The sequence below is a fragment of the Cedecea sp. VD22 genome, from assembly GCF_037150195.1.
GTDB lineage: Bacteria > Pseudomonadota > Gammaproteobacteria > Enterobacterales > Enterobacteriaceae > Cedecea.
In genome coordinates this window covers 621,893-678,257 of the sequence record NZ_JBBCPX010000001.1, presented here as the reverse complement: position 1 = coordinate 678,257, position 56,365 = coordinate 621,893, and the positions used below count along the sequence as shown (strand labels likewise).

The window sequence follows — 56,365 nt, the reverse complement described above, 5'->3', positions numbered from 1 at the left end:
AGTATCTGACCAACCGTGGGAGTGAGCGGCAGAGCAGCGATCCGTTTGCTATTCTCACTGAGCGTGAGCTGGACGTGCTGTCAGAGGTGGCCCGTGGGCTGTCAAATAAGCAAATTGCCAGCGGGCTGCATATTTCAGAAGAGACGGTAAAAGTGCATATCCGTAACCTGCTTCGTAAGCTGCAGGTAAGGTCACGCGTCGCGGCCACGGTATTATTTTTGGAAAGCCGGGGTTAAAACGACCCAATAAACGGTATGGTTACAAATCCTGCCAATTCCAAAGCATATTTACACTATCTCCTAGATTTCTCCACGTTTGACTAAGCGGTTAAAGCTACAGTGATGCGGTTATTGATAACAATTAGAAGCTTTTAAGGGGTCCTGACCGCATGGCGAATTTTTTCATTTCTCGCCCCATTTTTGCCTGGGTGCTGGCAATTTTACTTTGCCTGACCGGGGCACTGGCTATTTTTTCACTGCCCGTCGAACAATATCCCGATCTTGCGCCACCCAACGTAAGGATCACCGCCAACTATCCAGGCGCTTCCGCGCAAACTCTGGAAAACACCGTCACGCAGGTGATAGAGCAAAGCATGACCGGCCTGGACAACATGATGTACATGTCGTCCCAAAGCAGCAGCGCCGGTCAGGCCACCATTACCCTGAGCTTTAAGGCCGGGACGGACCCGGACTCTGCGGTACAGCAGGTGCAAAACCAGCTGCAGTCTGCGGTAAGAAAGCTGCCGCAGGACGTGCAGACTCAGGGCGTCACGGTGAACAAGACCGGTGACACCAATATTCTGATGGTGGCCTTTGTTTCCACCGACGGCAGCATGGATAAGCAGGACATCGCTGACTACGTGGCCAGTAACGTACAGGACCCGATGAGCCGCGTGAACGGCGTCGGCAGCGTCGATGCTTACGGCTCGCAGTATTCCATGCGTATCTGGCTCGACCCGAATAAGCTCATCAACTACCAGATGACCACCCAGGACGTGGTCACCGCCATCAAATCCCAGAATGCGCAAATTGCCGTGGGCCAGCTTGGCGGCACGCCGTCGCTGGATAAACAGGCGCTGAACGCCACCATCAATGCCCAGTCGCTCCTGCAAACACCGCAGCAGTTCAAAGACATTACGCTGAGGGTGAATCAGGACGGTTCGCTGGTCACGCTGGGGGATGTGGCGGACGTTGAGATGGGGGCGGAGAAATATGACTTCCTGAGCACCTACAACGGGCAGCCCGCTTCCGGGCTTGGCATTAAGCTGGCTTCCGGTGCCAACGAAATGGAAACCGACAAGCTGGCCCGCGCCAAGATCGAAGAGCTTTCGCAGTTTTTCCCACACGGTCTGGAAGCTAAAATCGCCTACGAAACCTCCCCGTTCGTAAAAGCCTCAATCACCGACGTGGTGAAAACGCTGCTGGAAGCGATTCTGCTGGTGTTCCTGGTGATGTACCTGTTCCTGCAAAACTTCCGCGCCACGCTTATCCCGACGATTGCCGTACCGGTGGTGCTGCTCGGCACCTTTGCCGTGCTGTATGTCTTCGGCTACAGCATTAACACGCTGACGATGTTCGCCACCGTGCTGGCTATCGGCCTGCTGGTGGATGACGCCATCGTGGTGGTAGAAAACGTCGAGCGAATTATGAGCGAGGAAGGCCTCTCCCCTCGGGAGGCGACACGCAAATCCATGGGCCAAATCCAGGGAGCGCTGGTCGGCATCGCCATGGTGCTCTCCGCCGTGTTCGTGCCGATGGCGTTCTTTGGCGGCACAACCGGGGCGATTTACCGCCAGTTCTCGGTCACTATCGTCGCCGCCATGGTGCTCTCGGTGCTGGTGGCGATGATCCTCACCCCAGCCCTGTGTGCAACCATTCTTAAGCCGCTGCATAAAGGTGAGCATCACGGCCAGAAAGGCTTCTTTGGCTGGTTTAACCGCACCTTCAACCGCAGTGCCGAACGCTACGAAAACGGCGTGGCAAGAATCCTCTCCCGTAGCCTACGCTGGATGCTGATTTATGCCCTGCTGCTTGGCGGCATGGTGTTCCTGTTCCTCAAACTGCCGACGTCATTCCTGCCCCAGGAAGACCGCGGCGTGTTCACCACGTCAGTACAGCTTCCGAGCGGCGCAACGCAGCAGCAGACAACCAAAGTGGTGCAGCAGGTGGAGCAGTATTACCTCACCAAAGAGAAAGACAACGTCGTGTCGGTGTTCTCCACCATTGGCGCAGGCCCGGGCGGGAACGGGCAAAACGTGGCGCGCATGTTTATTCGCCTGAAGGACTGGGACGAACGCAGCGCCGACGGCAGTTCGTTTGCCATCATTGAACGGGCCACCAAAGCCTTTAATAAGATCAAAGAAGCGCGCGTCATTGCCAGCAGCCCGCCCGCGATTAACGGTTTGGGCAACGCCGCAGGCTTTGATATGGAGCTGCAGGATCATGCCGGCGCGGGGCACGATGCGCTCATGCAGGCGCGTGACCAGCTGTTGGAAATGGCCGGCAATAACCCGCAGCTCACGCGAGTGCGCCACAACGGCCTGGACGACAGCCCGCAGCTGCAAATCGATATCGACCAGCGTAAGGCTCAGGCGCTGGGCGTCTCCATCGATGATATCAACAACACCCTGCAAACGGCCTGGGGCTCAAGCTATGTGAATGACTTTATGGATCGCGGGCGCGTGAAGAAAGTGTATGTCCAGGCTGCGGCCAAGTACCGCATGCTGCCGGACGATATCAATAGCTGGTACGTGCGTAATAAAACAGGCGGCATGGTGCCGTTCTCCGCCTTTGCCACTTCCCGGTGGGAAACAGGCTCGCCTCGCCTGGAGCGATACAACGGCTATTCCGCGCTGGAAATTGTCGGGGAAGCGGCACCTGGGTTAAGTACCGGTACCGCCATGGACATTATGGAAGATCTGGTCAGCAAGCTGCCGAACGGCTTTGGTCTCGAGTGGACGGGCATGTCCTACCAGGAACGCCTCTCCGGCGCGCAGGCACCTGCCCTGTATGCCATTTCATTGCTGGTCGTATTCCTGTGCCTTGCGGCGCTGTACGAGAGCTGGTCCGTGCCGTTCTCCGTCATGCTGGTGGTACCGCTTGGGGTGATTGGCGCCCTGCTCGCCACCTGGATGCGAGGCCTTGAGAATGACGTTTACTTCCAGGTCGGGCTGCTAACGGTGATCGGCCTTTCGGCGAAAAATGCCATTTTAATCGTCGAATTTGCCAACGACCTGAACGCCAAAGGCCAGGACCTGGTTGCCGCCACGCTTGAGGCCTGCCGCCAGCGACTGCGCCCGATATTAATGACGTCCCTGGCGTTTATTTTCGGGGTTCTGCCGATGGCGACCAGCACCGGGGCAGGCTCCGGCAGCCAGCATGCGGTAGGCACCGGCGTGATGGGCGGGATGATCTCCGCCACCGTGCTGGCCATCTTCTTTGTGCCGCTGTTCTTTGTCCTGGTGCGCAGACGCTTCCCGCTCAAAGAGCACCACGACTAAACTCTCGGGCAATAAGCCACAAAAAAGGCGGCCTTTTCAGGTCGCCTTTTTGCTGATGTTCGCAGAGTATTCAGTACCAGAATATCGCGCCGTTGCTTTTTATGCCGGAACGCTTATTTGCGCAACATACCTTCGATGAAGTCTTTCCACTGCCCTAATTCGTGCTCGATCATAACCGCCTCTCTTGATGTTGGCGCAAGTATACGCGGATATATCCTGCAGTTGAACCTTTTTTGAGCGGTCAACTATTGAGCGCCATCACAAATATATCGTTAGCAGAATAACGGTTTAGCACTGAATCGCGGCTCGATAATTCCCCTCACCTGCGGCAGAATGGTTGCCCTATGGCAAACTAAAACGGAACCGACCGCCACTATGATCACCATGTACGGCATTAAAAATTGCGACACCATCAAAAAGGCGCGCCGCTTTTTAGAATCTCAGGGCGTGGATTACCAGTTTCACGACTATCGTGCCGACGGGCTGGACGCTGCATTGCTGAACAGCTTCATCGCTGAGCTTGGTTGGGAAGCGCTGCTAAATACGCGGGGCACAACCTGGCGCAAGCTGGATGAGGCCCATCGCGCATCCATTAATGACGCACAAAGCGCGGCGGCGCTGATGCTGGAGATGCCGGCAATCATCAAACGCCCATTGCTCTGCGCGCCCGGTCAGCCTATGCTGCTGGGTTTCAACGAAACTCATTATCAGCAGTTTATCAACGAGGTATAGTCCTATGTCCTGCCCGGTTATTGAGCTGACGCAACAGCTTATTCGTCGTCCTTCCCTGAGCCCCGATGATGCCGGTTGCCAGGCGCTGCTGATTGAGCGCCTGCGCGCGATTGGTTTTACCGTTGAACACATGGATTTTGGCGACACCCAGAACTTCTGGGCCTGGCGTGGGCAGGGTGAGACGCTGGCGTTTGCCGGGCACACCGACGTGGTGCCATCAGGGGATGCCGACCGTTGGATTAACCCGCCGTTTGAGCCCACGATTCGCGACGGAATGCTGTTTGGTCGTGGCGCGGCGGACATGAAAGGTTCGCTGGCGGCGATGGTGGTAGCGGCTGAACGTTTTGTGGCCCAGCACCCCAACCATAAAGGCCGTCTGGCGTTCCTGATTACCTCCGACGAAGAAGCCAGCGCAACCAACGGCACCGTGAAGGTTGTTGAAGCGCTGATGGCGCGCCGCGAGCGTCTGGACTACTGCCTGGTTGGCGAGCCGTCCAGTACCGAAGTCGTTGGCGACGTGGTGAAAAATGGCCGTCGCGGCTCCCTGACCTGTAACCTGACCATTCACGGCGTCCAGGGCCACGTTGCCTACCCGCATCTGGCCGATAACCCGGTACATCGCGCAGCGCCAATGCTGGCAGAGCTGACGGATATTGAGTGGGATAAGGGCAACGAGTTCTTCCCGGCCACCAGCATGCAGGTTGCCAACGTGAATGCCGGCACCGGCAGCAACAACGTTATTCCGGGCGATATGTTTGTGCAGTTTAACTTCCGCTTCAGCACCGAGCTAACCGATGAAGACATCAAGCAGCGCGTTATCGCCCTGCTGGATAAGTACGAACTGCGCTACACCGTCGAGTGGTGGCTTTCCGGTCTGCCGTTCCTGACGTCACGCGGTAAGCTGGTGGATGCGGTAGTGAACGCCGTTGAGCACTATAATGAAATTAAACCGCAGCTGTTAACCACGGGCGGTACATCTGACGGGCGCTTTATCGCCCGCATGGGTGCTCAGGTTGTTGAGCTGGGGCCGGTGAATGCCACCATTCATAAAATCAATGAATGCGTCAACGCCGCCGACCTGCAGCTGCTGGCCCGGATGTATCAGCGCATTATGGAACAGCTTGTCGCCTGACGGGCAACCAACTGAAGAGGTATCAGCATGGAATGGCTATCGCATTACTGGTGGATTATTGTCCTGGTGTTATTACTGGGGATTTTTATTAACGTCATTAAAGACCTGAACCGAATCGATCCGAAGAAGTACATGGCAGACAAGCCTGAGCTTCCGCCACATCGTGATTTTAACGATAAGTGGGATGACGAGGACGACTGGCCTAAGAAGAAATAGCAGTCTGTCTCACTCCGGGCGATTCCGGAGTGAGACGGATATTTACAGCAGCTCAATCAGATCATCATCTTTCGGTGCCGCGCCGCCGCTCAAAGCCTCATCGAAATAGTGCTTCGGCACGGTGTAGCGCAGGTGATCCAGCGCCGCCTTCATGCTGCGGTCGTCTATCGCATGCCCCAGATCGTCAATCAAATCCAGCGTCACGTCCCCGCCCAGGCTAAGTAACTTCTCGGCGGCATCCACCGCGTGTGTCGCGTGGATCACTTTGTCGTTGTCGCCATGGATAAGATGGATTGTGGTGCTGGTGGAGGCCTGCTGCGGCAGCTCCGCATAACGCCCGCTAAAAGCAATGACCCGAGCCGCAAGACCCGGCTGAGCCTTAATGCTCTCCAGCGCCATAATGGCTCCCTGCGAGAAACCAATTAGCGCCGTAGCCGTGGGCGGCACACCGCTTTGCCGCTGCCAGTCATGCACGGCTTCAATAAACTCAGGCATCGCGGCATCCACGCGTTGCTGACGGTTGTCTTCCGTCACGCCTGCCACGGAAAACCACTCCCGGCCTGCGCCGCTTGGACCAGGGCCGCTAATACTGACCACCAGTGCGTCAGGAAACTCTGGCGCAAACCAGCTCCCAATTTCGCCCATGGCTTTGGCCGTGTCGCCTACGCCGTGAAACAGCAGTATCAACTGGCTGGCCGGCGTTGCGGGGCTTTGGACAACAAAATGGTCATGTTTCATGGTTTTCTCCTGGTTAATGGAGACAACTATACGCCGCTGCATGGGGATGACCATGCCGTTTCATTGAACAAGTTAGTGGAATTTTTGCAATTGCATAATGCCGTGGTGCAGCTCCGCCGTGCGATTCCGATCGAGATTTTCCAACGCGCTTTGGGCTTCCTCACGCATCAGTGCAAGCAGTGCTTTTTTGCCGGAAAGCCCCAACCGCTGGCTGAGCGCCTCATTGCTTTCAAGTTGTTGCAGCCGCCCGCGAAGCGCATGCAGCGGTAAAACGGACGCCAGCAAAAGGCGATTCAACGCCCCCAGACAGGCTTCCAGCGGACGATGCGCGAAAGCAAAACCGGATAACTCTTCCCAGTCTTCGGAACGCAAAGCAAATGAAGCATTCTCGGGTAAAGACAAAGCCAGCTCGAGCCACGTTTTCTGCCACGGCCAGTCTCGCTGTAACCGCTGCTGCTCATTTTCCATCAGCGACTGGCCTTCTGGCGTCAGCGGCAATAACGCCATGGCGCTGTAGCAGCCGCTGCTGGCTTCTTTATGGCTGCCGATTCGCACCAGCTCAAAACCACAGCGTTGCCAGAAGCGCCACAGTTCATCGGTATAGCCGAAGCTGACCGAAAGATAATCACATTGATGATTCACCGCCTGCCGCGCATGTTCAATCATGCTGGCACCAATATGCTCGCGCTGACGCAGAGGATGAACCGCAATGCGGCTGACGCGCAATCCGCGAAGCGTAGCGGCCAGCGGGCTTCCACCGTGCGCCGCCAGCGATTGTGCCACCAGATTACCTCTCGGGCGCCGGAACCCGGCCCACACGCAACGGCTTAGCGTTGCATCGAGTCCACCTTCTTCAACCAGCCACAAAGCGCCTGCACACTGCTCTTTGATAATGGCCGCGATAAAATGCTGGCCGGGCGCATCAAGCATTCGCCGCCAGTCGAGCGGCGAGGTACGGTAATGTGCGCCCGAAAGCAGCCGATACATCTGCTTTAATTGCTCAGGGTTACTAAGCCAGTCTGCCTGCTCAACAACCTGTAAAACGGGATTGCCTTGCGGGAATTGCGCCAGATCCGGCTCATCAAAAAGCATGATCTTGTCAATCACCTGCTCCAGCGGATCGTTCGGCGCCCAGCGGATCGGCGTATTCAGCGTGAAAAGCTTGAGGGACGGAAATGTCGCACAGAATTTCAGTAAAAATCCGCGCCCGGTTCCCTCGTACCCCTGCACCGTCGTGGTCAGTAAAACGCGGGGGAAACGCTCTATTAGCTGGCGTAGCAGCGGGGTCGGAATAGCGGCGGCCTCGTCCACAATCAGCCAGTCATATGCCGCGAATTCACGCTCTGCGGCCAGCGCGTCCGGGGCCATAAACTGAAATGATTCGCCCGCATAGCTTGCCAGCACGTCGGTGGCGGCCTTCGCGGGCGCTGTCACGAGACAAGCACCTGGTGTCCGGTCAACGAGCATGCCCGCCAGCGCAGATTTCCCCCGGCCTCTGGCCGCCGTTACTACCGCCACGCCGCGCGCCATCCCGGACAAATTATCAAGGATAGCGGCCTGCTCTTGCTCCGGCGCACCGCTGGCGGGCTGCCAGACCGGGCGGTGAGCAAAAGGATTCAGGGTGAATGATTTATGCTGCTGCCACAGCACGGCTTCTGAATCTTGCCGTATGCAGCGCTGAAGATGGGAAACAAAATGGGGGGTCGGAATCGCCTGTGGCGCATCGCTCCAGCGGCCGGAATCTTCATCCGGAAGCGAAGCCCAGCGCGACCACTCAGGCGTCAATAGCAGCAACCAACTGCCCGCTTTGAGCATCCCGGAAAGCGCAGCGAAGGCGGCGGCATCCAGGCCTCGCCTGGCATCAAAAACGGCATGCTGAAACTCACGCCCAAGCATGCTGCGCACTGCCGAGGGCGCGCAATGCAAAGGCAACTCAGGGGAAGAGCCAACCCACAGCCAGTCTCCGGGTAAAGAAGTCGACAGCGTTGCAACCTGCTCGCTGCTCCACGGACTATCACCGGCCAGCACCATCAGCCGGCGGATGCCCGTCTGCCGCATATGCGCCGTTGCCTGCTGCATCGGCGCGATGAAAGTTGCTGCGGTCATCGATTAACGGAGCGTATTGCCGAAGGTGTTGCACTGGGCCGGATCGCCGCTGTCAAAACCCCGTTTGAACCAGGTATAGCGCTGCTCGGAAGTGCCGTGGGTAAAACTGTCCGGCACCACTCGGCCCTGGCTTTGCTGCTGCAGGCGGTCGTCCCCAATGGCTTCAGCAGCATTGAGCGCTTCTTTCAGGTCACCTGAATCAAGCACCTGCTGTTTCTGCATGCTGTTCCCCCAGACGCCGGCGAAGCAGTCGGCCTGAAGTTCCATTTTTACCGACAGGCGATTAGCTTCGGCCTGAGAAGCATTCTGCTGTAGCTGGCGCACTTTCGGTTCAATACCCAACAGCTTCTGCACGTGATGCCCCACTTCGTGAGCAATGACGTAGCCCTGGGCAAAGTCGCCGCCCGCCCCAAGTTTGTTGCGCATATCATCGTAGAAGGAGAGGTCGATATAAACGGTGCTGTCCGCCGGGCAATAGAACGGCCCCATCACGGACTGGCCGGTACCGCAGCCGGTGCGCGTTGCCCCGCGGTACATCACCAGCTTAGGCTGCTGGTAGGTACGCCCCATCTTCTGGAAAATTTCACCCCATGTATCTTCGGTTGTCGCCAAAATGACCGAGGTAAATTTGGCGGCTTCGTCGTCTTTCGGGCTGATGGAGCGCTGCTGGGAAGACTGCTGAGAAACCTGCGGCTCGCCGGACAGGAAGGAAGTAAGATCGACGCCGTAATAGCTTGCCACAATGACCACGACCAGCAGCACCAGCCCGCCTTTTCCGCGTGGGATGCGAAAACCGCCGCCGCCCATGCTCATTCCAGGGCCAGAGGCGTCATTGCGCCTGTCTTCTACATTGTCGCTTTCGCGACGTCCTTGCCAACGCATACGCTCGTCCTCATTAACAATCACAACATGTAATGGATAGATCGTAGGTGGTTACCGGCAGGATTACCATAAGAACAGACAGCGAAAAAACAGGGTGCGCAAAAACGCACCCCATTGCGCAACGTAAACGATTGCGTAGTTAGTCTAATTTAACGCCGAGACGGTGAGCAACTTCCTCGTACGCTTCAATCAGGCCACCCAGACTCTGGCGGAAACGGTCTTTGTCCATTTTATCAAGCGTTTGCTTGTCCCACAGGCGGCTGCCGTCCGGGGAGAATTCGTCACCCAGCACCACTTCGCCTTTGAACAGCCCAAACTCCAGCTTGAAGTCAACGAGGATCAGGCCAGCGTCATCAAACAGTTTGCTCAGTACGTCGTTAGCTTTGTAGCTCAGTTCACGCATGCGGGCCAGATTCTCTTTGCTCACCCAGCCAAAGGTTTCGCAGTAAGATTCATTGACCATCGGGTCATGCATGGCGTCGTTTTTCAGGAACAGATCGAACAGCGGCGGGTTCAGCTCAATACCTTCTTCAATACCAAGGCGCTTCACCAGTGAACCCGCGGCGCGATTACGAATCACGCACTCTACCGGCACCATGTCGAGCTTCTTCACCAGCACTTCGTTGTCAGAAAGCAGCGCTTCCATCTGGGTCGGGATACCCGCTTCTTCCAGTTTGGCCATAATGAAATGGTTAAACTTGTTGTTTACCATGCCTTTACGGTCGAACTGCTCGATGCGCGCCCCGTCACCTGCTGACGTATCGTTACGGAATTCGAGCACCAACAGATCCGGATTTTCGGTACTGTAAACGGTCTTCGCTTTGCCGCGATACAACTCAGCTTGCTTTTGCATCTTTCTTACTCCAGGTATAGCGATCGCTTGCGCAATCGAGGGGGGTTAATACATAAGGCTTAAATAACAAGGGCCGGAATTAACCGGCCCTTGAGTATTACTTGCTGAATGCTGCCTGGAAGACAGCGACCAGTGCATCGTTCTGAGACTGCGTCAGCGGGTGCCCTTTCGGATCGATGAACTGCAGGCTGCTGCGGTTATCGAGGTCGCCAACCTGCAGCTTATAGTCGCCGTTGGTGAGCCCAGGATCTTTCGCCCCCAGATCACTCCAGCTGCTGTCAGACAGCGCTTTGTAGGTTACCGCGATATTGCCCTGAGAGCGGGTTGTATCGGTGACCTTCATGCCCACTTTTTCAAGCGCGGCCGGCAGGCGGTTCCACACGACGTTGAACGGCGCACGAACGACCAGCATTGGCAGCCCGGTATCATCCGCGGCACTCTGCACGTCAAGCTGTGCTGAGCTGCGGTTGTCCAGCGCATTCTGGCGGGTCGTTTCAGACTTATCGAGACCGGCACTGATGATGTTCAGCATTTGCGCGCTATAGCGCTGCAGAGATGAAGCATCCGCCACCGGCTTGCCGCCCTGCTCCAGGTTCAGCAGCTTAACGACGACTGACTGCTGGTAGCCCTGAGGCTGCACGCTAATCTGGTAGCGGCCACGATACTGGACGTCTTCGTCAGCGCGGTTCCACTGAACCCAGTCGGTTGTCAGGGTCTGGCTGGCATCGTTGCGCTGGGCAATAGCGTAGTTCCCGGCTTGCAGGATACTGACCACCTGAGGCCAAAGGCCGCTTGCCTTGTTAGCTTCAACCTGCAGCGTGGCGGTATCACCGGTGAACTGAGTACGAGCCCCGTTCACCAATGCCAGCGCCTGCGCCGGCGGGCGAATATCCAGCTGCTTGCCTACAGCACCGCTGCCGTTGGTGACCGGAATGTTGTAGTCGCCATTCTGAATCGGCAGGATCATCCCGGCCGGAGAGTGGATTTCCGCAAGTGGGGTCGCATCCAGGTAGGACTCATCGCCGCTAACCTGACGCTTGTAACGCTGATCGGAACTGCACGCCGCTAACAGCATGGCGAGCGAAACAACAGCAACTTTTGCCACCGTCGACTTCTGTACTGAGTAAGCCATCAAATCTCCCTAAGCTTTACAGCAGACCGGCATGCTTAAGCGCGCTGATAATCACCGGGCGACTGGCGTCGGTCAGCGGCGTCATCGGCAGGCGTAAGGTGTCGGTTGCCACAAGACCCAACTCCCTCGCGGCCCATTTCACCGGGATAGGGTTAGGTTCTACAAACAATTTATGGTGCAGCGGCATCAGACGCTGGTTAATTTCGCGAGCCTGTGCAAATTGCCCTGAGGTGGCAAGTTTACACATTTCTGCCATTTCACGCGCGGCTACGTTTGCCGTCACGGAAATCACGCCGTGGCCGCCAAGCTGAATGAAGTCCAGCGAGCTGGCGTCATCACCGCTCACCAGGATGAAGTCATCTTCAACCAGCTCTTTGATCTGGTTTACGCGGCTTAAGTTCCCGGTGGCTTCTTTGATACCGATAATATTTTTGATTTTCGCCAGGCGGCCAACGGTTTCCGGCAGCATGTCACAGCCGGTACGCGACGGCACGTTATACAGCATCTGCGGCAGATGGGTGCTTTCAGCAATCGCTTTAAAGTGCTGGAACAGACCTTCCTGAGTAGGACGGTTGTAATACGGGGTGACCGTCAGGCAGCCCACAATGCCGCTGTCCTGCAGGTGATGCGTCAGGGAAATCGCTTCGGAAGTGGCGTTAGCCCCGGTACCGGCAATGATCGGGATACGCCCGTCCGCCAGTTCCACGGTAAGCTTCACTACATCGACGTGTTCGTCGTGGCTTAAGGTAGCCGATTCGCCGGTAGTCCCTACCGAGACAATCGCCGATGTTCCGCTGGCGACATGGTAATCAATCAGTTTTTTCAGGCTGGACCGGCAGACATTACCTTTCTCATCCATCGGCGTAATTATCGCGACAACACTTCCCGTAAACATTAGCCACCCTCTGTGCAAACATGTTCTCCAATGTTACGTTTGGTGCCATAGCAAAAGCAAGCCGCCAGAAGGCGCTAAGCGGTTGGCAGCATACTTTTTTTATGCTTTCCTAATGTGAATCTCACCGATTGACAGGAAGAACACGTTTGACACCCTCATCACACCATTATTTGGTTATCACAGCCCTGGGGGCGGACCGTCCGGGTATCGTCAATACCATCACACGTCACGTAAGCAGCTGCGGCTGTAATATCGAAGACAGCCGGCTGGCGATGCTGGGTGAAGAGTTCACCTTTATCATGCTGCTTTCCGGCACCTGGAACGCGATAACCCTGATCGAATCCACTCTGCCGCTAAAGGGCGCCGAACTCGATCTGTTAATTGTGATGAAACGCACAACCGCGCAGGAAAGACCGGCCACGCCGGCCACGGTTTGGGTGCAGGTTGAAGTGGCAGACTCGCCGCACCTGATTGAGCGATTTACCCATCTGTTTGATACCCATCAAATGAACATTGCCGAGCTTGTTTCCCGCACTCAGCCCGCTGACAACGGCGTGGGGCCACGTCTGTATATTCAGATCACGGCCCACAGCCCCGGTTCACAGGATGCGACAATTATCGAGCAAGCGTTTAAAGCCCTATGTACAGAACTGAAAGCAGAAGGCACTATTAACGTGGTTAACCCACAGCAAGATGATTAAAGACGGAGAGTAGTGATGAGCCCACTGAAAGCCGGTGATATTGCACCGAAATTTAGCTTGCCCGATCAGGACGGCGAACAAGTAAATTTAACCGACTTCCAGGGACAGAGAGTTCTGGTTTATTTCTATCCAAAAGCGATGACACCAGGCTGCACCGTGCAGGCATGTGGTTTGCGCGACAACATGGATGAGTTGAAAAAGCGTGGCGTGGAAGTGCTGGGCATCAGCACCGACAAGCCGGAAAAACTTTCCCGTTTTGCCGAGAAAGAGCTGCTTAACTTCACCCTGCTTTCTGATGAAGACCACGAGGTTTGCAATCAGTTTGGCGTGTGGGGCGAGAAATCTTTTATGGGTAAAACCTACGACGGCATTCACCGCATCAGCTTCCTGCTGGACGGCGACGGTAAAGTGGAAAAGGTGTTTGACGATTTCAAAACCAGCAACCACCACGATATCGTTGTGAACTGGCTGACCGAAAACGCCTAAGTACAGATAAAGAACAGATAAAAAAGCCGACATCTCAGTCGGCTTTTTTCTGATTGTTATTCCCGGCTCGTCGCGTCATCCACCGCTGAAGCATCCGGCCAGGCGTGAACCACGGCTTTAATCAGCGTTGCCAGCGGGATTGCAAAGAACACGCCCCAGAATCCCCACAGCCCGCCAAAAATCACCACTGACAGAATAATCACCAGCGGATGAAGATTCACCGCCTCCGAGAACAGCACCGGCACCAGCAGGTTGCCGTCCAGCGCCTGAATAATCAGATACACGCCAAAGAGCGTCCAAAACTCAGTGCCCAGACCAAACTGGAACAGCGCCACGCAAATCACCGGAATAGTGACCACAAACGCGCCGATGTAAGGAATTAGCACCGAGAAGCCAACCAGCACCGCCAGCAGCAGCGAGTAATTCAGCCCGAAAATAATAAAGCCGATATAGGTCGCCACGCCCACGACAATCATCTCCAGCACTTTGCCGCGAATATAGTTGGTGATTTGCTGGTTCATCTCCAGCCAGACTTGCCCGGCCAGACCGCGGTTGCGCGGCAGAACACGGCGCACGGCATTCAGCATCTGCTCTTTGTCCTTCACCAGGAAGAACACCATCAGCGGCACCAGAATCAGGTAAATAGCCAATGTCAGCAGCCCAACCAACGACGCCAGCGAGAATTTCACCACCTGGTCGCCCATGCCGGAAAGCCGACTGCGAACGTTTTCGGCCATGGCGTCAATAATGCCCGCATCCACCAGCGCCGGATAACGCTTCGGCAATGTGGCGGCAAAATCGGAAAGTTTGTTGAGCATCCCCGGCATATCACGAATCAGGTTGATGCCCTGCTGCCAGGCGACGGGCGCCACAAACAGCACCATCAGCAGCAAAATGCCGACAAACAGCACCAGCACAATGGTGGTGGCCCACGTTCGGGAACAGCCAATACGCTCGAGGCGCACCGTAGGCCACTCAAGCAAATAGGCCAGAACAATGGCAACCAGCAGCGGTGCCAGCAGACCGTGCAGGAAGAACAGGATGCAAAAACCCGCCACCAGAATAACCAACAGGGCAATCGCCTCCGGGTCGCTGAAGCGACGGCGATACCACTGCAACAACATGTCGAGCATACATCCCTTCCGTGAAGTTTTTTTTGATGCCGAATTGTATCGAAATGTCACCGCAAAGACTTTGCTTTTTACGGCGGATTACAAAGGAGAATCCACCAAATAAAATCTTCGCAGCTTCAACGCCCTACAGTACACTTCTTTAAGCGAACAAACTTGTACTCATCGTGTCAAAATCTGACAACGACTAAACGGGACAGTAGTTATGGTTAGGCAGTTGAAAAAGACCCTGATTGCAACACTTACGGCCTCACTGCTGGTAGGAACCCTACTGCCAGCGCGCGCGGATGTGACTGACCAACTCCCAGATATGGGAACATCCGCGGGCAGCACGCTGTCTATCGCACAGGAAATGCAGATGGGCGATTTTTACGTCCGCCAGCTGCGCGGTAGCGCCCCGCTGATTAACGATCCGCTGCTGACGCAGTACATCAACTCACTGGGCATGAGGCTGGTTAGCCACGCTAATTCGGTGAAGACCCCGTTCCACTTCTTCCTGATCAACAACGACGAAATCAACGCCTTCGCCTTCTTTGGCGGCAATGTGGTGCTGCACTCGGCGCTGTTCCGTTATGCCGATACGGAAAGCCAGCTGGCTTCTGTTATGGCTCACGAAATCTCCCACGTCACCCAGCGTCACCTGGCGCGTGCGATGGAAGATCAAAAGAAAAATGCGCCCCTGACCTGGGTGGGAGCCTTAGGCTCAATTCTGCTGGCAATGGCCAGCCCCCAGGCCGGGATGGCCGCCCTGTCCGGGACGCTGGCCGGGACGCAACAAGGCATGATCAGCTTTACGCAGCAGAATGAGCAGGAAGCTGACCGCATCGGTATTCAGGTACTCCAGCGTTCGGGGTTTGATCCTCAGGCGATGCCTGGCTTCCTCGAAAAACTGCTCGATCAGGCCCGCTACTCCTCTCGTCCACCAGAAATTCTGCTGACCCACCCATTGCCGGAAAGCCGCCTGGCGGATGCCCGCAACCGCGCCAACCAAATGCGCCCGGTGGTGGTTCAGTCCTCGGAAAGTTTCTACATGGCAAAGGTTCGCACCCTGGGAATGTATAACTCGGGCCGCAATCAGCTAACCCCGGATCTGCTGGATGCCTGGTCAAAAGGCAACGTGCGCGAGCAAAACGCGGCGCAATATGGTCGCGCGCTGCAGGCTTTGCAGGCGGATAAATACGACGAGGCAAGAAAAACGCTTCAGCCACTGATTAACGCCCAGCCGGGCAACCCGTGGTATCTCGATCTGGCCACCGATATCGATCTCGGCCAGCACAAAGCCAACGACGCGATCAACCGGCTGAAAAACGCCCCGGACCTGAAGAATAACCCGGTGCTGCAGCTGAACCTCGCCAATGCTTACCTGGAAGGCGGGCAGACCGCCGAGGCAGCAACGCAGCTTAATCGCTACACATTCGCTCACCCTGACGACACCAACGGCTGGGATTTATTGGCTCAGGCTCAGGGGAAACTGGGCAACCGCGATCAGGAGTTAGCGGCTCGCGCCGAGGTCATGGCGCTCAATGGCCGTCTGGATCAGGCCATTTCAATGCTCAGTAGCGCCAGCTCGCAGGTGAAACTCGGCAGTCTGCAGCAGGCGAGGTACGACGCCCGGATCGATCAGCTGCGCCAGCTTCAGCAGCGCTTTAAACCTTATATGAAGATGTAACAGGAGTCCGTATGTCCACGAAGGTCGAAATTTATCACAACCCGCGCTGCTCCAAGAGCCGTGAAACGCTGAACCTGTTGAAGGAAAAGGGCGTCGAGCCCGAAGTGGTGCTCTACCTGGAAACGCCGCCTGACGCAGCTACCGTCAAATCACTGCTGAAGAAACTGGGCTTTACCAGCGCCCGGGAGCTGATGCGCCGCAAAGAAGACTTGTACAAAGCACTGAAGCTGGACGACGCCAGCCTCAGCGAAGAAGCGCTCATTCAGGCGATGATTGAGCACCCGAAACTCATCGAGCGCCCAATCGTACTGGCCAACGGCAAAGCCCGTATTGGCCGCCCGCCGGAACAGGTGCTCGAGATCCTCTGACCTGCCCCGCCCGTTCCCTCTCCGGGAACGGGTTAGCCGCTCACCGGCACAATTTTCAGCTCAGCCAGCCCCACGCCAATCTTACGCGGTTCATGCCCCAGAATATTGCCTTCGTTGGACAGCTGCGGCTTCGGCGGCTCAATAGTCAGCACTTTGCTGCCTGCCGGGTTATCAAAACGCAGCGTGACGGTAGAAAGCTGGTCGCCAAAAGTAATGGTTTGCTCTTCATCACCCACCTTAACCGAAACCGGCTCGCCGACGTTTGGCCCAAAGGCTTTGGCCACCAGCACCAGATCAAACGTGGTCGGCAGCGGATCCTGATACTCAATGGTCACCACGTGCGCCATATTGGCGTTCGACCAGCGGCCCCAGGCTTCCGGGCGTGAAATGCCGCTGTACTGCTTCACGCTCTGCGGTGCTCCGGCCACGTTAAAGATAAAGCTGTCCGCCTGGTAGCGAATGTTGTTCTCATCCGCCTTCAGCAGAGCCACATTATTTTTGAAACGATCGTTACTCAGCGTTTGCTCGTCAAACTGCACGTTGTATTCATCCAGCGGTTTGTCCACCAGCCGCACAGTTGGCTCTCCACCAAGCTGCCCCTGGGCCACGCACAGCCCGGTAGAAAGCGCGAGCTGCGGTTCCCACAGGCGCGCCATTTTGTAGCAGCGGTCAGCCCAGATAAACCGGTCATCGCTTTTAAAATCCGCCAGCTGATAGCGCAGCGGCGCGGAGTACTCGCTTTCCGGCAGCGGTTCAATTTTGCCTTTACCGATTTTCAGCAATAACGGCAGCTTGAAGTGCGCGCCAGAATAACTGAACGTGTTCTTCTTCTGATCGATGCTGTAGCGGCTGATGGTTTTCGGGAAGTTCCACAGATCGATCACGTCCGGTTTCCACTCGGTAACCTTCTCTTTCAGGTTGGTAAAGACCATCGACAGAGACTCGCCCGACAGGCTGCTGCGCCCCAGGCCGATGTAGTTCCCCCCGCCGAGGATATCCAGCACCGTCGCGCCGTTATCCATCGTGTTACGCTTCACGGCTTTTATTTCCGCCTGCGGTTTATCGCCGCGAATGACAAAGAACAGGTTCTGCCTGTCCTGCTTCGTCAGGTATTTATACGCCGTGTTGTTCATCGCCAGATGGTCGGAAGAGACCACGATCACCGTGTTACGGAAATACGGCGAGGCTTTGATTTTGTCTATCAGCGCCGCGATATGCTCCTGGCTGCAGGAAACGGCGCTGAAAGATCGGTTTTCTTTGCCCCCGTAGCTGTAGCTGCGGCGGTTACATGTTCTCGAGATAAAGCCATCGGGGTGATGCGTGTCGACCGTCAGGGTAAACAGCGAGAAACGCTTCCCGGCTTTAGAAAGCTCGATAAACTTGTCATAAGCTTCGTCCAGCACCGTATCGTCGTAAAAGCCCCAGTTATTCTTGTAATTCGGGTCCGCCACCATTCCCTTCAGCTCCTGCGCGCCGTACATATGCTCGAAGCCGTGGGACTGCAGGAAAATGTCTTTACCCGCAAAGCGCAGGTCCGCGCCCTGGATAAAGTAGTTTTGATAGCCGGATGCCTTAAGAATATCCCCGAGGCAGATGTTCTTCGGGAAGAAGCTCGACATTGACGCCGAGGAGTTCCCCTCGAAAGGTGCAAACAGCGGGATACCGCACTGCGAGGCCACAATGCCCGCAATGGTGTAGTCCATCCCCGCCATCTGCCCGGTATGGCTGAAATCGATCGCCTGGCTTTTCAGAGCGTTCAGCTCGGGCGCTAAGCCAGGAAACGTCTGCTCATCAAAATAGGTGCGTTCCAGACTTTCGCCGTAGATATAAACCAGGTTGAGCTTCGGCTGTTTAATGGTGCCTTCCGGGACTTTATACCAGTCGGCAAAGTCAGACGTGCCGGTGCGGGTCTGGGATTTAATCAGCGACACCACCTGCTGGTAGGCAGGCGTTGTTTTGATTGAAAACAGGGCCAGAAACAGCGCCAGGGCACTGTAGCCCAAATGATGAGGATGATTCTTCCGGCGTAAAATCCAGGTCAGACCGCCAAAAATCGCAATCAACCCGACGGCGAGGCCCAGCCCAGGCAAAATGTATTTGCCGACGCCCGCGCCTGTCATGCTGCTGGTGAGCGTATAGAGCACCGCGTCGTTAATGCCTTCGCCGGTAAAATAATTACTGGCCAGCAACGTCACGTTGAGCACGATAAACAGGCCGAGCATCAGCAGGATGATCGACAGCCACCAGATATTTCGACCCGCCTTTACCGCATATACGGCAATAGCTGCCAAAAACAGCACCAAAGAAAGCAATTCGGACAATGCCAATACCTCAACCCTCGCGCAGCCTGGCGCGATTATTCATGCAGAAAAATAACAGCCGGTAATTTAACCTTACCGTCATATAGCTGCAATTCCCCTGACATTACTTTGCTCACCAGCTCGACTTTTCAGAATATCCCGCGAATTTTAGGACTGATGACCTTTAATAGTTTTCAACGATTACAACCATCGCTACTACAACGAACCGGGGAATTGACCTTTTTAAGGCTAAAGTGCTGTAATTTCGCCGCTGTTATAATTTTTTAAAGTGGAATTGTAACGCGCAACACCGGCCACCCCCGCAACGGGTGGCCTTTTTTATGCCCGCCGCATAGCTGTTAGGAAATACCTCTTGATTCAATAAAGCCTACCCATTAGTGACGCAGTTCAAAATTCGGTACCTTTCTCCCATCGCAAAACGGAGGAAGTTTAGATGTCTTTAATTAATACCAAAATCAAACCATTCAAAAACCAGGCTTTTAAAAACGGCGAATTCGTTGAAGTTACGGAAAAAGATACCGAAGGCCGCTGGAGCGTTTTCTTCTTCTACCCGGCTGACTTCACTTTCGTTTGCCCGACCGAACTGGGCGACGTGGCTGACCATTACGAAGAACTGCAGAAACTGGGCGTAGACGTGTATTCCGTTTCTACCGACACCCATTTCACCCACAAAGCGTGGCACGGCAGCTCTGAAACCATCGCTAAAATCAAATACGCGATGATCGGCGACCCAACCGGCGCACTGACCCGTAACTTCGAAAACATGCGTGAAGACGAAGGTCTGGCAGACCGCGCTACCTTCGTGGTTGACCCACAGGGCATCATCCAGGCTATCGAAGTGACCGCCGAAGGCATTGGCCGTGACGCGTCTGACCTGCTTCGTAAAGTGAAAGCGGCTCAGTACGTCGCTTCCCACCCAGGCGAAGTTTGCCCGGCTAAATGGAAAGAAGGTGAAGCGACTCTGGCTCCATCTCTGGACCTGGTCGGCAAAATCTAAGTTTTACCCGCGTTACCCTCTTTTATTTTACGGCTGCTCCGGCAGCCGTTTTTTTCTCGCCACCAGGGAGACTGACCATGCTCGACACAACAATGAAAACCCAGCTCAGAGCCTATCTTGAGAGACTAACGAAACCTGTTGAGTTGATTGCCACGCTGGACGACGGCGCGAAATCATCTGAAGTAAAAGAACTGCTGGCAGACATCGCTGAGTTATCCGACAAAGTTTCTTTCAGCATTAATAACGACCTGCCGGTGCGCAAACCGTCGTTTTTAATCACTAACCCAGGCTCAAGCCAGGGCCCGCGCTTTGCCGGCTCTCCGCTGGGTCACGAATTCACTTCCCTGGTGCTGGCTTTGCTCCAGGTCGGCGGTCACCCGTCCAAAGAATCTCAGGATCTGCTGGCGCAAATCCGTGAGATCGACGGTGACTTCCACTTTGAAACCTATTATTCCCTCTCCTGCCACAACTGCCCGGACGTTGTGCAGGCGCTGAACCTGATGAGCGTGCTGAATCCGCGCATCACCCATACTGCTATCGACGGCGGCGTTTACCAGAATGAAATTCAGGCACGCAATGTGATGGGCGTGCCTGCCGTGTTCCTGAACGGCAAAGAATTTGGTCAGGGCCGCATGACGCTGGCTGAAATCGTGGGCAAAATTGATACCGGCGCAGAAAAACGCGCGGCGGAAGCGCTGAACCAGCGTGAGGCTTATGACGTACTGATCGTCGGCAGCGGCCCTGCGGGCGCGGCGGCGGCGGTCTATGCGGCGCGTAAAGGCATCCGTACTGGCCTGATGGGCGAACGCTTCGGCGGCCAGGTGCTGGATACCGTGGATATCGAAAACTACATTTCCGTGCCGAAAACCGAAGGCCAGAAGCTTGCGGGCGCGCTGAAAGCCCACGTGGACGACTATGACGTGGACGTGATCGACACCCAAAGCGCCAGCAAGCTTATCCCGGCGAAAACCGAAGGCGGCCTGCACCAGATCCAAACGGCATCAGGCGCCACGCTGAAAGCACGCAGCATTATCGTGGCGACCGGCGCAAAATGGCGCAACATGAACGTGCCGGGTGAAGATCAGTACCGCACCAAAGGCGTGACCTACTGCCCGCACTGCGACGGCCCGTTGTTCAAAGGCAAGCGCGTGGCGGTCATCGGCGGCGGGAACTCCGGCGTGGAAGCGGCCATTGACCTGGCGGGTATCGTTGAGCACGTCACCCTGCTGGAATTTGCCCCGGAAATGAAGGCCGATCAGGTTCTGCAGAACAAAGTGCGCAGCCTGAAAAACGTCGACATCGTGCTCAACGCCCAGACGCTGGAAGTGAAAGGCGACGGCAGCAAAGTGACCGGCCTGCAGTATAAAGACCGCGTGACCGAAAGCGTGCATGACGTTGCCCTGGCCGGCATCTTCGTGCAAATCGGCCTGCTGCCGAATACCACCTGGCTGGAAGGCAGCGTGGAGCGCAACCGCATGGGTGAAATTATCATCGACGCGAAATGCGAAACCACCGTGAAAGGCGTATTCGCCGCGGGCGACTGCACCACCGTGCCTTACAAACAGATCATCATCGCCACTGGCGAAGGCGCGAAAGCCTCCCTGAGCGCGTTTGATTACCTGATTCGCACCTCAGCCCCGGAATAAAGCACCTGCCAATCAGGCCGCGCCACAGCGGCCAGCCATAAAAAAAGCGGCCTGTCATAGGCCGCTTTTTCACGTTCTAAATGTTACTTACGACGCCAGGTTGTGCCGCCCGCGCCATCTTCCAGCACAATGCCCATCTCGTTCAGGCGGTCACGCGCCTGGTCCGCCAGCGCCCAGTCTTTCGACTGACGCGCATCGTTACGCTGCTTGATCAGCGCTTCGATTTCCGCCACTTCGCCGTCGTCCGCCTGCGCGCCGCCCTGCAGGAACTGCTCCGGATCCTGCTCCAGCAGGCCCAGAATTGCGGAGAGCTTACGCAGCGCCGCCGCCAGTCCGTTTGCCGCCGCAAGATCTTCCGCTTTAAGGCGGTTCACTTCGCGGGCCATATCGAACAGCACGGAGTAGGCTTCCGGGGTGTTGAAGTCATCGTCCATCGCTTCGCGGAAGCGGGCTTCGAAGGCTTCGCCCCCGGCTGGCGCCACGCTACTGTCGGTCCCACGCAGCGAGGTGTACAGACGCTCCAGCGCCGAGCGAGCCTGTTTCAGGTTCTCTTCACTGTAGTTGAGCTGGCTGCGGTAGTGGCCGGACATCAGGAAGTAACGCACGGTTTCCGCGTCGTAATACTTCAGCACGTCACGCACGGTAAAGAAGTTACCCAGGGATTTGGACATCTTCTCGCGGTCAACCATCACCATCCCGGAGTGCATCCAGGTGTTGACGTACTCGCCGTCGTGGGCACAGGTAGATTGCGCGATTTCGTTCTCGTGGTGCGGGAACATCAGATCGGAGCCGCCGCCGTGAATATCAAAGTGGTTGCCCAGCTCTTTGCAGTTCATGGCGGAACATTCGATATGCCAGCCCGGCCGGCCTTCGCCCCACGGAGACGTCCACGCAGGCTCGCCTGGCTTGGACATTTTCCACAGCACGAAGTCCATTGGGTTGCGCTTCACGTCAACCACGTCCACGCGCGCACCCGCCTGAAGCTGATCCAGATCCTGGCGAGACAGCAGGCCATAATTCGGGTCGGTCAGCACCGAGAACATCACATCGCCGTTTTCCGCCACATAGGCGTGATCGCGAGCCAGCAGCTGTTCAACAATTTCGATGATTTCCGGAATGTGTTTGGTCGCACGCGGCTCGCTGTTCGGGCGTGAAATGTTCAGCGCGTCGAAATCTTTGTGCATTTCGACGACCATGCGGTCGACCAGCGCCACAAAGTCTTCGCCATTTTCATGGGCGCGCTTAATGATTTTATCGTCGATGTCGGTGATGTTACGCACGTAGTTCAGCTCATAGCCGAGAGAACGCAGGTAGCGCGCCACCACGTCGAACGCAACAAAAGTACGGCCATGGCCGATATGACAGAGATCGTAAACGGTGATACCACACACGTACATGCCTACCTTTCCGGCATGAATAGGTTTGAATTCCTCTTTTTGGCGAGTCAGTGTATTAAATATTTTTAACATCAGGGGATTCCATGTAAGCGTGTGGAAGAATACTCCCGGTTATCTTACCCGATTATTTTCCCCGACGGCAGTCTGCTTTGCATTACTGACTATGATGTAGCGTTATGCTATAACAGCGTGCTGGTACGATGGCACCGTTTGCCGCCGTACTCTCTGACACTCATAGGATGCAAGCATGGTTACTTTTCACACTAATCACGGCGACATCGTCATCAAAACTTTTGATGATAAAGCGCCTGTTACCGTTAAAAACTTCCTGGACTACTGCCGCGAAGGCTTCTACAACAACACCATTTTCCACCGTGTGATCAACGGCTTTATGATCCAGGGCGGCGGTTTCGAACCGGGTATGAAGCAGAAAGCGACCAAAGACACCATTCAGAACGAAGCGAATAACGGCCTGAAAAACACCCGTGGTACGCTGGCAATGGCTCGTACCCAGGCTCCGCACTCTGCTACCGCACAGTTCTTCATCAACGTGGCCGACAACGACTTCCTGAACTTCAGCGGCGAAAGCCTGCAGGGTTGGGGCTACTGCGTGTTCGCAGAAGTGGTTGAAGGGATGGACGTGGTTGAGAAAATCAAAGCCGTTTCCACCGGCCGCAGCGGTATGCACCAGGATGTACCGAAAGAAGACGTTATTATCGAAAGCGTGACCGTCAGCGAATAATGTCGACGCTGTTTATTGCAGATTTACACCTCTGCCCAGAAGAACCGGCGATCACCGCCGGTTTTCTGCGTTTCTTAGCCGGTGAAGCCCGCCAGGCGGATGCGCTCTATATTCTTGGCGATCTGTTCGAAGCCTGGATTGGCGACGACGCGCCGGAGCCGCTCTACCAGCAAATCGCCGCGGCCATTAAAGCGGTGGTTGATACCGGCATTCCCTGCTATTTCATTCACGGCAACCGGGACTTTTTACTCGGCAAGCGCTACGCCAAAGCCAGCGGCATGACGCTGCTGCCGGAAGAAAAGCTCCTCGATGTTTATGGCCGAAAAATCCTGATCATGCACGGCGACACGCTGTGTACCGACGACGCAGGCTATCAGGCGTTTCGCCGCAAGGTTCATCAGCCGTGGCTGCAGAAGCTCTATCTCGCCCTGCCGCTGTTTATTCGCCAGCGTATTGCCGACCGCATGCGCGCCGACAGCCAGGCGGCGAATAATATGAAGTCGCTGGAGATCATGGACGTAAACCCGCAGGCGGTGGTCGACACTCTCACCCGCCACAACGTTCAATGGCTGATTCATGGGCATACCCATCGTCCGGCTATTCACGAACTTGAGGCTAACGGGCAACCCGCTTTCCGCTGCGTGTTAGGCGCGTGGCATAAAGAAGGGTCGATGATCAAAGTCACGCCGGAGAACGTCGAGCTGATTCATTTTCCTTTCTGACCTAAAAGCCCGCTTTTTTGCCGATTCGTTAACCACGCAACCGTTTTCCTTGCCGGAAGTTCGTGCTATTCTCTGAGCCCTTCTGAACGGGCGCCCGTCGCCCGATGATGTCTGCACACCCACAGGAGTTTTGAGACGCATGTCTTCTGAGCACACCCCGGCGCGTATCGCCATTGTTATGGGTTCCAAAAGTGACTGGGCCACCATGCAGTTCGCCGCTGAAATCCTTACCGCCCTGAATGTCCCTCACCATGTCGAAGTCGTCTCCGCCCACCGCACGCCGGATAAGCTTTTCAGCTTTGCCGAGCAGGCCGAAACCAATGGCTACCGGGTGATCATCGCCGGAGCCGGTGGCGCAGCGCACCTGCCGGGTATGCTGGCTGCGAAAACCCTGGTCCCGGTGCTGGGTGTGCCGGTTCAAAGCGCTGCTCTGAGCGGCGTGGACAGCCTTTATTCTATCGTCCAGATGCCGCGCGGCATTCCTGTCGGCACGCTGGCCATCGGTAAAGCCGGAGCCGCCAACGCCGCCCTGCTTGCCGCGCAGATCCTGGCCCTGCATGACGCAGAACTGAGCCAGCGCCTGGCAACCTGGCGTCAAACCCAGACCGACGAAGTGCTGGATAATCCGGACCCACGGAGTGAAGCATGAAACGCGTCTGTATTTTAGGTAACGGCCAGCTGGGGCGCATGCTCCGCCAGGCCGGTGAGCCGCTGGGCATTGCCGTTTACCCTGTCGGGCTGGACGCCGAGCCGGAAGCCGTGCCGTTCGCCCAGAGCGTGATCACCGCCGAGATTGAACGCTGGCCGGAAACCGCGCTGACCCGCGAACTGGCGCGCCATAACGCCTTCGTTAACCGCGATATCTTCCCGATCATCGCCGACCGCCTGACGCAAAAGCAGCTGTTCGATAAGCTCGGCCTGGCCACCGCGCCGTGGCAGTTGCTCTCCGGCAGCCACGAATGGCAGGACGTGTTCACCCAGCTGGGCTCTCTGGCTATCGTAAAGCGCCGCGTGGGCGGCTACGATGGCCGCGGCCAGTGGCGCTTACATGCCGATGAAACCGACCAACTGCCGGAAGAGTGCTACGGCGAATGCATCGTCGAGCAGGGTATTAACTTCTCCGGCGAAGTTTCTCTGGTAGGCGCGCGCGGCCACGACGGCAGCACGGTGTTCTACCCGCTGACCCACAACCTGCATCAGGACGGCATTCTGCGCACCAGCGTTGCCTTTCCGCAGGCCAATGCCGACCAGCAGCGCCAGGCCGAAACCATGCTTACCGCCATCATGCACGAGCTGGGCTACGTCGGCGTGATGGCGATGGAGTGCTTCGTCACGCCAGCCGGCCTGCTGATCAACGAGCTGGCCCCGCGCGTACACAACAGCGGGCACTGGACACAAAACGGCGCCTCTATCAGCCAGTTCGAGCTGCACCTGCGCGCCATCGTGGATTTGCCGCTGCCGCAGCCTGTCGTTAATGCGCCGTCGGTGATGGTGAACCTGATCGGCACCGACCTGAACTATGCCTGGCTGAAGCTGCCGCTTGTGCATCTGCACTGGTACGACAAAGAAGTTCGTCCGGGCCGCAAAGTCGGTCACCTCAACCTGAACGACAGCGATACCGGCCGCCTGAGCGCCTCGCTGGAAGCCCTGGTTCCCCTGCTCCCGGCAGAATACGCCAGCGGCATCGCCTGGGCGCAGAGCAAGCTGGTGAAGTAAAACCGCACCTCGTCTGACCCTCTGTTTGACTTTAGAGGGTCAGACCATTTTCCCCCTTCCCCTTTCCTTTGCCCGACCAGAAGCGCACAATCCCCCCGTTTCGCCGCTTCAGACTAAGGTTATGCCATGGAAAAACGCCCCAACACGCAGGATTATGACCGCCTGCTGCTCAACGACATTCCGCTGATTGACGTTCGCGCCCCAGTAGAGTTCGCTCAGGGTTCAATGCCCACCGCCCATAACTTACCGTTGATGCTGGACGACGAACGCGCGCAGGTCGGGACGTGCTATAAGCAGCAGGGCCAACAGGCCGCTGTCGAACTGGGGCACCGGCTGGTCAGCGGCGAGCGAAAAGCCAGCCGAATCGAACGCTGGCTGGAAAGCTGCCGCCAGCAGCCGGAAGGCTATTTATGCTGTGCCAGAGGCGGAATGCGTAGCCACATCGTGCAGCAGTGGCTGCGGGAAAACGGCCTCGAGTACCCGCTGGTCACCGGCGGCTACAAAGCCCTGCGCCAGCATGCCATGCAGATAATCGACACCCGTTCTCAGTCGCCGATGATTATCGTCAGCGGCAACACCGGCTGCGGTAAAACTATCCTGATCCGCTCGCTGCCGACGGGCGTTGACCTTGAAGGCCTGGCGCACCATCGCGGCTCGTCGTTTGGCCGCACAATTGTCGCCCAGCCCTCTCAAGCCAGTTTCGAAAACAATCTCGCCGTCACCCTGCTGAAAATCAGCCCGGCTGAACCAACCAGGCTGGTTGTGGAGGATGAAGGCCGGATGATTGGCTCCCGCCATATCCCCGAAGCCTTCAGGGAACAGATGCTGCGCTCGCCGATTGTGGCCATTGAGGATCCGTTCGAGCTGCGGCTGGAGCGCCTCCAACACGAATACTTCCGGCAGATGAGCGAGGCGTTTTTATCCGTCAGCGAGGAAGAAACCGCGTGGCGCGATTACGCCGAGTATCTGCACCACGGTCTGTTTGCCATCCGCCGCCGCCTGGGCATGGAACGCTTTCAGCAGTTCACCGCCAGGCTGGACGAAGCCTTGTTAACCCAGCGGAAAACCGGCTCCTGCGAAGGCCATCTGGCCTGGCTGTCGCCGCTGCTGAAAGAGTATTACGACCCGATGTATCGCTATCAGCTCAGCCAGAAGGCCGACCAGATCGTCTTCCGGGGGGATTACCAGCAGGTCGAAGCCTGGCTGCGCAGCGTTAACGAGTAGCCGATTTTTCCCCGGAGGCGAGCGTCAGCCCTAGTCCGGTCACCGCCAGCCCAACCAGCGGAATGCCCACTGCCCACGGCAACGTAAACGCCAGCGCGAACAATGCCGTGCCGGTAGCCGGCCCCACCGATCCCTGCAGATCGCTCACCACCGAAAGTGCCGCCATGTAGGTCGCGCGCAGCCGCGCCGGGGCTAACTTGTTCACCGCCGTCGGGATCAGCGGGCCGGTCATCATCTGGGACAGAGAATAAAGGCAGACCGCCATCACCAGCGTGACGACGTGTGGATGAGCCAATAGCAAAACAAAGGCAGCGATCAGCGCCAAACCCGCACTGAGCGTGATAAACAATGCAGAGCGTCGGGCAAACAGCTTCGTTAAGGCCAGCTGGCCGACCGTGTTAATCCCCGCCCCGAACGCGAACAAATAGCCGATGCTTGCGGCGCTCATTCCCATCTGATTGCTGGCATACAGCGGCATGACGGCTTCCACCCAGCTCCCGGCCACGCCCAGCAGCAGCACCCAAATCAGCACCCCGGCCAGACGGCGGTCCCGAAACGCGGGCAGCAGCGCGCTGAGCCCCTCTTCATCGTCGGCCTCATCGTCCACTCCAGCGGCCAACGGACGCGTTTCCGCCAGAGAGATCGCCAGCATCAGGCCGCCGACCACCATTCCCGAACCTCCGGCCAGAAAAACGTAGCCCAGCCCCTCTTGCACCAGTACCGTGCCCAGCAGCGGCCCGGCAATCGCGCCTGCACCGGAACACACGCGCATGATGCTGAACTGGCGGCGGTGCTCCGAGGCTGGCGTGGCGTCCGCCACCACGGTGTAAATGGTCGGATGCAGCACCGATTCAAACAGGCCAATAACGATCAGCACAGCGGCGGCGGCAAAAACGCCGTGCGCAAAGAACAGCGCGATAAAGCCCGCCCCAACGCCGGTCGCCGAAATAATCAACACGGGCCTTCTGCCCACGCGATCGGCAATCCCGCCGATAAACGGCGCGGCCAGCAGCTCGCCCCCGGCATAGCAGCCGAACAGCAGGCCAATAAACTCCACCGGGATAGCGGCAGACTGCTGCGCCCACAGCGGGAAAAAAGGCACAATCGCGCCGTCGACCAGGCCAACGATGAAATAGAGGATAAAGCCCAGAACGTGGGGCTTGCGGTACGAAATAAGGGGGGATACAAAAATTGCCATTATGTTACCCAAGTACAATTACCCCGAATGCCGGGGAGAATATGTACGTTGGATAACGTTAACGTTTACGACTTGCGAGAAGCAGGAGGGATACTAGCCAATCGCCGGGCAAAGGGCAACTGTGAGATTTGGGGCAACCTGGATACAAATTTTCAAAGATACGCCGCCCCCTATGTCACCAAGTTCTCTGAACCGCAAACTATCACCCACACATCAAAACATCTGCGTTGGCTCGGAATAAACATGAAATCTAAATTCAGCTAAAGGTTACCAAAATCCAAATGAGCTTTATTTGGCAAAGAAAAAAAGGAAAGCCAATACTGTCATGATCGCCGCTGCCCATTTCCATTTCTTCGATTGCTCAAAGTAAAAAAATAGCATCTGAGATAGAGATATAAAGAGTAATATTACCCCTGAAAAAACGACATCGTTATTGCTGCCATTACCTAATGCCCCCCTGGGAAATGCCGAATCCATATCATATATGACATCATATTTATCAACCATAGATAAATACATCGCAGCCATACACAATAGATAAAACAGAACAAGCACAACCCTAATAAACACTCTCATTCTGCCCCCTACTGCAAAACCAGTCTGTTAAAGTGCGGCCAATGCTTGACAATAAAATCACCCTATCGCGTATCTTTTTTTATATTTTCCAGACTCGGACTCGTACCACGGTTATATCTCGCCCCGATAATTTTCACATCATTCATACTAAGCCGCGAGGGTAACCTGTCATAGTCGGCAAGTTGGCGTAAATGCATAGCAGCAAGATTGATATTACAGGTGTCTTTTTCAAGGCACTGAGACAGGGAGCGAAGCTCTGATGTGCTCATTGTGTCAGCATCCAGCCCCATAGTTTGAGCGGCAGTACGCAACTGCATGCTGACAAATCCAAACGAGGTTTTAGCCGGAGGGGAGGTTATTGTGAAATAACGGTCGGTATACGCAGGCCCGCTCCAGTCGATGGCTCGAACCTCAAAAGCAAAACGATCTATGATATTTGGGTCACCGCCTACCTCTATCCAGCAAACACCCGCGAGCAATTCTGGCGGAAGTTTATAGCGAAACGCTGCAGCTCTGATAAGAGTACGATTTTTTTTGACCCATGCATCTTTAAAATCTCGGGCATAAGATCTGCCGCCGCCGAATTTTTCGGGAAGTATTTTCCAGCGAAAGACATCAAGAAAAGTCCATGATGGTGATTTCGTCATCCCTCTACATTGTTGGAAATTACGCATATCCATATAAAAATCTCCATTATTCGGGGGCGCTTCTTTTTCCGGCTTTGACCGGGTTTATCTCTTGCTCATCCCTCCGATCATACTGGATGGCTGCACAGTAACCCAGATTAAAAATCAGGCAGAATGGAAAAATTCGAGGCGGTTCGCAGGAATGATGAAACGCCTTGGGGAATTGCAGTTTGGGGGCTTATCAGGCAGAAAGCCGCCGGGAAATGAACCTCTCCGGCAGCTAAAAATCATATTGGCCGAACGAACGCCCGGCCAGAAAGAAGGTTAATGCCTGTCGCGCTTGTCCGCGCGTTTGGCGAGAAAGTCGCCAAACATTTGCACGATTTGCACCAGCACGATCAGCGCCACAACCGTGACCACCATGACCTGGGTTTCGTAGCGGTAATAGCCGAAGCGGATCGCGAGGTCGCCCACGCCGCCGCCGCCGACAATCCCCGCCATCGCAGAGTAACCGATCAGGCTGACTAGGGTTATGGTTAACCCTCGCAGCAAACCGGCGCTGGCTTCCGGCAGCAGCACGGTACAGATGATGCGCATCGGGCTGGCACCAAAGGCTTCTGCGGCCTCAATAATGCCTTTGTCCACTTCCCGCAGCGCGCCGTCTACCAGGCGGGCATAAAACGCAATTGCCGCCACCGACAGCGGCACGGAAGCCGCAATCGGCCCGATGGTGTTGCCGAGCAGGAACTGCGTCAGCGGCAGCAACAGCACCAGCAGAATGACGAACGGCACCGAGCGCACGATGTTCACCAGTACCGAGCTGATGATGTTCAGCGAACGGTTCTGCCAGAACAGATTGCGGTCGGTCACGAAGATCAAAAAGCCCAGCGGCAGGCCGCCGATGATCGCCAGCAGCGTGGAAATGCCCAGCATCTGGAAGGTTTCGCCAAAGGCAATCGTCAGGTCCGCGACTAAATCATCCATTCAGCACCTCCACACAGGCCGTATGTTTCCGAATATGGTCGATGGCATCCCCCACCGCCGCCGGGTTGCCGGGTGCGGTGATCGCCACCACCAGAATGCCCAGCGCACGGTCGCTGATGTACTCAATTTTGCCGTGCAGAATGTTCACCGCCACGCCGTATTTCACCGCCGCGAAGGAGAGCACCGGCTGTTCGGCCGAGTCGCCGACGAACATGATTTTCAGCAGCGCGCCGCGCATGTTGTCCAGCAGGCGCACCGGCAACGTCAGGTTCAGCGTGTGGGACACCAATTGACGGGTAAATTCATGCTGCGGATGCGCGAAGATGTCGAACACCTCGCCGGATTCCACCACTTCCCCGCCGGACATCACCGCCACGCGGTCGCAAATCGTTTTGATCACGTTCATCTCGTGGGTGATCAGCACGATGGTGATCCCAAGTTGCTGGTTGATCTTCTTCAGCAGCGCCAGAATGGTGGCCGACGTTTCCAGATCCAGCGCGGAAGTCGGTTCGTCACAGAGCAAAACATCCGGGTGGTTAGCGATGGCGCGCGCAATGCCTACGCGCTGTTTCTGCCCGCCGCTCAGCTGCACCGGGTAGCGGTTCGCTTTGTCGGCCAGGCCCACCAGCTCAAGAATTTCGGCCACGCGCGGGCCGATTTTACTGCGCTCCCAGCCTGCGGCTTTGAGGCTGAACGCCACGTTCTGCCTGACCGTCCGGGTGTGCATCAAATTGAAGTGCTGGAAAATCATGCCGATGCGCTGACGCGCTTTGCGCAGCTCGACCCCCTGTAGCGCGGTGATCTCGGTCCCACCGATTTTTACACGGCCCTCACTCGGGCGCTGGAGCACGTTCAGGGTACGTAATAAGGTACTTTTCCCGGCTCCGCTGGTGCCGACAATGCCAAAAATCTCCCCCGCGCCAATGTGCAGCGAAACATCGTTCACCGCACGGCTGGTCTGGCTCCGGCCCGTGGGGAAGTCCACGCAGACCTTTTCAATCTCAATCATGACAACCTCAAATCAGCGACAAAAGGCAGGCATCCCGCCTGCCCGCTTTGCTCTATTACTTTTTATCCGCGGCAACCATCCAGTCCGGTTTCTGGAAGGCGTTGAAAATATTCTGCGGATCGTCGATCGCTTTTTCGTAGGCCGGGGACTGCACGGTCTCCACGATGTCTTTGGCGAACGGTTTATCCGCATCTTCGGCACGCACCGCGATGATGTTTTTGAGGTTCTCGTCCAGGTGTTCCTGTTTCAGCGCGGAAGAGAGTTTTAGCCCGGCGGCAATGGCAAAGTTACCGTTGACCAGCGCGGCGCTGGCGCTGTCCAGCGTGCGCGGCAGCTGTGCGGCTTCCAGCGATTTAAACACCAGGCCTTTCGGGTTGGTGGCGATATCGCGCTCGGAGGCTTTAGTCGGGTCAATGTTCTCTTTGATGGTGATAAGCTGCATCGACTGCAGGAAACGCAGCCCACGGGCCAGGTTGGTCGGGTCGTTAGACAGGGTGACAATGTCGCCCTGCTTCAGCTCGTCCAGGCTTTTGACTTTATGGGAATAAATGCCCATCCCGGCGGTTGGCACGGTAATCAGCTTCGCCAGCTTGAGGTTTTTGTCGGCGGTGAATTTGTCGAAGTACAGCGAGTGCTGGAACAGGTTGGCGTCGATGCTGCCGTTGGCCAGCGCCATGTTGGGCTGCACGTAGTCGCTGAACTCGCGCACCACGACTTTATAGCCTTTCTCTTTTAACGACGGGGCGATGGCCTGTTTGACCATGTCGCCGTATGGCCCCGGCGCTACGCCGAAGACGATGGTGTGCGGGTCGCTGTTGGCCTGAGCAAACTGCAGACCGCTGGCCAGAAGTAAAGCGCCGGTCGCCACGCGCCAGCCGAAATGATTTCCCATGGGTATTCTCCCTTACAGAATGATGTGTGGTGTCCTGAGGCGAGCCTCTTTCACGGGCCGCTTACTAAGTTGTTGATCCAACTGGACAGAATAAGATGGCACATTCCGTTAACAGGGTTAATTGAAAATATTTCATCTTGCTCGCAGGAGAAGGCGCGGCGGGCATGAACAGGGCTTTTGCGAATAACAACCAAGCATAGCGGAAAACCCGCTTTGCATTGAGATGAGCTTAATCCGCGCAGGATTCCGCCCTTTTGCGCTTAACGTTTGTTTTGACATTGAACAGCAAATAACTCGCCAGCGACAAACAGCCCACGCCCACAGCGCCGTAGGTCAGCACGCCAGAAAAACCGTTATTCAGCGCCTGAACAATCATGTCGCTGCTGAGCATGGCTCTGGTGCCGCCGGCTATTTGTTCGGCCAGGGCATACCTTTCGCTCACGCTGTCGATATGGCTCTGTAAGCTTTCGGCTATCCCCGCCACCAGCAGGCTCCCCATTAACGCAATATTGATGGCGAGGGTAATTAGGCGCGAACTGATATCAATCCCGGAAGCCATGCCCACGCGGTTAGCGCCCACGGAGCCGGTGGTGGTGTTGGTGACCGGGGTATTGATTAACCCCAGCGCCATGCCCGAGAGTATTGCGCCCGGCAGCAAACTGACGTGATAGATAACGCCCAGCCTCATCAGCACAAATCCCAGGCCGATAGCAAGCAGCCCCAGCGGGATGATGCGTGCGGCCCCAAAGCGCAGCACGAGTTTTTCACCGACCGGCGGCATTAATAGCGTGGGCAAGGTGTAGGCCAGCAGCGCCATGCCGGTCTCCATAATGCTGTAACCCTTCCCAATCTGGTAATAAACCGGCAGATAAATCATCAGCGGCCAGAAGCTGAAATTCATCCCCACAGATCCCATTAGCGCCCCGGAGAAAGGCCTGATCCGAAAGACGGAGAAATCAAACATAGGATGCGGGTGGCGGAGCTCAATAATGACGAACAGCGCCAGGCTGATAAACGTGCCCAGCAAGATGAACTGGGCTTCACGGCTGGTCCAGCCGATGCTCCCGCCCTGGGTGATGAGCCACGTCGCCCCCACCACGCCCACGCTCAACGTCATCAGGCCAGCGACATCCAGCGGTTTCGTGGTATTTTCCCGCGACTCGACGACATTTTTCAGAGTCAGGGCCAGGGTGAGCAGCGCAATAACGCCGTGGATCAGAAATACCCATTGCCAGCTAAACCACGCCTCCAGCACGCCGCCGATGACGGGGCCAAAGCCCAGTCCAAAACCAAACGTGATCCCCCAGGCGGAAAACGCCCGGCTGCGCGCTTTTCCTGCCGGAAACTGAACCGACAGGATGGCAATCAGGCTGGTTAACATCGCCCCGCCGCTCAGTCCCTGCAAAAAGCGCCCCACAATAAGCCATTCGGGCGTCCGGGACAGGCCACAGAGGATCGACGTCAGGCCAAACCCAATAATGCTGATAATAAAAATACGCTTGCGGCCATATTTATCCGCCAGCGTCCCCGTGGCCATCAGCACCGCGGTGCAGGAGAGGGTGTAAGCATTCATGATCCATTGCAGTTCACGGAAATTAGCCTGCATCTGCTTTTCCAGCACCGGCAGGATAACCGGGACGCTGGATATTTCCAGGCCCGACATCAACGCAGCTAAGCAGACCGCCATCAACGCTAAGAGATTTTTCATACTGATTTCCTGCCAAACGTTAAGAAGGTGCCAGCATGAAAGATTCGGGGTGGAGTAGAAATCGACGCTCAGGTCAGATATCGTCAAGATCGTGCCATTTTTAGAGACAGGACAACCATGCCGGGCATCTCCCCAGATCAAGACCGCACTTTTAGACCGAAAAATCGACGGCTGGTTGTGCTGGCCTATCAGTGTCTCTGCACTTTTGAGTTTGGGATTGCCGTCGAAGCTTTTGGCCGCGTGGACGAAGTGCTCGGCCAGCCTCTCTATGACCTGCGCGTCGCGTCGTTAGAGAACGGCGTTTTTGACGCTCAGGGCGGCGTGCGTTTAGTGGTGGATGGCGGGCTGGAGCTGCTGGAAGACGCAGGAACCATTATCATCCCCGGCTGGCGAAATGTTTTTGAACCGGCCCCGGAGCCGCTGATTGCCGCCTTACAACGCGCCCATCAAAACGGTTCCCGCATAGTGTCGATTTGCGCCGGCAGTTTTATTCTCTGCGAAACAGGATTACTGGACGGCAAGCGAGCCACCGCCCACTGGAACAGCACCGAGATCCTCGCGAACAGGTTCCCTGCGGTACAGGTGGAGCAAAGCATGATCTACGTCGATGAGGGCAGCCTGATCACCTCCGCAGGCGGTGCCGCCGGGGTCGATCTCTGCCTGCATCTTATCCGTCGTGATTACGGGATTGAAATCGCCAACCGGACTGCGCAGCGCATGATTACGCCCCCGTTACGGGAAGGCAATCAGGCACAGTGGGTCCAACAGCCCGTTCCTAAACGCAGCACCAAAAGTCTGGCGCCGTTGCTGGACGACTTGCGCCACCATCTCAATGCGCCCCTGGTGATTGAGCAGTTAGCCAGGCAAGCGGGCATGAGCCGCCGCACCTTCATCCGCCGGTTCAAAGATGCCACCGGCACCACGCCGGGCGAGTGGATGCTCAGCCTCCGGCTGGAAAAGGCTTGTGCGCTGCTGGAAAGCGAGAAAATCAGCATTGACCAGGTGGCAGAGCAGTCTGGATTCGGCTCAGCGGAAACACTCCGGCATCACTTCAGGCTGCGTTTCAAAACCACGCCCACAGAGTGGCGCAAAGCCTTCAGGGCCCGAACATGCTTACCCGTTTCTGGATAGATAAAAAATAAGGCAGGAAACGCTGAATGAGGCGGGCAGCAAGGCTGCCACCCGCCAGAGGCACGATTAGAAATCGTAGCGCAGACGAACCAGGTTCATGTCGCCCAGGTTGTCGGTGCTGGAGGTGAAGACGTGCTCGTAGTCCACCTGGAAGCCGTAATCCAGCTTGAAGCTCACGCCCACACCGTTGTCGATGCGCTGGTAGCTGCGGCCGGTCACGTACTGCAGACGGTCACCCATGAAGTATGGCTGTACGGATTTCACCGCGTACTGGCCAACCGGGATGGTGTAACCCGCGAAGTACTCGATGCCCCACGCGTCGCCGGAGAAGTAGTTGTTCACGTCTTTCAGCTTGGTGGTCAGGAAGTTCTGGTACCAGCCGCCGCCGAAGCTAAACGTCCAGTTGTCCGGTTTCCAGCTCAGCGCCGTACCGTAGATGTTCTGGTTGTAAGACTTGCTGTCGCCGTCGGTCGGGTTACGCATGTCGGCACGGGTGTAGTTCCATGCGGTACCCCAGGTCAGGTCTTTGGTAATGTGGTAATCCACGCCCAGAGAGCCGCCGCCTTTACGCTTGTAGCGCATGCCGTTGGTGGCACGGATGTCGTGATCTTCAAACAGGTAAGAAGCGTACACGTCCGCATCGCCGAAGGTGTTTTTGTACTTCAGCATGTTGCGGGAACGGTAAGAACCGTCGTAGTCGCCGTTCATGCCGTTACCTGGAGCCTGACCGATCATGTCGTAGTCCCAGATATCGGTTTTCGCGCCAACCACATCATAGTAGATGCTGTTTTGCTGGCCGTAGGTCAGCTGACCCCAGGTTTTGCTTTTCAGACCGGTGTACAGCATACGGCGAGTAGTATTGTTCGCGCCTTCTGCATAGTGGTTGTCCCACTCGAAGACCGCCGGAATATTCACGCCCAGCTCGTAATAGCTGATCCAGCTAATATCATCGAACAGATAATAATCGGCCGCGAAGCGGAAACGGGTGCCGCCATCAAAGCCATTACGTTTGTAAGAGCCTTTATCGCCGTCGCCGGACATCATATTAAACTGTGGACGAATACTGCCGCCCACGGTGAAATTGAGGCGGCTGAGCGGGTTACCGGCCTGCGGATCTTGCTTCAGGACAGTGATTTCTGCGTTAGCAGCGAAAGATGCCATACCTGCAAGCAGGCCGGCCCCAATCAGTAATGGTAAAGCGCGCAAATTTGCTTTCATGTGGATCCCTAGTAACCATATTTATTATAAGCGGGGGCATATTAACGCTTATTAAGTCCGATTTCTGAGGGATTTTTATTAATTCGTGCGGTTATCCATCAGTCTTTTCTTAATAGATATTAAAAAAACACCAATAAATGCAGAAAATATGTTCTAACGCAATAAATAGCGAAATATAACAAAGTTTATAGCGGTAGGCGGGCATCCCTGCCCGGCCTCCTCAGATAACAAACTGGCGGAACAGCGCCTTCCCTTTCAGCAAACGAACGCCCAGCCAGCCGCCGCAAAGCGACAGCAATACCGCCCCGGTGACCGGCAGCACGATCCACAGACGCAAATCTGGCTCCCACGGGAAGTCGAACACGCGCGTTTGCAGTACGCCCAGCGCCGTTTCCGCGCCGATGGCCGCTACCAGACCGGACACCAGCCCCAGCACGGCAAACTCGCACCACAGCGTGGTTCTGAGCAGCTTTTTACCCGCGCCCAGCGTACGGTAAACCACCAGCTCCTGATGACGCTGGCGCATCCCCACCTGTACCTGAGCCAGCAACAGCAGCAGACCGCAGGCAGTCACCAGCACCACCATCACCTCAAGCGCGCGGCTGACCTGCTCCAGCACCTGGCCGATTTGTTTCAGGATAGCCCCGATATCCAGCAGGCTGACGGTCGGGAATTCGCGGTTAAGCTGGGTCAGCAGGCCGTTATTCCCCTCCCAGCGGAAGCTGGTGAGCCAGCTCTGCGGCTGCCCGTCCAGCGCGCCCGGCGGGAAGATAAAGTAGAAGTTTGGCCGCAGGCTTTCCCAGTCCACTTTGCGCAGGCTAGTCACCTTCGCGGTGAAGTCCTGGGTATCCCCCATAAAGGTCACGCTGTCACCGAGTTTAATGTTCAGGCGTTTCGCCACGCCGTCGTCCATCGACACTTCCCCGGCCTTCGGCGGCCAGCTTCCCGCCAGGATAGGGTTATGATCCGGCTTCTGGCTCTGCCAGGTCAGATTCAGCTCGCGGTTCAGCGCCTCATCCGGGTTGCCCTCGGTGGACTGGCCGTTAATCGCCGTCATGCGCGCCCGTACAATGGGATAGAACGACTCCGGGATCACCTGATGGTCGGCAAGGAAGGTTTTCACCGGCTGAACCTGCTCCGGCGCAATGTTCACCAGGAAGTAGTTCGGGCTTTCCGGCGGCAGCTGCTGCTGCCATCTGTCCAGCAAATCCCCCCGCAGCACTAACAGCAATGCCAACAGCATAAACGACAGCGAGAACGCCGCCAGCTGGCTGAGCGTCGCCCACGGCTGGCGCAGCAGGCGGTTAACCGCCAGGCGCAGGGCCAGGTTTTTCAGCGTCAGCTTTTTCAGCAGCTTCAGGACGCCCCAGCCAACGAGGCCGCACAGCGCCGCCAGCACCAGCGTGCCCGCCAGCACCGCCCACAGCAGCGAACTGCCGCCCATTAGCAACGCGAGCAGCACCACCACCACTACGCTGATGACCGGCAAATAAATTTTCAGCGGCCAGACGTTGGCCACGGCGTCACGGCGTAGCACACGCAATGGCTGAGTGGCCAATAGCAGCCGGTACGGGCGCAGCCCCACCAGAACGGAGATTGTGACCATCGCGCCAATAGCCCACACCCACGGCCACAGGCTCGCACGCGGCAGCGCGGCAGGCAGCACCGGCTTCAATAGTTGCATCAGCGCGGCTTCGAACAGCAAGCCGACGGCACCTCCCGCAATGGCCGAGAGCACCAGCACCATCAGCCACTGGCCGATAATCAGCTTCCGGAGCGCCGCCCTGCCCGCCCCCAACGTTTTCAGGATTGCCACCAGGTCGTAACGGCTGCGGCAGTAATGGCTCATCGCCACGGCAATCGCCGCCACGGCCAGCAGCAGCGTCAGCAGCGCAGAAAGCAGCAGGAACTGCTGCGAACGCTCCAGGGATTTGCCCAGCGCGCCTTCGTCCTGTTCCATGCCGATCCAGCGCTGCTCCGGCTTGAGCTTAGGCAGCAGGTAGTTTTCATACTGCAGCAGCTGCTGCGGGTTACCACCAAACTTGTAGCGCCAGCTAATACGGCTGCCGGGCTGCACCGCCCCGGTTTTCTCGACGTCGGCCAGGTTCATCATCAGGCGCGGCGCAATCTGGAACGGGTTAAATCCGGCGTCCGGTTCCTGAATCACCTGCCCGACAATACGCAGCGTGGCGTCGCCCACGTCAATGTTGTCGCCCACTTTCAGGTTAAGCAAAGCCAGCAGGCGCGGGGCAAGCAGTGCGGTGCCTGGCTCAGGCTTCAGGCCCGGCGGGCTGGTTTCCAGTTTCCCGTACATCGGATACACGCCGTCGACCGCTTTCACATCGGCAAGCTGCGGCGTGTCCCCGGCAAAGGTCATGGTGGCGAAGCTCAGCTGTTTGCCGACCTTTAAGCCGTCGCTTTGCGCCTGAGTCAGCCACTCGTCCGGTACGGCGCGGGCGCTGCGCAACGTCCGGTCGCCCGCCATGTATTCGCGGCTTTGCTGGCTGAGCCCTTTTTCCATTCTGTCGCTGATGCTGCCCAGCGCCAGCACGCAGGCCACCGCCAGACTAAGCGCCAGCCAGACAATCAGCAGCGAGGGAGAGCGCCACTCGCGCCAGAACCAGGGGGCTATCATGCTTCCTCCCACAGTTTGCCTTCGCGCAGCCGCAGGCGGCGATCGCAGCGTGCCGCCAGCTGTTCGTCGTGGGTGACGAGGATCAGCGTGGTGGCGAAATCACGGTTGAGGGAAAACAGCAGGTCGGCAATGCGATCGCCGGTTTGCCTGTCGAGGTTGCCGGTGGGCTCATCGGCAAACAGCACGCCCGGCTTGCCGTTAAACGCGCGAGCCAGCGCCACGCGCTGCTGCTCCCCGCCAGATAGCTGAGCTGGCAGGTGATCGAGGCGTTTGCCTAATCCCAGCTGTTCCAGCAGCGCTTTAGCCTGCGCCCGGCTGGCCGAACTGTTTTCGCCGCGCAGCAGCGAAGGAAGTTCCACGTTTTCCAGAGCATTAAGGGTGGGCACCAGCATAAAGGACTGAAACACAAAGCCAACGTTTTTCGCGCGCAGCACCGCCCGGGCCTCTTCATCCATGCTGTGCAGCGGCTGCCCGCAAAGGTGGACTTCGCCGTCCGTGCCGTCATCAAGCCCGGCCAGAATCGCCAACAGCGTGGACTTGCCCGATCCTGACTCGCCAATCAGGGCGATGGTTTCGGCCGGTTTGACAACCAGCTCAACTCCGGTAAGGATGGAAAGCTCGTGTTCACCCTGACCCACGGACTTACTAAGATGATGAACTTCAACAATGTTTTCCGCTGGCATTTGCCCTTCCTGTTTCTGGCTTTGATGACTTTCCGCGCCGCCGCGGCGGACACGCTATTGATTTTAGGCGATAGCCTGAGCGCCGGTTACCGTATGACGGCCACCAGCGCCTGGCCTGCCCTGCTGGATGCCAAATGGCAGCCGCAGGGTACAAAAGTCGTGAATGCGAGCATCAGCGGCGATACCGCGGCGCAGGGCCTGGCTCGCCTGCCGGCGCTGTTAAAACAGCACCAGCCCCGCTGGGTTTTAGTGGAGCTTGGCGGCAACGACGGCCTGCGTGGGTTCCAGCCTCAGGCGGTAGAAAAAACCCTCAACCAGGTTATCACCGACGTGAAGGCTGCCGGTGCGCAGCCGATGCTGATGCAAATTCGCCTGCCCGCCAACTACGGACGCCGCTATAATGAGGCGTTTAGCGCTATTTATCCGCAGCTTGCCAAAGCGTTTGATATTCCCCTGCTCCCGTTCTTTATGGAGGAGGTATATCTGAAACCGCAATGGATGCAGGATGACGGCATTCACCCTAATCGGGATGCTCAGCCGTTTATCGCCGACTGGATGGCGACGCGGCTGACTCCGTTACTCTCTAAATAACCGGCGCAGCCGCGTCGGATACAACGAGATAGTTAAACACGACTGATAAATAATCGGGGCGCCCTTCGGGTAAAGTTATGCAAAAATCCGTTTTAATTACAGGCTGCTCCAGCGGGATTGGCTTAGCCAGCGCGCAGGAGCTACAGAAGCTTGGCTATAACATTCTCGCCGCCTGCCGCAAACCAGCCGATGTAGAGCGCATGAATCAGCTTGGGTTTACCGGCATTGAGCTCGATCTTGACGATGCGGAAAGCGTCCAACGCGCCGCCGCCGAAGTGATTGCCATTACCGGCAACCGCCTGTACGGGCTGTTTAATAACGGTGGCTACGGCGTGTATGGCCCGCTGAACGCCATTTCCCGCGAACAGCTTGAGCAACAATTTTCCACCAACTTCTTCGGCACGCACCAGCTCACCATGCTGCTGCTGCCGGCCATGCAGCCTCATCAGGAAGGCCGCATCGTGATGACCAGCTCGGTGATGGGGCTGATTTCCACGCCGGGTCGCGGGGCCTACGCCGCCAGTAAATATGCACTTGAAGCGTGGTCCGACGCGCTGCGCATGGAGCTTCGCCACAGCGGGATTAAAGTCAGCCTGATTGAGCCGGGGCCGATCCGCACCCGCTTTACCGATAACGTCAATCAAACCCAAAGCGACAAACCGGTAGAGAATCCGGGGATTGCCGCACGGTTTACCCTCGGCCCGGAGGCGGTGGTAGCGAAAGTACGCCATGCTTTTGAAAGCCCAAGGCCGAAGCTGCGCTACCCGGTGACCGTGGTAACTCACGTGATTACCGTGCTCCGCCGCCTGCTGCCAGCGTGCGTAATGGACAAAATTTTACGGAGCTGAGTTGAAGTCCCGGCCTCAGCCCCCATGTAAAAAAACAAATGCTTAACAGAGAATCGCCCATGTCCGCAGAAAACATTATTAACATTACCGAAGCGAACCTGCATCAGACGCTGGAACAGTCCATGGCTAAGCCGGTGCTGTTTTATTTCTGGTCTGCCCGCAGCCAGCATTGCGAGCAGTTAACGCCGATCCTGGACAAGCTCGCGGCCCAATACAGCGGCCAGTTTATTCTCGCCAAAGTGGACTGCGACGCCGAGCAGATGGTGGCTTCTCAGTTTGGCCTGCGCTCCATTCCTACCGTCTATCTGTTCCAGAATGGTCAGCCGGTGGACGGTTTCCAGGGCCCGCAGCCGGAAGAAGCGATTCGCGCCCTGCTCGACAAAGTGCTGCCGCGTGAAGAAGAGCTGAAAGCCCAGCAGGCCGTAGAGCTGATGCAGGAAGGCAAGCACGCCGAAGCCCTGCCGCTGCTGAAAGATGCGTGGCAGCTGTCCGGCCAGAAAAGCGAAATTGGCCTGCTGCTGGCGGAAGTGCAGATTGCCCTGAACCGCAGCGAAGACGCAGAAGCGGTGCTGAAAACCGTGCCTCTGCAGGACCAGGACACCCGCTATCAGGCGCTGGTTTCCCAGATTGAACTGCTGAAACAGGCCGCCGACACGCCGGAAATTCAGCAGCTGCAGCAGCAGGTTCAAAACGAGCCGGACAACGCCCAGCTCGCCAGCCAGCTCGCGCTGCAGCTGCATCAGGTTGGCCGGAACGAAGAAGCGCTGGAGCTGCTTTACACTCACCTGAAAAAAGACCTGGGTGCCGCCGACGGCCAGGCACGCAAAATGATGATGGAGATTCTGGCCGCGCTGGGCACCGGCGACGCGCTGGCGTCCAAATACCGCCGTCAGATTTATGCGTTGATGTATTAAGCAGAGAGAACGAAAAAAGGCCGGATATTCCGGCCTTTTGTTTATCGGTAAACGCGGATCCCGCCGTCCACCCCATTAGGGCTCAGCAATACCTGCCAAAGCTGAATATTCCTCGCGCGAAATGCGCCCGCACAGGCGTTCAAATAATAGCTAAACATCCTCTTGAAGCGCTCGTCATAATTACGCGAGATATTAGGCCAGCAGCGGAGGAAATTATCGTACCAGGCCATCAGCGTTCTGTCGTAATCGGCCCCGATATTGTGCCAGTCCTCCATAATAAAATGTTTTTCACTGGCGCTGGCAATGTGGCGCACCGAGGGCAAACAGCCGTTAGGGAAGATGTATTTGTTGATCCACGGATCGACGTTTAAATCCGTTTCATTCGACCCAATGGTATGCAGCAGGAACAGGCCATCAGGTTTTAAATTGCGGGCTGCAACTTCAAAATAGGTATTGTAGTTTTTTGGCCCGACGTGTTCGAACATGCCCACGGAAACAATGCGATCAAATTTGCTGTTGAGGTCTCGATAATCCTGCAGCAGGATCTCGACGTCCAGGCCCCGGCAGCGATCCTGGGCCATTTTTTGCTGTTCCGCCGAAATAGTTACGCCGACGACGGAGACGCCATATTCCTGCGCCGCATACTGCGCCAGTCCGCCCCAGCCGCAGCCGATATCCAGCAGCTTCATGCCCGCTTTGAGCTGCAGTTTTTCGCAGATCATCCGCAGCTTGTTACGCTGCGCCTCTGCCAGATTTTCCGCGTCTTTCCAGTAGCCGCAGGAATATTGCATATACGGATCGAGCATCGCGGCAAAAAGATCGTTGCCAATATCGTAATGTTCTTTGCCGACTATCCAGGCGCGTTTGCGAGACTGCAAATTAAAGACTCTGGCCCCGGCAATACGCAGCAGGTCGGAGAAATGCTTCGGCATTTTGCTGTCCAGACCGTGCCGCAAAATATGGGTAAATAAAATATCCAGCCGGTCGCAGTCCCACCAGCCATCCATATAACTTTCACCCAGGCCGAGAGAACCTTCCTGTAATATTCGCTTGAAGAAGTCTGGATTGTTCACCCGAATATCTGCCGGGCCGTTGCCGTCAATATCAATCGCCATGGGTGAAATTAATTCTTCCACAATTTTCTGCCAGCGGTTGTTATTCGCCTGATGCTGCTCAGCTATTATTGTTCCCATTGCTTCCTCACCGGGATAAGTGTTCTTGCCAAATACCGCCCGCCCGATAGCGCGAGCTGCCGAAGCATTCGATACTACGCCTGCTGACACCATGCGTGAAATGAACTTACTCCATGAAAATCATTCCATTTAGGCATGATAAAAATAAAAACAGCAATTAATTCCTCTCGTGTACAGGGATGTTGCTGAATGTTTCAAATTAAGCAGTTAGACTGAATGCAAAACAAACAGGAGGTTTTTTAATGCTTATCGTGATCCCCGTATTAATTCTCGTGGCGCTGGTGATTGTGGCTGCCGGGGTAAAAATCGTGCCCCAGGGCTTCCAATGGACCGTCGAACGCTTTGGCCGCTACACCAAAACCCTGATGCCAGGCCTGAATCTTGTGGTGCCGTTTATGGATCGCGTAGGCCGCAAAATCAACATGATGGAACAGGTGCTCGACATCCCTTCTCAGGAAGTCATTTCCAAAGACAACGCCAACGTCGCCATTGACGCCGTGTGCTTTATTCAGGTGGTTGACGCCCCGCGCGCCGCCTATGAAGTCAGCAACCTTGAGCTGGCGATCATCAACCTGACGATGACCAACATCCGTACCGTGCTAGGCTCAATGGAGCTGGATGAAATGCTGTCCCAGCGCGACAACATCAACACCCGCCTGCTGCACATCGTCGACGAAGCGACTAACCCGTGGGGCATTAAAATCACCCGTATCGAAATCCGCGACGTTCGCCCGCCGGCTGAGCTGATTGACGCGATGAACGCCCAGATGAAAGCCGAGCGTACCAAGCGCGCCTATATTCTTGAGGCCGAAGGGATCCGCCAGGCAGAGATCGTCAAAGCCGAAGGTGAAAAGCAGTCGAAGATCCTGAAAGCTGAGGGTGAGCGTCAGTCGGCTTTCCTTGAGGCGGAGGCCCGCGAGCGTAGTGCTGAAGCAGAAGCTCGCGCCACGCAAATGGTGTCCGAAGCTATCGCCAAAGGGGATATTCAGGCGGTGAACTACTTCGTGGCCCAGAAATACACCGACGCGCTGCAGCAAATCGGGTCGGCCAATAACAGCAAAGTGGTGCTGATGCCGCTGGATGCCTCCAGCCTGATGGGCTCCATCGCCGGGATCAGCGAACTTATCGCCCAGAGCGGCACCGAGCGTAAAAAATGATCGACAGCATTCTCGCGCACCCACACGTCTTCTGGCTTGCGCTTGGCGGACTGCTGCTGGCGGCGGAGATGCTCGGCGCCAGCGGCTATCTGCTGTGGAGCGGCGTGGCGGCAGTGATCACCGGCCTGCTGGTCTGGCTGCTGCCGCTTGGCTGGGAAACGCAGGGCGTTTGTTTTGCCCTGCTGACGCTGGTCGCCGCCTTTCTCTGGTGGCGCTGGCTGTCCAGCCGCAGGCAGCAAATTCCAGGTGAAGTGCTGAATCAGCGCGGGCAGCAACTGGTTGGCCGCCGTTTCCGCCTGGAAGCGGCACTGGTCAATGGCCGGGGACATGTTCGCGTGGCCGACAGCAGCTGGCCAGTCACCGCCGATGAAGATCTCCCGGCGGGCAGTGAAGTTGTGGTGCTGGCCGTGGAAGGCATAACGCTCAAAATTAAAGCGGTTTAGTTTATCTCGTGGCGATGGCAGCAGCCGGAAAGATTGTCGATGATCGGGCAATCGGCGCTGTCATCGCCCGGGCAGGCTTCCGCCAGCGTGAGCAAATGCTGGCGCATATTCTGCAGCTCAATAATGTGCCGCTCGATATCCGCGACTTTCTGCAAAGTGCGGGCTTTTACGTCCGCGCTGTGCCGGGCCGGATCGTTAAACAGGCTCACCAGCTCTTTGCACTCTTCCAGATTAAACCCAACCTGACGGGCCTGGCGCAGCAGCGTCAGCTCATCGAGATGCTTTTGCGTATAGCTGCGGTAGCCGTTGTCGGCGCGAAACGGCGGCGTGACCAGCCCTTTCTCTTCGTAAAAACGAATCGCCTTGCTGGTTAGCCCGGTTTTTTTCGCCACATCGCTAATATTCATTTTTGCTCCTTGACCTTCCCCTTGATGGAAGGTTTAACCTCTTTCATAGTTAACCGAATCATCCTTTCGGTCAATATTTCACCTCACCATCATACAGGAGTCTCGCGATGTCACACATTGTGGATCTGAATCTGGATGGCCTGACCTGCGGCCATTGTGTTAAACGCGTCAAAGAGAGCCTCGAGCAGCGTGCAGACGTTGAGCAGGCTGAAGTCACCCAAACCCACGCCCGCGTTACCGGCAGCGCCACGCCGGAAGCGTTAGTGGAAACTGTCCAACAAGCGGGATACGGCGCAGAAGTCGCCAGCCACCCAAAGGCTGAACCGCTGGCAGAGTCATCAACTCCGTCGGAAGCACTGACAGCGGTCGCCCCTTCGCTTCCGGCAGCGTCTACCGACGATGACAGCCAGCAGTTGCTGATCGGCGGTATGAGCTGCGCCAGCTGCGTCTCCCGGGTGCAAAATGCCTTACAAAATGTACCGGGCGTCAGCCAGGCACGGGTTAACCTTGCGGAGCGCAGTGCGCTGGTGATGGGCACCGCCTCCGCAGAATCGCTGGTCAAAGCCGTGGAAAGTGCCGGTTACGGTGCCGAAGCGATTGAAGACGATCAGAAACGCCGCGAGCGCCAGCAAGAAACGGCGAACGCCGCCATGAAACGCTTCCGCTGGCAGGCGATTGTCGCCCTTGCCGTCGGGATCCCGGTGATGGTCTGGGGCATGATCGGCGACAATATGATGGTCACCGAGAACAACCGCTCCCTGTGGCTGACCATCGGGATTATTACCCTTGCGGTGATGGTCTTTGCCGGCGGTCATTTTTACCGTAGCGCCTGGCGCAGCCTGATGAACCGCGCGGCCACCATGGACACGCTCGTCGCCCTCGGTACCGGCGCGGCCTGGCTCTACTCAATTACCGTAAATATCTGGCCGCAGCACTTCCCGATGGAAGCCCGCCACCTCTACTACGAGGCCAGCGCGATGATCATCGGCCTGATAAATCTCGGCCATATGCTGGAACTGCGTGCCCGTCAGCGCTCTTCTAAAGCACTTGAACGCCTGCTGGACTTAACGCCGCCGACCGCGCGAGTAGTGACGGAAGAAGGCGAGAAAACTTTACCGCTGGCGGAAGTCACCGCCGGAATGACGCTGCGCCTGACTACCGGCGACCGCGTGCCCGTTGACGGGGAAATCACCCAGGGCGAAGCCTGGTTCGACGAAGCGATGCTGACCGGTGAACCGGTGCCGATGCAAAAATCAAACGGCGACGGGATTCACGCCGGGACTGTAGTACAGGACGGCAGCGTGCTGTTCACCGCCACCGCCACCGGCAGCCACACCACGCTGTCGCGCATTATCCGCATGGTTCGCCAGGCGCAGAGCAGCAAGCCGGAAATCGGCCAGCTTGCCGATAAAATTTCTGCCGTGTTTGTGCCGGTCGTCGTCGCTATCGCGCTGATCAGTGCCGCCATCTGGTACTTCGTCGGCCCTGCACCGCAAATTGTTTACACCCTGGTCATTGCCACCACGGTGCTGATTATCGCCTGCCCTTGCGCCCTGGGCCTTGCCACGCCGATGTCGATTATTTCAGGCGTGGGCCGTGCCGCCGAATTTGGCGTTCTGGTTCGTGATGCAGATGCCCTGCAGCGCGCCAGCACGCTGGATACCGTGGTCTTTGATAAAACGGGCACGCTAACCGAAGGCAAACCGCAGGTGGTCGCCGTGGAAACCCGCGCCGGCGTGGACGAGGTGCAAGCGATACGGCTGGCGGCCGCACTTGAGCAGGGTTCAAGCCACCCGCTTGCTCGCGCCATTATTGAAAAAGCAGGCAGTTCAACGCTGCCGGAAGTGACGTCGTTCCGTACTTTGCGCGGGCTGGGCGTCAGCGGTGAGGTGGACGGGCATAAACTGCTGCTGGGCAACAAAGCATTGCTCGACGAGCAAGGCGTGGACACTCAGCCGCTTGCCGACAGCATTGACGCTCAGGCTCGCCTGGGCGCAACCCCGGTGCTGCTTGCCGTAGACGGCCAGCTCATGGCGCTGTTAGCCATCCGCGACCCGCTTCGCAGCGACAGCGTCAGTGCGCTCCAGCGCCTGCACCGTAACGGCTACCGCCTGGTCATGCTCACCGGCGATAACCCGGTGACCGCCAACGCTATCGCCAAAGAAGTCGGCATTGATGAGGTGATTGCGGGCGTGCTGCCGGACGGCAAAGCTGACGCTATCAAGCAGTTACAGCAGCAGGGCCGCCAGGTGGCGATGGTCGGCGACGGCATTAACGATGCCCCGGCGCTGGCTCAGGCCGAGGTAGGGATTGCGATGGGTGGCGGCAGCGACGTAGCCATTGAAACCGCCGCCATTACGCTGATGCGTCACAGCCTGGTGGGCGTTGCCGATGCGCTGGCTATTTCCAAAGCCACGCTGCGGAACATGAAGCAAAACCTGATGGGGGCGTTCGTTTACAACTCGCTTGGCATTCCGATTGCCGCGGGCGTGCTCTACCCGCTGACCGGCACGCTACTCAATCCGGTGGTTGCCGGTGCCGCGATGGCGCTGTCTTCCATCACCGTGGTGAGCAACGCCAACCGCCTGCTGCGCTTTAAACCGAAAGACTAACCTCTCTGCGGCCTTCCCTTCTCCTTTTGAGCGGAAGGCCGACTTTTTCCTTTCCCCTTCCAGCCCAGGGCGTTAGCATGGCTTTTTAGCCAGGGAATCGCGATATGGGTTTGTTCCAACGTCTTAGCGCACTGCTTTCCAGCCTGACAGCCTCTACTTATCCCTGGCCTGCCCTTGATATCACGCTCCCCGGCAAGCGCCATTTGCACCTCGTGGGCAGCATTCATATGGGTACCCGGGACATGGCTCCGCTTTCCTCACGCCTGGTGGACAAACTTCGCGCGGCAGATGCGCTGATCGTCGAGGCAGATATCCGCTCTGGCGATTCGCCGTTCAGCGAAATAGTGGAGGACATAGAACTGGAGGCTCGTCTGGCTCCAGACGATTACCAGCAGGTGCTGAGCCTGTGCAGCGAGTTAGGTATTTCACTGAGCAGCATTGAGCACCAGCCCGCCTGGCAGGTGGCACTGATTTTACAGGCACATCAGGCCCAGCGGCTTGGCCTTCGCCCTGACTACGGCATCGACTATCAGCTACTGGAAGCTGCACAGCGCTACGGCGTGCCGGTCACCGAGCTTGAAGGCGCGCAAAGCCAGATAGAATTATTGAAGGGGTTGCCTGACGGTGGGCTGCCGCTGCTGAACGACACGCTGGAGCACTGGCACACCAACGCGCGGCTGCTGCAGATAATGATTGGCTGGTGGCTGGAAACGCCGCCGCAGCAGGGCAATATTGCGCTACCGAACACCTTTGGCGATGCGCTGTATGACGTTTTGATGCATCAGCGAAACCGCCAGTGGCAGGCGTTTCTGCAACAGCTGCCCGCCGGGCGCTATGTGGTTGCGGTCGGCGCGTTGCACCTTTACGGCGAAGGTAACCTGCCAGAAATGCTGAAAAAAGGATAAAAAAATGGCCAATATTTCTATTGGCCCGTCAAAGAGGAATTTCATTTATTATTCTGTTTATCCCGGCTGCCGAAGCAACCGAAGCTGAATTGTCGCTTAATGTGATGGTTTACGCCATCACTATTATGTAGCGCTATATTACTCGTCAAGTATATCACTATGATTACTATTTTGTGCGTTTTCAAAACAACGAATAAAGAAGGAAACCATGACTCCCGCGGTAAAACTCCTCGAAAAGAACAAAATCAGCTTTCAAATTCATGCCTATGAGCACGATCCGCTGGAAACCAACTTTGGTGACGAAGTGGTCCGTAAGCTGGGGCTAAATGCCGACCAGGTCTATAAAACGCTGCTGGTGGCGCTGAATGGCGACATGAAACACCTCGCCGTGGCGGTGACGCCGGTTGCCGGGCAGCTTGATCTGAAAAAGGTCGCTAAGGCGCTGGGCGTGAAGAAGGTTGAAATGGCGGACCCGATGGTCGCGCAGCGAATCACCGGTTATCTGGTGGGCGGCATTAGCCCGCTGGGGCAGAAAAAACGCCTGCCAACGGTGATTGATGCTCCGGCACAGGAGTTTGCCAGCATCTACATTTCCGGCGGCAAGCGCGGGCTGGATATCGAACTCGCGGCAAGCGATCTGGCGAAACTGCTGGATGCCAGCTTCGCCGATATCGCCCGCCGCGATTAACGCTTAGTTCCAGCTTACCTCGCCCTTAGGTTGGTAAGCATTTACGTCCAGCGGGGAGTTCTGTTCGATGTACTGCTTCAGGACTTCCGCATCGACAAACCCGGTGTTGACGTAGCCCGGCTTTTTATCGATTTCCGGGTAACCATCGCCGCCGGTGCCGTTGAAGCTCAGCGTGGCCATGCGGTAAGTTTTGGCCGGATCAATCGGCTGGTCTTTGATTTTCAGGTTACTCAGCTTGCCGCCGGTTGAGGTGAAGCTGACGTTAGAGAACTGCGGGTAAGCGCCGGAGTCCGGCGTTTTCTGCGCCACCGCCGTCAGGTATTCCTCAACGTCTTTGCCGTTCATGTCGATATAAACCACGGTGTTGCCGAACGGCTGCACCTTGAGCACATCTTTATAGGTAATGTTCCCGGCTTCGATAGAATCGCGCACGCCGCCGCCGCTCATCACCGCAAAATCCGCGCTGGTTCGGGCCATTTGTGCCGCCAGCAATACGCGCGCCAGGTTGGTCTGCACAAAGCGCACTTTGCTGCGGTCCCCTTCCAGATGCCCGTTCACGCTGCCTACTTTCACCTTCAGCGCGGCCTGGCCTTTGTTCTGGAACGGCGTCAGCAGGGAAAGCATCTGCTGGCTTTCGGCGATTTCAGGCGTGTAAAGTACGCGCTCACTTTGCCCGTTGTCGTAGGTGATTTTCTTTTTCAGGTTGATGGGGATCAGCTGATAGTGCACCAGCTTCATCTCGCCGTTGCGGAACTCAAAATCTGCCCGCCCGACGTATTTCCCCCACTCATGCGCCTGCACAATCCAGGTGCCATTTTGCCTGTCCGGCGCGCACGGTGTGCCCGGCACATAATCTTTCTGCTTCTGGTTTTCCTGCGCCATGCAGACCGGATCCTGTGAGTGACCACCCACAATCATCGTCAGCGCGCCTTCCGGCAGGCTTCTTGCCATTTCGACATCGCCCGGCGCATTCGAGCCGTGGTTGCCGTTATCATAGTGGCCCATGTGGGTTGCGGCGATGATCACGTCCGGTTTTTCGGTGCCCTGTAGCTCCTGGATCACCAGTTTGGCTTCCTCCGCAGGTTTGCGGAATTCGATGTCGGTGAAGTATTCCGGATTGCCGATTTTGGCCGTATCGTCGGTGGTCAGGCCGATAACCGCCACCTTAATGCCCTGAGGTTTGAAAATCGCATAAGGCTTAAACAGGCGCTCGCCGGTACTTTTTTGATAAATGTTGGCGGACAGCAGCGGGAACTTCGCCCATTTTTCCTGCTGGCGCAGCACGGATAAGGGGTTGTCGAATTCGTGGTTGCCGACGGCCATGGCGTCATAGCCAATCAGGCTCATGCCGCGAAAATCGGGTTCAGCATCCTGCAGGTCTGATTCCGGCACGCCGGTGTTGATATCCCCGCCGGACAACAGCAGCACGCTGCCACCTTCCGCCGCGACTTCTTTACGCACGCTGTCTACCAGCGTTTTTTGCGCTGCCAGCCCGTATTCTCCATACTCATTCCGCCAGAAGTGACCATGGTGGTCGTTAGTATGAAGAATGGTAATTTTATAGGTCTTGTCTTTTTCCCAGGCCAGCGCTGAAGCGCTGGTTAAACTCAATGCCACCAGCAGCGCCGTGGTTATTGTTTTCGCAGCAAACCGCATTGCAAATCTCCATGTCAAAATGTAACTGCGCAGAAATAACAGATAGCGTTCAGGATAGACAGCTATCTTTTCCGAAATGCGACTTTCTTCAAATCCCCCGTGCGAGTATGTTAGCAGGGTAAGAATTTCTTCCGGGCGATCTCCTGCGCCGCCCGCTCTAAAAACAATAACCGTTCGTACAGGTAATTATGGCAAGCTCTCAAACCCTCACCCAGCCGGGTACGCCCCCGGAGCAAAAAAAAGCGCGCACCGCATTTGGGATCCTTGGCGCTATAAGCCTCTCCCACCTGCTTAACGACATGATTCAGTCGCTGATTCTGGCTATTTACCCGCTGCTACAGGCCGAGTTCTCCCTAAGCTTTATGCAAATCGGGATGATCACCCTGACCTTCCAGCTCTCTTCATCGCTGCTGCAGCCGCTGGTGGGCTACTACACAGACAAATACCCGATGCCGTGGTCATTGCCGATCGGCATGTGCTTTACCCTTTGCGGGCTGGTGCTGCTGGCGCTGGCGGGCAGCTTCCCGGCCGTTCTGGTCGCCGCGGCGCTGGTAGGCACAGGCTCTTCGGTATTCCATCCTGAGTCCTCACGCGTGGCGCGTATGGCGTCCGGTGGCCGTCACGGGCTTGCGCAGTCGCTCTTCCAGGTCGGAGGCAACTTCGGCAGCTCCCTCGGGCCATTGCTGGCGGCTATTATTATCGCGCCTTACGGCAAAGGTAACGTGGCGTGGTTCGTGCTCGCTGCTCTGCTGGCTATCGTGGTTCTGCTGCAAATCAGCCGCTGGTACGCCGCTCAGCATAAAATCGCCAAAAGCCGCCCTGCCGTGCCGGTGGTCAACCCGCTGCCACGCAACAAAGTGATTCTGGCGGTCTCGATTTTGCTGCTGCTGATCTTCTCTAAATACTTTTATATGGCGAGCATCAGCAGCTACTTCACTTTCTACCTGATGCAAAAATTCGGATTATCCGTACAAAATGCCCAGATTCACCTGTTCGCATTCCTGTTTGCCGTCGCGGCAGGCACGGTGATTGGTGGCCCCGTGGGGGATAAAATTGGCAGAAAATACGTAATTTGGGGCTCTATCCTCGGCGTCGCGCCATTTACCCTTGTTTTACCCTACGCATCACTTTACTGGACGGGCGTCCTGACGGTGATCATTGGCTTTATTTTGGCCTCCGCTTTCTCGGCCATCCTGGTGTATGCTCAGGAGCTGCTTCCTGGCCGTATCGGTATGGTTTCCGGGCTCTTTTTCGGATTTGCCTTTGGGATGGGCGGCCTGGGTGCAGCCGTACTCGGGTTAATTGCTGACCACACCAGCATCGAGTTGGTCTACAAAATATGTGCCTTCTTGCCGTTACTCGGCATTATGACAATATTCCTGCCCGATAATCGCCACAAAGCGTAGATTTTAGCGGCCAAAGTATTGCTTTGGCCGCATCCTGTCTCCATACCCTTCTGGCAGTCGCCTCAGATAACTGAGTTAAATGCTACTCAGAGCCTATTTTTTATCGAAATGCGCTTTTTATTCAAAATTCAACAATTATTCATAAACGCCGATAAAGAATTTGTCATAAACTGTGTAACAGAACGTTTTGGAACATCGGCCAACCAAAGGAGACGGAATGCATCACGCCACACCGCTTATCACCACCATTGTTGGTGGTCTCGTGCTCGCTTTTTTACTGGGTATGCTGGCTAACAAGCTGCGCATATCTCCGCTGGTGGGCTATTTATTAGCTGGTGTGCTGGCGGGACCTTTTACCCCTGGTTTTGTTGCTGATACCAAACTTGCCCCTGAGCTGGCGGAGTTAGGCGTGATTCTGCTGATGTTCGGCGTCGGGCTGCATTTTTCATTGAAGGATTTGATGGCGGTAAAGGCCATCGCCATCCCCGGCGCCATCGCGCAAATAGGCGTCGCGACGCTGCTGGGCATGGCGCTTTCCTGGCTGATGGGCTGGTCGGTGATGACCGGTATCGTCTTTGGGCTTTGTTTATCGACGGCAAGTACCGTCGTGCTGCTGCGCGCGCTTGAAGAAAGGCAGCTAATTGATACTCAGCGAGGGCAAATAGCCATTGGCTGGCTGATTGTTGAAGATCTGGTGATGGTGCTGACTCTGGTGCTGCTGCCAGCCGTCGCCGGCATGATGGAAAAAGGCAACGTTGGGCTGGTTTCCCTGAGCCTGGATATGGCTATCACCATCGGGAAGGTCGCGGCGTTTATCGCCCTGATGATGCTGGTTGGCCGCCGCCTTGTGCCGTGGATTCTGGCTCGCAGCGCAGCGACAGGTTCCCGCGAGCTGTTTACCCTTTCCGTGCTGGCGCTGGCCCTGGGCATCGCATTCGGCGCGGTTGAATTGTTTGATGTCTCCTTTGCGCTGGGTGCCTTCTTTGCCGGTATGGTGCTGAATGAGTCAGAGCTAAGCCACCGCGCGGCACACGACACCCTGCCGCTGCGCGATGCGTTTGCGGTGCTGTTCTTTGTTTCCGTCGGCATGCTGTTTGATCCGCTGATCCTGATTCAGGAACCGCTGGCGGTACTGGGCACGCTGGCCATCATCATCTTCGGTAAATCCCTGGCGGCATTCCTGCTGGTGCGCATGTTTGGTCACTCCCAGCGGACCGCGCTGACCATCGCCACCAGCCTCGCGCAGATCGGTGAGTTCGCCTTTATTCTGGCCGGCCTCGGCATGGCGCTGAACCTGTTACCACAAACGGGGCAAAATTTGGTGCTGGCTGGCGCAATTCTGTCGATTATGCTGAACCCAATTCTGTTTGCCGTGCTTGAGCGCTACCTCGAGAAAACCGAAACGCTGGACGAGCAAACCCTGGAAGAAGCCATCGAGGAAGAGAAACAAATCCCGGTGGATATCTGCAACCACGCTCTGCTGGTGGGCTATGGCCGCGTCGGTAGCCTGCTTGGCGAGAAGCTTATTGCCGAAGGTGTGCCATTGGTGGTGATCGAAACCTCCCGCAGCCGAGTGGATGAGCTGCGCGAACGCGGGATCCGCGCCGTGCTGGGCAATGCTGCTAACGAAGAGATCATGAGTCTGGCCCATCTGGACTGCGCCCGCTGGCTGCTACTGACCATTCCTAACGGCTACGAAGCCGGTGAAATCGTCGCGACGGCCAGAGCAAAATGCCCGGATATCGAAATCATCGCCCGCGCACATTACGACGACGAAGTGGATTACATCACCGAGCGTGGCGCTAATCAGGTTGTGATGGGAGAAAGGGAGATTGCCAATACCATGCTTGGGCTGCTGGTGCCGCCGGTCACACAGGAAGCGGTGACGGGTTAATTCTCTTTTAGGGCAGGTCTGACACCTGCCCACGCCGAAAAAAGCTGAGCCTTCAGGCTCAGCTTTTCAGCTTAACGTTCCCAGTAAGACTCTTCGAGGCTGTCTTCCCGCTCAGGCAGGCCGCGCGTCAGGCGTGGCGAATGCTGATTCAGGACCTGATAACTCACACGGTTGGCGTATTTGCACACCTGGGCCAGCGAGGAATAAGTCAGCCAGGTCAGCTTGTGTTTGCTGGAATTCGGCACGTTACTGCGGTGGTAATTGTTCGCGGTGATATCGTGCAACAGCGCCGCAAGCGCCCCGTCTCCCGCGCCGTTGGTGTTCATGATCTTCTCCGGGCCGCCCATATATGGCGCGATGTGGGAGTAGATTCGCAGCGGCTCAGCGCAGTCTTTCAGGCGCATCGCGCGGCTAAATTCGAACTGGTTAAATTCGGCAATCGCACCAGGCAGAAGTGGGTGCTGGGTTTTACGCTTCGCGGTCTCTTCGGTATAACCCGCCATATAAAGGCCTACCGGCCCGGCGGTGCAAAGCACCAGGTCAACCCAGTCCAGCGCCTTGTCGGCGGCCAGCAGCGGATCGCTTTCACCGGTTAGCGCTTCACCCTCTTCTTCGTTCATCGCCAGGATCGAAACGTGCTCGCTCAGGAAAGCCTGCCACCAGGTCGGGTTTTCGGCAATCACGTATTTGGTGCCCAGAGTCAGTACCACCGGCACGTTGTGTTTCTTCGCCCAGGCAATCGCCTGCATGGTGGCCTCCGGCATCGGCTCGCCCGGCTTGCAGCGCACCAGATAAGAGGTCAGCACCAGCGCGGATGCCCCGGCAATCACTTCTTCCGGAATGCTATCCGCACGTAGCTGGTTCATGTGGCCCGGGCTGATAGCAAAAGTACGCTCGCCCTGGTCGCCAATCAGCGTAAAGCAGCGGCCAATCGGGCCATCAACGCCCTGCAAATAGTTAAGGTCGGTCCGGCTGGAGGTATTGCAGAGGTAGCGGTAAGCGTAGCTACCGATCTCGACATTGCGGCACATTACGCCGAGCAGCACCGAGCGGTCATCGGCCAGCACTGAGTAATTGTGCATGGTATTGCCTATGGTGCCTCCGGCAAACTGGTGGGTAATCAGGTTGTTGTCGACCAGCTCTTTGTAGAGCGCGTCGGCCACATCATCCTCAATCACCAGAGAGTGGCCAAAACTCAGCCCGTAGCGCTGTACAAACTCATCGTCCACCTTGGCTTCAATGTCGACCAGCGTTTGGTCGATGCCGACCACCCAGGAAGAGCCGCTTTCTGCTTCAGGCTGAGTTTGCTGTAAGAGCGGGTCGCGGGCGCTGACGGGGAAGTAGTGTTTGGATTTGCGTTTACCGGGAAATTTCATGGTGTCGTTACGGGGCTGGATAATAAGGCGGAGAATAGTAGCATTCCCCGCCTCAGGTTTCTATTTGCGATACCGCTCCACCAGATTCATCATCATCGCGATATGGGCCGGATCGTCATTCAGCGCCGGAATGTACTCGTATTTCGTCCCGCCCGCCTCGATAAATACTTCCCGGTTCTGGACCGCCATCTCTTCCAGCGTTTCCAGGCAGTCAGCGGAGAAGCCCGGGCACATCACCTGAATATGCTTCACGCCCTTTTCGGCCAGCATTTTCAACGTTTCGTCGGTGTACGGCATCAGCCAGGGTTCGC

The 56,365-nt window shown here is 56.7% G+C and carries 52 protein-coding genes (2 of these 52 cut by a window edge); 27 read left to right on the top strand and 25 right to left on the bottom strand.

The window, feature by feature from the left end; all coding sequences use genetic code 11:
- Window positions 1–236, top strand: the 3' end of a protein-coding gene (gene narP / locus WFK85_RS03250) for a nitrate/nitrite response regulator protein NarP (protein ID WP_166871949.1). 406 nt of this gene lie to the left of the window's left edge; 236 of the gene's 642 nt are visible here — the last part of the coding sequence; its start codon lies off the left edge, out of view; its stop codon occupies window positions 234–236.
- Window positions 237–388: 152 nt separating this feature from the next.
- Window positions 389–3,499, top strand: a complete 3,111-nt coding sequence (gene acrD, locus WFK85_RS03245; protein WP_008460186.1) for a multidrug efflux RND transporter permease AcrD — start codon at window positions 389–391, stop codon at window positions 3,497–3,499.
- A 113-nt stretch (window positions 3,500–3,612) separates the two neighbouring features.
- On the opposite strand, the gene ypfM is transcribed toward acrD, so the two are convergent.
- Complete coding sequence (gene ypfM, locus WFK85_RS03240; RefSeq protein ID WP_139827443.1) at window positions 3,613–3,672, bottom strand: protein YpfM; 60 nt, start codon at window positions 3,670–3,672, stop codon at window positions 3,613–3,615.
- A gap of 202 nt (window positions 3,673–3,874) precedes the next feature.
- Between ypfM and WFK85_RS03235 the strand changes: the two genes are divergently transcribed.
- From WFK85_RS03235 to WFK85_RS03225, 3 genes are read left to right on the top strand one after another with little or no spacing between them, the layout of a single operon-like run.
- Complete coding sequence (locus WFK85_RS03235; RefSeq protein WP_039306442.1) at window positions 3,875–4,231, top strand: ArsC family reductase; 357 nt, start codon at window positions 3,875–3,877, stop codon at window positions 4,229–4,231.
- Between the two features lie 4 nt (window positions 4,232–4,235).
- The gene (gene dapE, locus WFK85_RS03230) at window positions 4,236–5,363 is read left to right on the top strand and encodes a succinyl-diaminopimelate desuccinylase (protein WP_336706799.1); all 1,128 of its coding nucleotides are present in this window, start codon (window positions 4,236–4,238) and stop codon (window positions 5,361–5,363) included.
- A 27-nt stretch (window positions 5,364–5,390) separates the two neighbouring features.
- Entirely contained in the window at window positions 5,391–5,579 is a 189-nt protein-coding gene (locus tag WFK85_RS03225) for a YpfN family protein (RefSeq protein ID WP_008460189.1), read from the top strand.
- Window positions 5,580–5,621: 42 nt separating this feature from the next.
- Here the strand turns inward: WFK85_RS03225 and ypfH are convergent, their stop codons facing one another.
- From ypfH to dapA, 6 genes are all read right to left on the bottom strand, one after another.
- Entirely contained in the window at window positions 5,622–6,317 is a 696-nt protein-coding gene (gene ypfH / locus WFK85_RS03220) for an esterase (protein WP_336706798.1), read from the bottom strand.
- A gap of 72 nt (window positions 6,318–6,389) precedes the next feature.
- Entirely contained in the window at window positions 6,390–8,375 is a 1,986-nt protein-coding gene (locus tag WFK85_RS03215) for a tRNA(Met) cytidine acetyltransferase TmcA (RefSeq protein WP_336707003.1), read from the bottom strand.
- Window positions 8,376–8,426: 51 nt separating this feature from the next.
- Window positions 8,427–9,305: a KPN_02809 family neutral zinc metallopeptidase gene (gene ypfJ, locus WFK85_RS03210; RefSeq protein WP_034809797.1), complete on the bottom strand. Its 879-nt coding sequence runs from the start codon at window positions 9,303–9,305 to the stop codon at window positions 8,427–8,429.
- A gap of 139 nt (window positions 9,306–9,444) precedes the next feature.
- Entirely contained in the window at window positions 9,445–10,158 is a 714-nt protein-coding gene (purC, locus tag WFK85_RS03205) for a phosphoribosylaminoimidazolesuccinocarboxamide synthase (protein ID WP_008460193.1), read from the bottom strand.
- A gap of 97 nt (window positions 10,159–10,255) precedes the next feature.
- Window positions 10,256–11,290, bottom strand: a complete 1,035-nt coding sequence (bamC, locus tag WFK85_RS03200; RefSeq protein WP_008460194.1) for an outer membrane protein assembly factor BamC — start codon at window positions 11,288–11,290, stop codon at window positions 10,256–10,258.
- Window positions 11,291–11,306: 16 nt separating this feature from the next.
- The gene (gene dapA / locus WFK85_RS03195) at window positions 11,307–12,185 is read right to left on the bottom strand and encodes a 4-hydroxy-tetrahydrodipicolinate synthase (RefSeq protein ID WP_008460195.1); all 879 of its coding nucleotides are present in this window, start codon (window positions 12,183–12,185) and stop codon (window positions 11,307–11,309) included.
- Window positions 12,186–12,331: 146 nt separating this feature from the next.
- Here dapA and WFK85_RS03190 point away from each other — a divergent pair, with 146 nt between their 5' ends.
- Together WFK85_RS03190 and bcp are read left to right on the top strand one after the other, a co-directional pair.
- A complete protein-coding gene (locus WFK85_RS03190; RefSeq protein ID WP_336706795.1) occupies window positions 12,332–12,886 on the top strand; it encodes a glycine cleavage system transcriptional repressor in 555 nt (184 codons plus the stop codon).
- A gap of 15 nt (window positions 12,887–12,901) precedes the next feature.
- Window positions 12,902–13,372 carry a thioredoxin-dependent thiol peroxidase gene (gene bcp / locus WFK85_RS03185; protein ID WP_008460197.1) on the top strand — a complete coding sequence of 157 codons (471 nt, stop codon included), beginning with the start codon at window positions 12,902–12,904 and terminating at the stop codon, window positions 13,370–13,372.
- Window positions 13,373–13,428: 56 nt separating this feature from the next.
- Here the strand turns inward: bcp and WFK85_RS03180 are convergent, their stop codons facing one another.
- Entirely contained in the window at window positions 13,429–14,505 is a 1,077-nt protein-coding gene (locus WFK85_RS03180; protein ID WP_008460198.1) for an AI-2E family transporter, read from the bottom strand.
- Between the two features lie 202 nt (window positions 14,506–14,707).
- Between WFK85_RS03180 and bepA the strand changes: the two genes are divergently transcribed.
- Both bepA and arsC read left to right on the top strand, forming a co-directional pair.
- On the top strand, window positions 14,708–16,171 hold the full coding sequence (gene bepA, locus WFK85_RS03175) for a beta-barrel assembly-enhancing protease (RefSeq protein ID WP_166990684.1): 1,464 nt from the start codon (window positions 14,708–14,710) through the stop codon (window positions 16,169–16,171).
- 11 nt (window positions 16,172–16,182) lie between these two features.
- Window positions 16,183–16,539: an arsenate reductase (glutaredoxin) gene (arsC, locus tag WFK85_RS03170; protein WP_166990681.1), complete on the top strand. Its 357-nt coding sequence runs from the start codon at window positions 16,183–16,185 to the stop codon at window positions 16,537–16,539.
- A gap of 32 nt (window positions 16,540–16,571) precedes the next feature.
- Here the strand turns inward: arsC and opgB are convergent, their stop codons facing one another.
- On the bottom strand, window positions 16,572–18,860 hold the full coding sequence (gene opgB, locus WFK85_RS03165; RefSeq protein ID WP_336706791.1) for a phosphatidylglycerol--membrane-oligosaccharide glycerophosphotransferase: 2,289 nt from the start codon (window positions 18,858–18,860) through the stop codon (window positions 16,572–16,574).
- A gap of 433 nt (window positions 18,861–19,293) precedes the next feature.
- Here opgB and ahpC point away from each other — a divergent pair, with 433 nt between their 5' ends.
- On the top strand, window positions 19,294–19,857 hold the full coding sequence (gene ahpC / locus WFK85_RS03160) for an alkyl hydroperoxide reductase subunit C (RefSeq protein ID WP_008460202.1): 564 nt from the start codon (window positions 19,294–19,296) through the stop codon (window positions 19,855–19,857).
- Between the two features lie 77 nt (window positions 19,858–19,934).
- Entirely contained in the window at window positions 19,935–21,503 is a 1,569-nt protein-coding gene (gene ahpF, locus WFK85_RS03155; RefSeq protein ID WP_336706789.1) for an alkyl hydroperoxide reductase subunit F, read from the top strand.
- A gap of 83 nt (window positions 21,504–21,586) precedes the next feature.
- On the opposite strand, the gene cysS is transcribed toward ahpF, so the two are convergent.
- Window positions 21,587–22,972 carry a cysteine--tRNA ligase gene (cysS, locus tag WFK85_RS03150; protein WP_008460204.1) on the bottom strand — a complete coding sequence of 462 codons (1,386 nt, stop codon included), beginning with the start codon at window positions 22,970–22,972 and terminating at the stop codon, window positions 21,587–21,589.
- A 175-nt stretch (window positions 22,973–23,147) separates the two neighbouring features.
- Between cysS and ppiB the strand changes: the two genes are divergently transcribed.
- The 5 genes from ppiB to mnmH all read left to right on the top strand — a co-directional run bounded on the left by ppiB (window position 23,148) and on the right by mnmH (window position 27,304).
- Entirely contained in the window at window positions 23,148–23,642 is a 495-nt protein-coding gene (ppiB, locus tag WFK85_RS03145; RefSeq protein ID WP_008460206.1) for a peptidylprolyl isomerase B, read from the top strand.
- Entirely contained in the window at window positions 23,642–24,364 is a 723-nt protein-coding gene (gene lpxH, locus WFK85_RS03140; RefSeq protein ID WP_336706786.1) for a UDP-2,3-diacylglucosamine diphosphatase, read from the top strand. The genes ppiB and lpxH overlap by 1 nt, the downstream gene beginning before the upstream one ends.
- A 139-nt stretch (window positions 24,365–24,503) precedes the next feature.
- Window positions 24,504–25,013, top strand: a complete 510-nt coding sequence (gene purE, locus WFK85_RS03135) for a 5-(carboxyamino)imidazole ribonucleotide mutase (RefSeq protein ID WP_336706784.1) — start codon at window positions 24,504–24,506, stop codon at window positions 25,011–25,013.
- Window positions 25,010–26,080: a 5-(carboxyamino)imidazole ribonucleotide synthase gene (gene purK, locus WFK85_RS03130; RefSeq protein ID WP_336706782.1), complete on the top strand. Its 1,071-nt coding sequence runs from the start codon at window positions 25,010–25,012 to the stop codon at window positions 26,078–26,080. The genes purE and purK overlap by 4 nt, the downstream gene beginning before the upstream one ends.
- Before the next feature lie 126 nt (window positions 26,081–26,206).
- On the top strand, window positions 26,207–27,304 hold the full coding sequence (gene mnmH, locus WFK85_RS03125; protein ID WP_336706781.1) for a tRNA 2-selenouridine(34) synthase MnmH: 1,098 nt from the start codon (window positions 26,207–26,209) through the stop codon (window positions 27,302–27,304).
- Here mnmH and WFK85_RS03120 read toward each other — a convergent pair.
- From WFK85_RS03120 to WFK85_RS03090, 7 genes are all read right to left on the bottom strand, one after another.
- A complete protein-coding gene (locus WFK85_RS03120; RefSeq protein ID WP_336706779.1) occupies window positions 27,294–28,502 on the bottom strand; it encodes an MFS transporter in 1,209 nt (402 codons plus the stop codon). The two genes, mnmH and WFK85_RS03120, sit on opposite strands and share 11 nt — an antisense overlap.
- Window positions 28,503–28,790: 288 nt before the next feature.
- On the bottom strand, window positions 28,791–29,009 hold the full coding sequence (locus tag WFK85_RS03115; RefSeq protein WP_286180173.1) for a hypothetical protein: 219 nt from the start codon (window positions 29,007–29,009) through the stop codon (window positions 28,791–28,793).
- Between the two features lie 131 nt (window positions 29,010–29,140).
- Window positions 29,141–29,758 carry a hypothetical protein gene (locus WFK85_RS03110; RefSeq protein WP_336706776.1) on the bottom strand — a complete coding sequence of 206 codons (618 nt, stop codon included), beginning with the start codon at window positions 29,756–29,758 and terminating at the stop codon, window positions 29,141–29,143.
- Window positions 29,759–30,028: 270 nt separating this feature from the next.
- Window positions 30,029–30,688 (bottom strand): ABC transporter permease subunit, encoded by a 660-nt coding sequence (locus tag WFK85_RS03105; protein ID WP_166990654.1) that lies wholly within the window; start codon window positions 30,686–30,688, stop codon window positions 30,029–30,031.
- Window positions 30,681–31,697 carry a virulence-associated ABC transporter ATP-binding protein SfbB gene (gene sfbB, locus WFK85_RS03100; protein WP_166990651.1) on the bottom strand — a complete coding sequence of 339 codons (1,017 nt, stop codon included), beginning with the start codon at window positions 31,695–31,697 and terminating at the stop codon, window positions 30,681–30,683. Before sfbB ends, WFK85_RS03105 begins: the two co-directional genes overlap by 8 nt.
- A 55-nt stretch (window positions 31,698–31,752) precedes the next feature.
- On the bottom strand, window positions 31,753–32,589 hold the full coding sequence (locus WFK85_RS03095) for a MetQ/NlpA family ABC transporter substrate-binding protein (protein ID WP_336706775.1): 837 nt from the start codon (window positions 32,587–32,589) through the stop codon (window positions 31,753–31,755).
- Window positions 32,590–32,818: 229 nt separating this feature from the next.
- Window positions 32,819–34,297 (bottom strand): MFS transporter, encoded by a 1,479-nt coding sequence (locus tag WFK85_RS03090; protein ID WP_336706774.1) that lies wholly within the window; start codon window positions 34,295–34,297, stop codon window positions 32,819–32,821.
- Between the two features lie 117 nt (window positions 34,298–34,414).
- Here WFK85_RS03090 and WFK85_RS03085 point away from each other — a divergent pair, with 117 nt between their 5' ends.
- Window positions 34,415–35,428, top strand: coding sequence for a helix-turn-helix domain-containing protein (locus WFK85_RS03085; RefSeq protein WP_166990642.1), 1,014 nt, complete (start codon window positions 34,415–34,417; stop codon window positions 35,426–35,428).
- Window positions 35,429–35,494: 66 nt separating this feature from the next.
- Here WFK85_RS03085 and WFK85_RS03080 read toward each other — a convergent pair whose 3' ends face one another.
- The 3 genes from WFK85_RS03080 to ybbA form a co-directional block, all read right to left on the bottom strand.
- On the bottom strand, window positions 35,495–36,646 hold the full coding sequence (locus tag WFK85_RS03080) for a porin (protein ID WP_008460227.1): 1,152 nt from the start codon (window positions 36,644–36,646) through the stop codon (window positions 35,495–35,497).
- A 220-nt stretch (window positions 36,647–36,866) separates the two neighbouring features.
- Window positions 36,867–39,281, bottom strand: coding sequence for a putative ABC transporter permease subunit YbbP (gene ybbP / locus WFK85_RS03075; RefSeq protein WP_336706772.1), 2,415 nt, complete (start codon window positions 39,279–39,281; stop codon window positions 36,867–36,869).
- Entirely contained in the window at window positions 39,278–39,964 is a 687-nt protein-coding gene (gene ybbA, locus WFK85_RS03070) for a putative ABC transporter ATP-binding protein YbbA (protein ID WP_166990633.1), read from the bottom strand. Before ybbA ends, ybbP begins: the two co-directional genes overlap by 4 nt.
- Here ybbA and tesA point away from each other — a divergent pair.
- The 3 genes from tesA (at window position 39,932) to WFK85_RS03055 (ending at window position 42,317) form a co-directional block, all read left to right on the top strand.
- The gene (gene tesA, locus WFK85_RS03065; protein WP_336706771.1) at window positions 39,932–40,555 is read left to right on the top strand and encodes a multifunctional acyl-CoA thioesterase I/protease I/lysophospholipase L1; all 624 of its coding nucleotides are present in this window, start codon (window positions 39,932–39,934) and stop codon (window positions 40,553–40,555) included. The genes ybbA and tesA overlap by 33 nt on opposite strands.
- Window positions 40,556–40,632: 77 nt before the next feature.
- Window positions 40,633–41,403: an SDR family oxidoreductase gene (locus tag WFK85_RS03060; RefSeq protein ID WP_008460234.1), complete on the top strand. Its 771-nt coding sequence runs from the start codon at window positions 40,633–40,635 to the stop codon at window positions 41,401–41,403.
- Between the two features lie 59 nt (window positions 41,404–41,462).
- On the top strand, window positions 41,463–42,317 hold the full coding sequence (locus tag WFK85_RS03055) for a co-chaperone YbbN (protein ID WP_336706769.1): 855 nt from the start codon (window positions 41,463–41,465) through the stop codon (window positions 42,315–42,317).
- 41 nt (window positions 42,318–42,358) lie between these two features.
- Here the strand turns inward: WFK85_RS03055 and cfa are convergent, their stop codons facing one another.
- The gene (gene cfa, locus WFK85_RS03050) at window positions 42,359–43,510 is read right to left on the bottom strand and encodes a cyclopropane fatty acyl phospholipid synthase (RefSeq protein WP_166862309.1); all 1,152 of its coding nucleotides are present in this window, start codon (window positions 43,508–43,510) and stop codon (window positions 42,359–42,361) included.
- A 242-nt stretch (window positions 43,511–43,752) separates the two neighbouring features.
- Here cfa and WFK85_RS03045 point away from each other — a divergent pair, with 242 nt between their 5' ends.
- Window positions 43,753–44,667, top strand: a complete 915-nt coding sequence (locus WFK85_RS03045; RefSeq protein ID WP_008460237.1) for an SPFH domain-containing protein — start codon at window positions 43,753–43,755, stop codon at window positions 44,665–44,667.
- Window positions 44,664–45,110, top strand: coding sequence for an NfeD family protein (locus tag WFK85_RS03040; protein ID WP_166990627.1), 447 nt, complete (start codon window positions 44,664–44,666; stop codon window positions 45,108–45,110). Before WFK85_RS03045 ends, WFK85_RS03040 begins: the two co-directional genes overlap by 4 nt.
- Here WFK85_RS03040 and cueR read toward each other — a convergent pair.
- Window positions 45,107–45,517, bottom strand: a complete 411-nt coding sequence (cueR, locus tag WFK85_RS03035) for a Cu(I)-responsive transcriptional regulator (protein WP_008460239.1) — start codon at window positions 45,515–45,517, stop codon at window positions 45,107–45,109. The genes WFK85_RS03040 and cueR overlap by 4 nt on opposite strands.
- 107 nt (window positions 45,518–45,624) lie before the next feature.
- Between cueR and copA the strand changes: the two genes are divergently transcribed.
- The 3 genes from copA (at window position 45,625) to ybaK (ending at window position 49,722) form a co-directional block, all read left to right on the top strand.
- The gene (gene copA / locus WFK85_RS03030) at window positions 45,625–48,129 is read left to right on the top strand and encodes a copper-exporting P-type ATPase CopA (RefSeq protein ID WP_336706765.1); all 2,505 of its coding nucleotides are present in this window, start codon (window positions 45,625–45,627) and stop codon (window positions 48,127–48,129) included.
- A 104-nt stretch (window positions 48,130–48,233) separates the two neighbouring features.
- Window positions 48,234–49,034, top strand: coding sequence for a TraB/GumN family protein (locus tag WFK85_RS03025; protein WP_336706763.1), 801 nt, complete (start codon window positions 48,234–48,236; stop codon window positions 49,032–49,034).
- 208 nt (window positions 49,035–49,242) lie between these two features.
- Window positions 49,243–49,722, top strand: a complete 480-nt coding sequence (gene ybaK / locus WFK85_RS03020; RefSeq protein ID WP_008460244.1) for a Cys-tRNA(Pro)/Cys-tRNA(Cys) deacylase YbaK — start codon at window positions 49,243–49,245, stop codon at window positions 49,720–49,722.
- Between the two features lie 3 nt (window positions 49,723–49,725).
- Here ybaK and ushA read toward each other — a convergent pair whose 3' ends face one another.
- Complete coding sequence (ushA, locus tag WFK85_RS03015) at window positions 49,726–51,378, bottom strand: bifunctional UDP-sugar hydrolase/5'-nucleotidase UshA (protein ID WP_166871867.1); 1,653 nt, start codon at window positions 51,376–51,378, stop codon at window positions 49,726–49,728.
- A gap of 188 nt (window positions 51,379–51,566) precedes the next feature.
- On the opposite strand from ushA, the gene WFK85_RS03010 reads away from it, so the two are divergent.
- Together WFK85_RS03010 and ybaL are read left to right on the top strand one after the other, a co-directional pair.
- Window positions 51,567–52,784, top strand: a complete 1,218-nt coding sequence (locus WFK85_RS03010) for an MFS transporter (RefSeq protein WP_008460246.1) — start codon at window positions 51,567–51,569, stop codon at window positions 52,782–52,784.
- 217 nt (window positions 52,785–53,001) lie between these two features.
- Complete coding sequence (gene ybaL, locus WFK85_RS03005; protein ID WP_008460247.1) at window positions 53,002–54,678, top strand: YbaL family putative K(+) efflux transporter; 1,677 nt, start codon at window positions 53,002–53,004, stop codon at window positions 54,676–54,678.
- Window positions 54,679–54,749: 71 nt separating this feature from the next.
- On the opposite strand, the gene WFK85_RS03000 is transcribed toward ybaL, so the two are convergent.
- Window positions 54,750–56,054 carry an inosine/guanosine kinase gene (locus WFK85_RS03000; RefSeq protein ID WP_008460248.1) on the bottom strand — a complete coding sequence of 435 codons (1,305 nt, stop codon included), beginning with the start codon at window positions 56,052–56,054 and terminating at the stop codon, window positions 54,750–54,752.
- 60 nt (window positions 56,055–56,114) lie between these two features.
- On the bottom strand, window positions 56,115–56,365 hold the final stretch of the coding sequence (hemH, locus tag WFK85_RS02995; RefSeq protein WP_008460250.1) for a ferrochelatase. The gene runs 715 nt beyond the window's last position; 251 of the gene's 966 nt are visible here — the last part of the coding sequence; its start codon lies beyond the right edge, outside the window — the gene reads right to left on this strand; its stop codon occupies window positions 56,115–56,117.

What these genes read in the sequence shown, in the direction of transcription:
- cfa (WP_166862309.1), bottom strand. Translation starts at nt 43,510, where the DNA reads ATGGGAACAATAATAGCTGAGCAGCATCAGGCGAATAACAACCGCTGG.
- WFK85_RS03055 (WP_336706769.1), top strand. Translation starts at nt 41,463, where the DNA reads ATGTCCGCAGAAAACATTATTAACATTACCGAAGCGAACCTGCATCAG.
- bamC (WP_008460194.1), bottom strand. Translation starts at nt 11,290, where the DNA reads ATGGCTTACTCAGTACAGAAGTCGACGGTGGCAAAAGTTGCTGTTGTT.
- dapA (WP_008460195.1), bottom strand. Translation starts at nt 12,185, where the DNA reads ATGTTTACGGGAAGTGTTGTCGCGATAATTACGCCGATGGATGAGAAA.
- arsC (WP_166990681.1), top strand. Translation starts at nt 16,183, where the DNA reads ATGTCCACGAAGGTCGAAATTTATCACAACCCGCGCTGCTCCAAGAGC.
- WFK85_RS03010 (WP_008460246.1), top strand. Translation starts at nt 51,567, where the DNA reads ATGGCAAGCTCTCAAACCCTCACCCAGCCGGGTACGCCCCCGGAGCAA.
- purK (WP_336706782.1), top strand. Translation starts at nt 25,010, where the DNA reads ATGAAACGCGTCTGTATTTTAGGTAACGGCCAGCTGGGGCGCATGCTC.
- bepA (WP_166990684.1), top strand. Translation starts at nt 14,708, where the DNA reads ATGGTTAGGCAGTTGAAAAAGACCCTGATTGCAACACTTACGGCCTCA.
- WFK85_RS03000 (WP_008460248.1), bottom strand. Translation starts at nt 56,054, where the DNA reads ATGAAATTTCCCGGTAAACGCAAATCCAAACACTACTTCCCCGTCAGC.
- acrD (WP_008460186.1), top strand. Translation starts at nt 389, where the DNA reads ATGGCGAATTTTTTCATTTCTCGCCCCATTTTTGCCTGGGTGCTGGCA.
- WFK85_RS03105 (WP_166990654.1), bottom strand. Translation starts at nt 30,688, where the DNA reads ATGGATGATTTAGTCGCGGACCTGACGATTGCCTTTGGCGAAACCTTC.
- bcp (WP_008460197.1), top strand. Translation starts at nt 12,902, where the DNA reads ATGAGCCCACTGAAAGCCGGTGATATTGCACCGAAATTTAGCTTGCCC.
- ushA (WP_166871867.1), bottom strand. Translation starts at nt 51,378, where the DNA reads ATGCGGTTTGCTGCGAAAACAATAACCACGGCGCTGCTGGTGGCATTG.
- ypfJ (WP_034809797.1), bottom strand. Translation starts at nt 9,305, where the DNA reads ATGCGTTGGCAAGGACGTCGCGAAAGCGACAATGTAGAAGACAGGCGC.
- sfbB (WP_166990651.1), bottom strand. Translation starts at nt 31,697, where the DNA reads ATGATTGAGATTGAAAAGGTCTGCGTGGACTTCCCCACGGGCCGGAGC.
- cueR (WP_008460239.1), bottom strand. Translation starts at nt 45,517, where the DNA reads ATGAATATTAGCGATGTGGCGAAAAAAACCGGGCTAACCAGCAAGGCG.
- WFK85_RS03090 (WP_336706774.1), bottom strand. Translation starts at nt 34,297, where the DNA reads ATGAAAAATCTCTTAGCGTTGATGGCGGTCTGCTTAGCTGCGTTGATG.
- ppiB (WP_008460206.1), top strand. Translation starts at nt 23,148, where the DNA reads ATGGTTACTTTTCACACTAATCACGGCGACATCGTCATCAAAACTTTT.
- WFK85_RS03095 (WP_336706775.1), bottom strand. Translation starts at nt 32,589, where the DNA reads ATGGGAAATCATTTCGGCTGGCGCGTGGCGACCGGCGCTTTACTTCTG.
- WFK85_RS03235 (WP_039306442.1), top strand. Translation starts at nt 3,875, where the DNA reads ATGATCACCATGTACGGCATTAAAAATTGCGACACCATCAAAAAGGCG.
- mnmH (WP_336706781.1), top strand. Translation starts at nt 26,207, where the DNA reads ATGGAAAAACGCCCCAACACGCAGGATTATGACCGCCTGCTGCTCAAC.
- WFK85_RS03180 (WP_008460198.1), bottom strand. Translation starts at nt 14,505, where the DNA reads ATGCTCGACATGTTGTTGCAGTGGTATCGCCGTCGCTTCAGCGACCCG.
- cysS (WP_008460204.1), bottom strand. Translation starts at nt 22,972, where the DNA reads ATGTTAAAAATATTTAATACACTGACTCGCCAAAAAGAGGAATTCAAA.
- ypfH (WP_336706798.1), bottom strand. Translation starts at nt 6,317, where the DNA reads ATGAAACATGACCATTTTGTTGTCCAAAGCCCCGCAACGCCGGCCAGC.
- purC (WP_008460193.1), bottom strand. Translation starts at nt 10,158, where the DNA reads ATGCAAAAGCAAGCTGAGTTGTATCGCGGCAAAGCGAAGACCGTTTAC.
- ybaK (WP_008460244.1), top strand. Translation starts at nt 49,243, where the DNA reads ATGACTCCCGCGGTAAAACTCCTCGAAAAGAACAAAATCAGCTTTCAA.
- lpxH (WP_336706786.1), top strand. Translation starts at nt 23,642, where the DNA reads ATGTCGACGCTGTTTATTGCAGATTTACACCTCTGCCCAGAAGAACCG.
- WFK85_RS03115 (WP_286180173.1), bottom strand. Translation starts at nt 29,009, where the DNA reads ATGGTTGATAAATATGATGTCATATATGATATGGATTCGGCATTTCCC.
- dapE (WP_336706799.1), top strand. Translation starts at nt 4,236, where the DNA reads ATGTCCTGCCCGGTTATTGAGCTGACGCAACAGCTTATTCGTCGTCCT.
- WFK85_RS03215 (WP_336707003.1), bottom strand. Translation starts at nt 8,375, where the DNA reads ATGCGGCAGACGGGCATCCGCCGGCTGATGGTGCTGGCCGGTGATAGT.
- ybbP (WP_336706772.1), bottom strand. Translation starts at nt 39,281, where the DNA reads ATGATAGCCCCCTGGTTCTGGCGCGAGTGGCGCTCTCCCTCGCTGCTG.
- WFK85_RS03110 (WP_336706776.1), bottom strand. Translation starts at nt 29,758, where the DNA reads ATGGATATGCGTAATTTCCAACAATGTAGAGGGATGACGAAATCACCA.
- WFK85_RS03085 (WP_166990642.1), top strand. Translation starts at nt 34,415, where the DNA reads ATGCCGGGCATCTCCCCAGATCAAGACCGCACTTTTAGACCGAAAAAT.
- WFK85_RS03080 (WP_008460227.1), bottom strand. Translation starts at nt 36,646, where the DNA reads ATGAAAGCAAATTTGCGCGCTTTACCATTACTGATTGGGGCCGGCCTG.
- WFK85_RS03025 (WP_336706763.1), top strand. Translation starts at nt 48,234, where the DNA reads ATGGGTTTGTTCCAACGTCTTAGCGCACTGCTTTCCAGCCTGACAGCC.
- WFK85_RS03045 (WP_008460237.1), top strand. Translation starts at nt 43,753, where the DNA reads ATGCTTATCGTGATCCCCGTATTAATTCTCGTGGCGCTGGTGATTGTG.
- tesA (WP_336706771.1), top strand. Translation starts at nt 39,932, where the DNA reads ATGATGAACTTCAACAATGTTTTCCGCTGGCATTTGCCCTTCCTGTTT.
- purE (WP_336706784.1), top strand. Translation starts at nt 24,504, where the DNA reads ATGTCTTCTGAGCACACCCCGGCGCGTATCGCCATTGTTATGGGTTCC.
- WFK85_RS03120 (WP_336706779.1), bottom strand. Translation starts at nt 28,502, where the DNA reads ATGGCAATTTTTGTATCCCCCCTTATTTCGTACCGCAAGCCCCACGTT.
- ahpC (WP_008460202.1), top strand. Translation starts at nt 19,294, where the DNA reads ATGTCTTTAATTAATACCAAAATCAAACCATTCAAAAACCAGGCTTTT.
- copA (WP_336706765.1), top strand. Translation starts at nt 45,625, where the DNA reads ATGTCACACATTGTGGATCTGAATCTGGATGGCCTGACCTGCGGCCAT.
- WFK85_RS03040 (WP_166990627.1), top strand. Translation starts at nt 44,664, where the DNA reads ATGATCGACAGCATTCTCGCGCACCCACACGTCTTCTGGCTTGCGCTT.
- ybaL (WP_008460247.1), top strand. Translation starts at nt 53,002, where the DNA reads ATGCATCACGCCACACCGCTTATCACCACCATTGTTGGTGGTCTCGTG.
- WFK85_RS03225 (WP_008460189.1), top strand. Translation starts at nt 5,391, where the DNA reads ATGGAATGGCTATCGCATTACTGGTGGATTATTGTCCTGGTGTTATTA.
- ahpF (WP_336706789.1), top strand. Translation starts at nt 19,935, where the DNA reads ATGCTCGACACAACAATGAAAACCCAGCTCAGAGCCTATCTTGAGAGA.
- ybbA (WP_166990633.1), bottom strand. Translation starts at nt 39,964, where the DNA reads ATGCCAGCGGAAAACATTGTTGAAGTTCATCATCTTAGTAAGTCCGTG.
- WFK85_RS03060 (WP_008460234.1), top strand. Translation starts at nt 40,633, where the DNA reads ATGCAAAAATCCGTTTTAATTACAGGCTGCTCCAGCGGGATTGGCTTA.